The organism is Streptomyces sp. NPDC059917, from assembly GCF_042730635.1.
In the GTDB taxonomy this organism is placed as follows: Bacteria; Actinomycetota; Actinomycetes; order Streptomycetales; family Streptomycetaceae; genus Streptomyces.
Window position 1 is genome coordinate 30,624 of sequence record NZ_JBHWLC010000029.1, and the last position, 53,599, is coordinate 84,222.

Below are 53,599 nucleotides of genomic sequence, written 5' to 3' on the forward strand. Positions count from 1 at the left end.
TCCCCGGGGCTGCGCCCGCCGGGGGGGTTGTCGGTGGGCTCCCGGGCCCCGCCCCCGCCGGGGGGGGCCGCACGGGAACGTTCCCGTGCGGCCCCCGCGTCGTTGTGCCCGGGAGAACGACGACACAGCAGGGGGTGCGCAGCCATGAAGCGAGTGGTGCTGGAGCGTTTTCCGGCCGGAAGTCCGTGGGGAAGCTGGCCGGCCGAGGAGTACGCCGCCCAGCGCAAGCACGAGGGGATCGCGGCCGAGGTCGTCATGGACCTCGCCAGCGACGCGTTCCTCGTCGTGGTCAGGCAGCGGGAGGCGCGTTCCGGACACTGAGCGGCCCGCCCGCGGATCCGGGGGCGCCGCGCCCCTTGGACTCGCGGGCCCGCTGTCCCACACTGACCCGATGACGCAGCGTGTGGAACTCGCGACCGTGATGGACCGGCTGGCGATCGACGACGTGGTGACCGGGTACGCGGTGGCCGTGGACGACGGCGACTGGGCGGCGTACCGGGCCCTGTTCACCGCGGCGGGGCGGGTGGACTACAGCTCGGCGGGCGGGATCGAGGGGCCGGTCCAGGAGGTCGCGGCGTGGCTGGAGGAGACGATGCGGCTCTTCCCCGTGCGCCAGCACCTGATCGTCAACCGGCGGATCGACCTGGAGACCCTGGACGGCTCGGCCGGTGACCGCGCCGAAGTGAAGGCGGACTTCCTGAATCCGATGCGGTTGGCCGGGGAAGGATCCGATCCCGGCAGCACCGCGCCGAACTTCGTGGCCGCCGGGCGCTACACCTTCGTGCTCGCCCGCACCCGCGACGGGTGGCGCCTGACCGGCGTCACGGTGCACGAGAAGTGGCGCCACCTGTCCGCCTGATACGGCTGCCCGCCTGTCCACCCGGGACCGGCGGCCGCACACTGGAAGCGGAGGCGCGCCATGCTGACCGACCGGCCCCGGTGGTGGCACGCGCCGGCCGCCGTACCGGCCGGGGCACTGCCCGCACTGTCCTTCCCCGCGCCCGCGCTCTGGTGGTTCGCGTACGTGGCCCTGGTGCCCTGGATGCTGTTGCTGCGCGCGGCGCCGACCGGGCGGCGGGCCGCCCTGGTGGGGTGGCTCGGGGGCGCCGGCTTCATCCTGGCCGTCCACCACTGGCTGCTGCCCAGCCTGCACGTGTTCCTCTTCCCGCTGGCCGCGCTGCTCGGCGTGCTGTGGATCCCCTGGGGGCTGCTGGTCCGGCGGCTGCTCGGCGGAGCCGTGGCCGCGGGGCGGGCGAGCGCCGCGCTGGTCCTCGTACCGGCGGGCTGGTTGCTGTCGGAGCTGCTGCGGTCGTGGCAGGGGCTCGGCGGGCCGTGGGGGCTGCTCGGGGCGAGCCAGTGGCAGGTGGCGCCGGCGCTGCGGCTGGCCTCCGTGGGCGGGGTGTGGCTGCTCAGCCTGCTGATCGTCGCGGTGAACTGCGCGCTGGTGCTGCTGGTCGCGGCGCCCGCCGCGCGGATCCCGGCGGCGGCCGGGGTGAGCGGGTGCGCGCTGCTCACCGGCGCGGTGTGGCTGTGGCTGCCCGGGCCGACGCCCGCCGGTCAGCTGCGGGTGGCCGTCGTGCAGATCGGCCCGCAGGGGGCCGCCGCGGGCGTCGAGCAGCGGTTCGCCACCGGCGAGCGGCTGACCCGCCAACTGGTCGGGCGGCGCCTCGACCTGGTGGTGTGGGGCGAGAGCAGCGTCGGCGCCGACCTGACCGCGCGGCCCGACCTGGCCCGGCGGCTCGCGGACCTGTCGGCGCGGGTCGGGGCGCCCCTGCTGGTCAATGTGGACGCGCGGCGCACCGCCGACGGGAGCGGCAGCCCGCCCGGCATCTACAAGAGCGCGGTGCTGGTGGGTCCGCGGGGGCCGACCGGCGAGCGCTACGACAAGATGCGGCTGGTCCCCTTCGGCGAGTACGTACCGGCGCGGTCGCTGCTCGGCTGGGCGACCTCGGCGGGCAAGGCCGCCACGGAGAACCGGCGTCCGGGCAGCGCCCCGGTGGTGATGGAGCTGCCCGGCCCGACCGCGGGGGCGGCGGGGGTCCGGATCGGGCCGCTGGTCTGCTTCGAGTCGGCGTTCCCCGACATGAGCCGCCACCTCACCCGCGAGGGCGCCGCCCTGCTGGTCGACCAGTCCTCGACCGCCACCTTCCAGGGCAGTTGGGCCCCGGCGCAGCACGCCTCGCTGGGGGCGCTGCGCGCCGCCGAGAACGGCCGGCCGACGGTGCACGCCACCTTGACCGGCATCAGCGAGGTGCACGGCCCGTCGGGCGAGCCCGTCGGCCCGCCGCTGCCGGGCTCCGCCTCCGCGGCGCAGGTGTACGAGGTGCCGCTGGCCCGGGGCACCACCCTCTACGTGCGCTTCGGCGACTGGCCGGTGGCCGCGGCCCTCGGCGCGCTGGCGGTGTACTGCGCGGGCGAGGGCGTGCGCGCGGTGCGCGGCGGCGCGCTCAGGAGGCCTGTTCCAGAGCCGAGCTGACCACGCGCTCGCACAGCTCGTGGGTGAGCAGGGCGTCGCGGGCGCTGAGCGTCCGGCCCGCCGCGACGGCTTCCAGGAAGGCGTCCACGACCTGTTCGATGCCGCGCTGGCGGGCGACCGGCACCCAGTCCCCGCGCCGCCGCGTGGTGGGCTGGCCCTTGTGGTCGATGATCTCCGCCAGATTGACCACCTGCCGCTTGGTGTCCTGTCCGGAGACCTCCAGGACCTCCTCGGTGGAGCCGGAGAGGCGGTTCATGATGCCGAGCGCGGTGAAACCGGCGCCGGAGAGCTGGAGCACCACCTGGTGCATGAGGCCCTCGCGGACCACGGCCCGTACGTCGACGTGGTCGGCCTCGCCCGGCAGCAGGAAGCGCAGGGTGTCCACGACGTGGATGAAGTCGTCCAGGACCAGGGTGCGGGGGTCCTCGGGCAGGCCGACCCGGTTCTTCTGCATCAGGATCAGCTCGCGCGGGTGGTCGGCGCACTGCACGTAGCCGGGCGCGTGCCGGCGGTTGAAGCCGACCGCCAGGGAGACGCCGCGCTCCTCGGCGAGCTCGACCAGGTGCCGGGAGGCGGCCAACTCGTAGGCGAGCGGCTTGTCCACGTACGTCGCGACCCCGGCCTCCAGGAGCCGCGCCACGATCTCGGGGTGGACGGCGGTCGGGGCGTGCACGAAGGCGGCGTCGAGGCCCTGCGCGAGCAGGTCGTCGAGGTCGGTGTGGCGGCGCTCCGCCGGGACGTGGTGCAGGGCGCCGATCCGGTCCAAGGTGGCCGGCGTGCGGGTCTGCAGGTGGAGTTCGACCTCCGGGCGCGCGGTGAGGACGGGCAGGTACGCCTTCTGGGCGATGTCACCGAGTCCGATGCATCCGACCTTCACGGGGTTCCTCCTCGTTCGTTCCGTCCAGTACCGCCCGCAGCTTAATACCTGGTGGGAGGGGCCCCCGTCGGCCAGTATCGGATCATGAGCACTCCTACGACCGACCGCACCGAACCGTCCACCACCGCCAACGAGCGGGACATGCTGGACGGGTGGCTCGACTTCCACCGGGCCACCCTGGCCTGGAAGTGCGCGGGCCTGACCGACGAGCAGTTGCGGCGGACCCCGCTGGAGCCGTCCGGACTGAGCCTGCTGGGGCTCGTACGCCACATGTCGGAGGTGGAGCGGTACTGGTTCCGCGAGATCACCCTGGGCGAGGACCTGGAGGACCTCTACTGCACCGAGGAGGACCCGGACGCCGAGTTCCACCTCACCGAGGAGGACACCTGGGACGAGGCCGAGCAGATCTGGCGCGAGGAGATCGAGCGCGCGCGGCAGGCGGTGGCGGGCCGTTCGCTGGACGAGGTGTCGATCGGGCGCAGCAGCCGCAGCGGCGAACACTTCAACCTGCGCTGGGTCTACACCCACATGATCGAGGAGTACGCGCGCCACAACGGGCACGCCGACCTGTTGCGGGAGCACATCGACGGGGCGACGGGCGAGTGACAAGGCGGCGCGGCCGAGTGGCAACCGGCCAGTAGCTGTCACCCGTGCGGGGTGAATATGGCCCGCGGGTTTTCGCAACCGGGTGTTCACACAGCAGAGTTGCGCGGGTGCATCCAACCCGAACCACGACAAAACTGCTCCTCGGAGTCGCCTGTGCGGTCTCGGCCGTTTCCGGCTGCGTGAGCGTGAGCCCCCACGCGCCGCAGCCCGCCGGGGCCGCGTCCGCCGAGCCGCCGCCCCCGCACCGGCAGCACGATCCGCACGGCGGCCCGGGGGCCGCGCCGGTGGTCGTCATGGCCCCCGCCCTGGAGGCGCTCAAGGCCGTCCCGGCCGGGCGCGGGCAGCCGCAGACCACCTCGGGCGGCGGCGCGGCGCAGCGGAGCGCCCCGGGCGGTGCGGCCCGGCCGGAGCCGGGGCCCGCGGACGCGGCGCCCCCGGTGCCGGACATTCCGGAGCCGGTCCGGCCGCCGTCGGGGCCCGCCGTGCGCCACCACGGGCGCGGGCACGGGCACGGCGGCGCGGAGCAGGGGCCGCAGGCGGAGTTGGAGCGGCAGCTGATGCCCGCCCTGCCGGTGCGGCCCGCCGACGTGTGCGCGCTGGGCCGCAGGCACGGCGGCTGGCAGCCGGACAGTCCGGAGGCCAGGATCTGTGGGGGCGTCCACGGCGGTTGATCCGCCGCGGGAGCTACTGCTGGCCGGGGAAGGGGGTGGCGCGGGGATCCGCGTCCGGTCCCGTCCCCAGGCGCAGTTCGAGCCGCGAGATGGCCGCCCGTACGCCGTCCCCGTACCCGTCGTCGGCGAGCGCGCCGGTGGCCGCCCTGGCCCGGGCCAGGTGGATCCGGGCCGCCTCGGGGCGGCTCAGCTTGACGTAGTCGGCCGCCAGGTTCAGGTGCAGGGACGGGTAGAAGACCCGCACGGCCGCGTGCGGCTGCGGCAGGGGCAGGGTGATGGGCTCCTGCCGCAGTCCGTCGGCGGCGTTCAGCGCCCGCAGGTCCCAGGCGAGTTCGTCGGCCGGGTCGTCCTGGGCGTCGGCCATGTAGTGCGCGAGGGTGCAGCGGTGGAGGGCGGGGCCCTCCTCGCCGATCTCGTTCCAGATGTCACCGAGACGATTGCGCGCCTCTTCCCGGTCTCCGGCGTGCAGCAGGATGATGGCCTGGCCGATCCTGGTCATGACGGCGTCCTCCGACGCCTCCTGCTGCTGCTCGGTCAATGCGGCCTCCGGCTTCCTCGTCGGACCCGCGGCGGTCCGATCATCCAGAAGCTAGCCGGATCGGGCCGCAATGGCGCCGAGGCGCGGTCGGACGTCAGCCCAGGTTCGGGATCCGCCAGTCGATCGGCTCATGGCCCTGGGCGGCGACGGCCTCGTCGATCTGCGTGAAGGGGCGGGAGCCGAAGAACTTCTTCGCCGACAGCGGCGAGGGGTGGGCGCCCTTGACGACCACGTGGCGCTCCTCGTCGATCAGCGGGAGCTTCTTCTGCGCGTAGGCCCCCCACAGGACGAAGACGGCCGGGTCGGGCCGGGCGGCGACCGCGCGGATCACCGCGTCGGTGAACTTCTCCCAGCCCTTGCCCTTGTGCGAGTTGGGCTCCGCCTCGCGGACGGTCAGCACCGCGTTGAGCAGCAGGACGCCCTGCTCGGCCCACGGCATCAGGTAGCCGTTGTCCGGGACGGGCAGGCCCAGCTCCTCCTTCATCTCCTTGTAGATGTTGCGCAGGGAGGGCGGGGTCCGCACGCCGGGCTGTACCGAGAAGCACAGCCCGTGGCCCTGGCCGGCGCCGTGGTAGGGGTCCTGGCCGAGGACCAGCACCTTCACCTGGTCGAAGGGCGTGGCCTCCAGTGCCGCGAAGACCTGCTCGCGCGGCGGGTAGACCGGTCCGTCGGCCCGCTCCTTCTCCACGAACTCCAGGAGTTCGCTGAAGTAGGGCTTGTCCAGTTCCTCACCGAGGACGGGCAGCCAGGACTCGGGCAGCAGCTGGGTCACGTCGACAACCTCCGGTACGCGTTCGTGCAACTGCTCCAGAACCTACCGGCACCCACTGACAACGGACCCGGCCGCCCCGTTCCCCCGCTACCAGCTGGTCTTGCGGGACAGTTCCCACATCTGCATGGCGGTCTGCGGGTCCAGCGCCCGCTCCCCGCCGGCGATGTCGTCGCGCGCGGCGACGTACAGCTTGCCCTGCCACAGCGGCAGCAGCCGGACGTCCTCGGAGAAGATCTGCTGCGCCCGCTCGAACTCGCGCGTGACCGCCGAGCGGTCGCTCTCGCGCCGGGACTTGGGGAGCAGGTCGGTGAGGATCTCGGGGTTCTCGTAGGGGGTGCCGACCGCGTTCTCCTTGCCGACGAACGGCGCGATGAAGTTGTCGGGGTCCGGGAAGTCGGGGAACCAGCCGCGGCCGAAGACCGGGTACTCGCCGCCCTTGTAGCCCTCCTGGAACTCCTTCCAGGGCTTGCCGCGCAGGGTGATGTTGAAGAGTCCGCTCGCGTCCAGCTGGCGCTTGAGCTCGGCGAACTCCGGCGCGGTGGAGGAGCCGTAGCGGTCGGTGGTGTACCAGAAGGTGAGCGGCACCGGCGTCGCGATGTCCGCCTTCTGGAGGAGCTTCTTGGCCTTGTCGACGTCCGGCTGGCCGAAGCGGTCGTAGAAGGGCGTCTTGTGGCCCACGACGCCCTTGGGGACCATCGAGTACAGCGGCTCCGCGGTGCCCTGGTAGACCTTGGCGACGAGCGCTCCGCGGTCGACGACCTGGGCGATGGCCTCGCGGACGGGGAGCTTGGCGACCGCCGGGTCCTTCGGGTTGAAGACCAGGTAGCGGATCTCGGCGCCGACGTTGTCGACGACCTGGATGCCCGCGGCGTGCGAGGCGGGGCTCTGCAGGTCCTTGATCTCGTCCGCGGAGAGGCCGCGGTAGGTCGCGTCGATCTCCTTGTCCTTGAGCGCCGCGACCATCTTCTTGGAGTCCGGGAAGTAGCGGATGGTCACGCCGTTGTTCTTGCTCTGCGCGAAGCCCTGGTAGTTGCCGTAGCTCGTCAGGACCGCCTCGGAGCCCTCCTTGTAGGAGTCGAGGACGTAGGGCCCGGAGCCGGTGACCTTGCCGTCCTTGCGGACCTTGTCGGCCGGGTACTCGTTGGGGGCCACGAGCGAGGCGGCGGGCGAGCCGAGCACGAAGGGGAAGGTCGCGTCGGGGGTCTTCAGCTGGAAGACGACCGTCAGCGGGTCCGGGGTCTCGATGCGGTCGAGGCTGCCGAAGAGGTCCTTGGGGCCGACCTTGGAACCGATCTTGCGGATCCGGTCGAGGGAGTGCTTGACGGCCTTGGAGTCGAGCGCCTCGCCATCGGAGAACTTCAGGCCCTTGCGCAGGGTGCAGCGGTAGGCCTCGTTGGCGGAGTCGGTGAACTCGCAGCTCTGCGCGGCGTCGGGCTGCGGTTTGGTACTTCCCGTGGGAAATGCCAGGAGTGTCTGATAAACGTTCCGGTAAAGCTCCCATGAGCCGTCCCAGGCCGCCGCTGGATCAAGGGTGCTCGGCGCGCTCGTCGTACCCACGACGATTCTTTTTGTCTGATCTGCGCTCGAATCCGAAATCAGCCCGCAGCCGGCGAGCAGGGATATGGACGCAAGGGCCGCAGTGATCTGCAAGCATCTGGTCCGGTTGAACACGTGCACGCTCCTCGATCGGCCAGGGGTGCGGCAGACCCTACCGCAGCGCCCCACGGATCCAATAAGGAGGTTCCGTGGGGCACTTGACCGGTTCCGTGCATATTCGATATGCATTTACCACCCGGCTGGGAGCACAACCGTCCGGTTATCGGTCAGCCGACTCCGGCATTCAGAAAAATTCCTCCGTCGACGACCAGAGTCTGCCCGGTAATCCATTCCGCTTGAGCCGAGGTGAGGAATGCGGCGGCGCCGCCGATGTCCGAGGGCACGCCGAGCCGACCGAGCGGATAGGCCGCCGCCGCCTCCTGCTCGCGCCCCTCGTAGAGGGCCTGCGCGAACTTCGTCTTGACCACCGCCGGAGCGATGGCGTTCACCCGGACCCCGGGGGCCATCTCGTGGGCGAGCTGGAGGGTCAGGTTGATCATCGCGGCCTTGCTCATCCCGTACGCCCCGATGAAGGGCGAGGCGGAGACGCCCGCGATGGAGGCGATGTTCACGATCGCGCCGCCGTTGTCCTTCTGCCAGGCGTGCCAGGTCCGCTGGGCGAAGCCGAGCGCCGAGATCACGTTCGTCTCGAAGACCTTGCGGGCGACCCCGAGGTCCAGGTCCGCGATCGGTCCGAAGACCGGATTGGTGCCCGCGTTGTTCACGAGGAAGTCGACCCGGCCGAACGCCTCCATCGCGCGCTCGACGGCGACCGCCTGGTGCTCCTCGTCGTGCGCCTTGCCCGCGACCCCGATCACCCGGTCGGCGCCGAGCCGCTCGACGGCCTCCTTGAGGGTGTCCTCGTTGCGGCCGGTGATGCAGACCCGGTCGCCGCGGGCGACCAGGGCCTCCGCGACGCCGTAGCCGATGCCCCGGCTGGCTCCGGTGATCAGCGCGACCTTGCCGCTGTCGATGCCGTTGTACGTCATGACGTGCGCCCTGCCTCTCGTCAGTTGAGGGGGCCGCCGGCCACGTACATGACCTGGCCCGAGACGAAGCCCGCGGCCTCGCCGGTGAAGAAGGCGATCGCGTTGGCGATGTCCTCGGGACGACCGACGCGCTGCACGGGGATCTGGGTGGCGGCGGCGGCCTGGAACTCCTCGAAGCCCATGCCGATGCGGGCGGCCGTCTGCGCGGTCATCTCGGTGACGATGAACCCGGGGGCCACGGCGTTGGCCGTGACGCCGAACTTGCCGAGCTCGAAGGCCAGCGTCTTGGTGAAGCCCTGCAGGCCCGCCTTGGCCGCCGCGTAGTTGGCCTGGCCGCGGTTGCCCAGGGCCGAGCTGCTGGAGAGGTTGACGATGCGGCCGAACTTGGCCTCCACCATGTACTTCTGACAGGCGCGGGACATCAGGAACGCACCGCGCAGGTGCACGTTCATGACGGTGTCCCAGTCGGTGTCGCTCATCTTGAAGAGCAGGTTGTCGCGGAGCACGCCCGCGTTGTTGACCAGGACGGTCGGCGCGCCGAGCGTGCTCGCGACCCGCTCCACCGCCGCCTCCACCTGGGCGCTGTCCGACACGTCGCAGCCGATCGCGACGGCCTTGCCGCCGGCGGCGGTGATCGCCTCGACGGTGTCCTTGCAGGAGTCCTCGTCGAGGTCGAGGACGGCGACGGCGCGGCCCTCCGCGGCCAGGCGCACGGCGGTGGCCGCGCCGATGCCCCGGGCCGCCCCGGTGACGATGGCGACGCGCTGCTCGGTGGTGGACATGCTGGTTCTCCTCGCGCTGGGGATGCCCTGTCGGCGGCGCCCCCCTGGGTGAGCAACCGCTTAGTAGCTTCGGCTGAAGAGACGCTAGGAGCCCCGGCACCCGGTGTCAACGCCACCGGGCGCCGGGGCTCCCGGCGCCGTGACCGGAAACCCACCGGCCGCGGTCAGCGCACCAGCAGCTCCAGCAGCCGGGCCAGCTCGGCCTCCGGGTCGGCCGTCAGCCCGGTGTGCACCGGCCCGGGCTGCACGACGGTGCTGCGCGGGGCGATGAGCCAGCGGAAGCGCCGCCCGGCGTCGTCGCCCGCGGCCTGCCCGGCGGCGTCCCCGCCCGCGCACACGCCCGCGACCCCGCGCAGGGCGGCCCGCACCCCGGCCACGTCGGCCTCCGGGTCCAGGGCGAGGAGCTTCGCCTCGTCCAGGTGGACGCGCGCGGCGACGTACGAGTGCGCCCGGCAGTAGAGGACGACCCCGGCGTTGAAGCACTCCCCGCGCTCCATCCGGGGCACCACGCGCACCAGCGCGTATTCGAACACGTACCGCTCGGTCACCGGCTGTCGCTCTTCTTGTCGTGGGGCTGGGGGGCGAGGCGTTCGGCGAGCCAGCCGGGCGGCCCGCTGCGCACCTTCACCTCGGCCTCCATGGTGATCCGCTCGTGGATCGTCGCGGCGCGCGGCAGCAGGGCGTCCACGTAGGCGCGGCGCACGGCGTCGGTGGACTCGAAGCCCGGCTCGTCGACCAGCCACTCGTCCGGGACGTCGGCCGCGACCTCGGTGAGCAGCTCCCGCGTGACGAGGGGGGCCAGCTCGGCGGCGGCGGCCGCGATGTCCGGGCCGACCGGGGCCAGGACGTGGTCGGAGGCGTTGTACGGCTTGGCCGCCGCGGCGGCCGCGGTCGGCCAGTTGTGGTGCCAGATCATCGTGGCGCCGTGGTCGATGAGCCACAGGTCCCCGTGCCAGACCAGCATGTTCGGGTTGCGCCAGGACCGGTCGACGTTGTTGATCAGGGCGTCGAACCAGACGACGCGGCCCGCCTCGGCCGGATCCACCTGGTAGGCCAGCGGGTCGAAGCCGATCGACCCGGGCAGGTAGTCCATCCCGAGGTTGAGTCCACCGCTGGCCTTGAGCAGCTCCTGGACCTCCTGGTCGGGCTCGCCGAGCCCGATGACGGGGTCGAGCTGCATCTGCACCAGCGGCGGGACGCGCAGCCCCAGCCGCTGGGCCAGGCGCCCGCAGACGACCTCGGCGACCAGGGTCTTGCGGCCCTGGCCGGCTCCGGTGAACTTCATGACGTATGTGCCGAGATCGTCGGCCTCGACGATCCCCGGCAGCGAGCCGCCCTCACGCAGGGGCGTGACGTAGCGGGTCGCGATCACTTCTGTGAGCATTTCCCCAGGCTAGCGGGCCGGCGCGGGCCAGGATCCGAGGATTTCCCCGCAGGTCGTCCCAGCCCGGAGGCCGCACTTGGTGCCGTGACATGTACGGGGTAGGTTTCGCTGCGACATAACGACGGCAGGACGGAAGCCCGGTGAGAATCCGGCACGGTCGCGCCACTGTGTAGCCGCTCACCTCCGCCTCTTCGCGGTCGGTGTCGGCGAGTCAGACCCGAGGGCCGTCGTCCTTAGCTCCACCACATCGGGACGCGTGTTCCCCAGGAGGTCCTGCCGCCATGGCTCAGTCCACCCTTTCCGCCCCCGTCACCACCACTGGTGGCGACGCTCCCCTGCCGGTCCGCGCCGTACTCCCCTGGGCCGTCTTCGTAGGCCTCCTCATGGTCGTGGCGCTGTACTTCGTCGGCGCCGAACAGGGTGCCACCGCCGTCTTCGCCGGTGAGGGCGTGCACGAGTGGGTACACGACGGCCGTCACCTCCTCGGCTTCCCCTGCCACTGAATCAGGAGGACGTCGATCCCATGCACGCAGCAACTGTCAGACGCCTCCTCGTCCGCGGCATGATCGCGGGCCTCGTCGCGGGCGTCCTCGCCTTCGCCTTCGCCTACGTGATCGGGGAGCCGTCCGTACGGTCGTCGATCGCCCTGGAGCAGGCCGAACCCGCCGCACCGGCCGCACCGGCCGCCGGGCACCAGCACGGTGGCGGCCCCGCCGCCGCTCCCGCGGCCCCGGCCGAGGAGGAGGAAGAACTGGTCAGCCGACCGGTGCAGTCCACCTTCGGCCTGGCCACGGGCGTACTCGTCTACGGCGTGGCCCTCGGCGGCATAGCCTCGCTGGCCTTCAGCCTGGCGCTCGGCCGACTCGGGAAGTTCAGCGCGCGGGCGACCGCCGCCCTCACCGCGGCCGGGGTGTTCACCACCGTCTACCTGGTGCCGTTCCTCAAGTACCCCGCGACGCCGCCGGCCGTCGGCAACCCCGACACCATCGGCGAGCGCACCACGCTGTTCTTCCTGATGATCCTGCTGAGCGTCCTCCTCGGGCTCGGAGCGGTGATCGCCGGACGTCGGCTCGCGCCGCGCCTGGGCAACTGGAACGCCTCCGTGGTCGCGGGACTCGGCTTCGCCGCGGCCGTGGCACTCGCCTTCGTCTTCCTGCCGTCGAACGGCGACGCGGTCCGGGAGACCTTCCCCGCGGCGCTGCTCTGGGAATTCCGGCTGGCGTCGCTCACGGTCCAGGTCGTGCTGTGGACCACGTTCGCGCTCGTCTTCGGAGCCCTCGCCACCCGGGTCCTGCAGGCCCGGGACGGTTCCTCCGAAGCCGCCGCTGCCTCCGAGCGGCTGTCCGCGTCGGCGGTCTGATCCCACCCTTCGGAAGGGGCCCTCGGCACGGACCGAGGGCCCCTTCCGGCATGTCGGGGGCCGGTGCGCCCGCGGGATCCGTGCCCGGGGGCCTGGTGCGGGCGCTCCGCGGCCGCCGGGATACGCTGCCAAGCGCCCCGGACCCCCGCACCACCCGCGGGCCGCCCCGACGGATCCTCCTGGAGAGTGCGACCCGCATGTCCGCCACCCCCTCGTCACGGCCGCCGTCGCCGACGCACGGGGTGCTGCGGGGCCTGCGCGCCGGTGCGCTCGCCGCACTGTGCGTCCTGCTGCCGCTCGCGGGCCACCTGCTGGCGCGGGGACACGCGCCCCGCTGGGTCGTACTGCTGGGGATGGCGGCGGTGACGGTGCCCGCCGCGGTGTTCCTGACCCGGCGCCGGCTCTCCGACACCCAGCTCGTCGCGGCGCTCGCCTGCGCCCAACTGGCCTACCACGCGGCCTACTCGGTACCCGGCGCCTGCGCCGCGGCGGCCGAGGCGGGCCGCGGACCGACGGCCCTGCTCGAACACGCGTCGGCGTCCGGCATCCCGCCCGAGGTCTTCCTCGCGGGACACGGGGTCATGCTGGTCGTCGCCGCGCAGTTGTTCGGCCTGAGCGAGCTGCTGCTGTGGCGCGGCAGGCCGGTCCTGGAGGCACTGGCCCGGCTGCTGTCGTTCGTCTGGCCCCGGCCCCACACCGGCACCGGGCCGAAGACGGACCCGCGTGCGCGGCAGAGCGACGAGATGCCGCCCTCCGCCCTGGTGGCACGGGCCCACGCGGGCCGGGCGCCGCCCCGGTCCCGGCGTGCCGCGCTGTGGCACGCCCTTCTCCCGCTGACCGGGCCGACGCCCGGCGGAGGACTCCGCCTGCCCTGACGATCGGGTGGGGGACGGGGCCGTTCGCGGACGTCGGCGTCCTCGCCCCGGCTGGTCCGGGGAACACAGAGAGACCCCGTCCTCATGAAGCTCAAGAAGAACCTGTTCGCCGTCGCCGTCATCCTGGCGACCCTCGCCGCGGCCCTCGCCACCTTCCTCCTGCTGAGGCCGGAGGATTCCGCATCCGCGGCGGCGTCCCCACCGGCGCCGGGCGACGCGCGCGCCGTGCGCGCCGACAGCCACCGCCTCACCGGTCCGCGGCAGAGCGAGCTGACCGTGACGGAGTTCCTCGACTTCGAGTGCGAGGCCTGCGGCGCGGTGCAACCGACGGTCGAGAGGCTGCGCCAGGAGTACGGCGACCGCGTCACCTTCGTCGTCCGCTACTTCCCCATGCCCGGCCACCGCAACAGCCGCACGGCCGCGGTGGCCGTGGAGGCCGCGGCGCGGCAGGACAGGTTCGAGGACATGTACCGCACGATGTTCGCCACCCAGAAGGAGTGGGGCGAGTCGAAGGACTCCCGGGCCCACGTCTTCCGTTCCTACGCCGAGCGGCTCGGCCTCGACATGTTGCGGTACGACGCGGCGGTCGCGGACCCGGCCACCGAGGACCGGGTCCGTGCGGACCAGCGCGACGGCATGGGGCTGGCCGTCCAGGGCACGCCCACGTTCTTCCTGGACGCCGAGCGCGTCCGGACCCCGCCCACGTACGAGGCGTTCAAGGCGCTCATCGACGAACGGCTCGCCCGATGACAGCACCGGACGGGCGCCCGCCGCGACGCGCGGCCGCGACCACGACCACGACCCGCGCTCCGGTTCCGCCCTCTCCCACCGACGGCGCCTCGGCGCCTTCCCGCCCCTGTGACCCGCCCCGCCGACTCCCCGAGGAACGCCCCATGACCTCCCCCGCACCGCTCGCCTACGACGAGCGGCTGACCGCACCCCGCGCCTGGTGGCTCATCGCCGTCGGCGTGGGCCTCGCCATGGCCCTCATCGTCCTGCCGTTGGGCGGGCTCGCCGCACTCGGCGGGTTCGCCGCGGGGACGCTGATCGCCTGCATGTGGGTCAGCGCCCAGGGATCGTCCCGCATCCGGGTCACCCACGACTCCCTCGTCGCCGACCAGGCCCGGATCCCGCTCGCCGCACTCGGCCGCGCCGAAGTCCTCGAAGGCGAGGAGGCGCGCGCCTGGCGCACCTACAAGGCCGATCTGCGCGCCCACGAGCTGATGCGGAGCTTCATCACCACCGCGGTCCGGATCGAGAACACCGACCCGGACGACCCGACCCCCTACCTCTTCCTCTCCACTCGGACCCCGCAGACCCTCGCCGACGCCCTCAACAGCGCCCCGACGCCGTGAGTCCGGATCTCGTCCTGCCCACCCGCGATCCGGAGGAGGAGATTCACTCCAACCGGTGAAACCGCCGCCGCGTCGCGAGCCTCGGATCGCGGCCGCCGCACCCCCCGGCCCGCCCCTGGTGGCACGGTGACGACGGGACGGCGACCGGCCGGAAGCGGGCTCCGCCGCCGGGCGCGACACACACGCACCGGATCGACACGCAGGGTAGCGTGCCGGTCACTGTGTGGAATCCGCTGTCGTCCCGTGCCCGTCGCCGCAACGGCGGCTGGGTGGCCGTCCTCGTGACGGCCGCCCTGGTCGCGCTGTTCTTCAGCGTGTGCGACAGCGGCGGCCACCACCGGTCCCCTGTCCCCACCGCGGCGACCACCGCGGCGAGCGCCGCGGCCGCCCCCGCGGCGCTCGATCCCGCCGGCGGCTGCCCGGACGGGGACCGCCCGTGCGTGCGCGGCGACGAGCACTCGGCGGTCCAACTGCCGCAGCGCCGCACCGCCGACCCGGCGTCCGAGCTCCCGCCCTCCCCCGTGGACTCCGTCGCCTTCCGTCCGCCCTTCGACGCCACCGGCAGGTCGACGGCCCCTTCCGCGGGGTCCGGGCGCGATCTGCTGTGCAGGGCGTGCGTCAGCAGGACCTGAGTCGGCCCGGACACCCCGGGCGGCCTTCCGTGCGCCGCGACCCGGGACGTCCCTCCGCGCCCGCTCGCCCCCGCACCGGCTGACGCCCGGCCGCCTCCACCCGGCGGAGCCCGGCCACGCCGTGCCGCACGAAGGACACACCGTCATGACCGAACTGTTCTCGTCCTCGTCCGCATCCCCCTCCTCGGCTCCCGCGCCCCGCAGCGTGCTCCAGGCCGTCGGGAACACCCCCGTGCTCTTCATCGACGAGCCGTTCGCGCCGTCGCCGCGCGGCTTCTGGGCCAAGCTCGAAGGATTCAACCCCGGTGGCATCAAGGACCGTTCCGCGCTCTACATGGTCGACAGGGCCCACGAGCGGGGCACCCTGCGCCCCGGCGCCCCGATCGTCGAGTCCACCTCCGGCACCCTCGGCCTCGGCCTGGCCCTGGCGGGGGTGCTCCACGGGCACCCCGTACACCTGGTCACCGACCCGGGCATGGAGCCGATCATGGAGCGGATGCTCACCGCGCACGGCGCCCGCCTCCACGTCGTCGACGAGCCGCACCCCCACGGCGGCTGGCAGGAGGCCCGTCGGTCGAAGGTGGCCGAGCTGCTCGCCCGCTACCCCGGCGCCTGGTGCCCCGACCAGTACGACAACCCCGACAACGCCGCCGCCTACCTGCCCCTCGCGCACGAGTTGACCGGTCAGCTGGGGAAGGTCGACGTCCTGGTGTGCGCGGTCGGTACGGGCGGGCACTCCGCCGGCATCGCCCGCGGACTGCGCGCGTCCCATCCCGCGCTGCGGCTCGTCGGTGTCGACACGATCGGCTCGACCATCTTCGGCCAGCCCGCCCGCCCCCGCCTGATGCGCGGCCTCGGTTCCTCCGTCTACCCCCGCAACGTGGACTACCCGGCCTTCTCGGAGGTGCACTGGGTCGCCCCGGGCGAGGCGGTGTGGGCCGCTCGACAGCTCGCGGAGCGGCAGTTCGCGACGGGCGGTTGGAGCGTCGGAGCCGTGGCACTGGCCGCCGGCTGGCTCGCCCGCACCCAGCCCGAGGGCACCCGGATCGCGGCGGTGTTCCCGGACGGACCCCACCGGTACTTCGACACCGTCTTCAACGACGCGTACTGCCGCGCCCACCAGATCCTGGACGTCACGCCGCCCGACGGCCCCGACACCGTCGACTCGCCCCACGCCGGTGAGATCACCCGGTGGACGCGGTGCGCCCGTGTCGTCGACCCCGCGCCCGCCATCGGCGCCCCTCCGGCGGGAGCGGTCCGGTGAAGGAGACCTGGACGCAGTACCGCTCCTTCGACAGCACCGTGCGACTGCTGCTCGTCAACCAGCTGTCCATCAATCTGGGCTTCTACATGCTGATGCCCTACCTGGCCGCCCACCTCTCCGGCGGCCTGGCGCTGGCCGCGTGGGCGGTCGGCCTGATCCTGGGCGTGCGCAACCTCTCCCAGCAGGGCATGTTCCTGATCGGCGGCATGCTGGCGGACCGGCTCGGCTTCAAGCCCCTCATCGTCGCCGGTTGCACCCTGCGCACGGTCGGCTTCGCGGCGCTCGCCTTCGCCGACACCCTGCCCGCCCTGCTCGCCGCGTCCGCCGCCACGGGGCTGGCCGGCGCCCTGTTCAACCCGGCGGTCCGCGCCTACCTCGCCTCGGAAGCGGGCGAGCGGAGGGTGGACGCCTTCGCCCTGTTCAACGTCTTCTACCAGGGCGGCATCCTGCTCGGCCCGCTCGTCGGGCTCGCGCTGACCTCGGTCTCCTTCCCCCTGACCTGCGCGGTCGCCTCGGCCGTCTTCGCCGCGCTCACCCTGCTGCAACTGGGCCACCTGCCCCGGAACACCGCCGTGCCGCGCGCGGACCGGCCCGCCCTGCGCACGCAGGCCGGCGCCGTCCTGCGCAACAGGTCGTTCTGGCTGTTCGCCACCGCGATGAGCGGCTCGTACGTCCTGTCCTTCCAGATCTACCTGGCCCTGCCGCTGGAGGTCGCACGCCTGACGGGCAAGGGCGCCTCCGGCACGGCCGCGACCAGCACCCTCTTCGTCGTCTCCGGCCTGGTCGCCCTCCTGGGGCAGTTGCGCGTCACCGCCTGGTGCAAACGGACCTGGCCGCCCGCCCGATGCCTCGCCGCGGGGATGGCCCTGATGGGACTGGCCTTCCTCCCGCCCCTCCTGACCCCAGGAGAGCGACCGGCGGGACCGGCCTGGGCCACGGCCGCGGCGCTCCTTCCCCTGGTGGCGTGCGCCGCGCTGCTGGCGCTCGCCACGGCGGTGCTCTACCCGTTCGAGATGGACACCATCGTCGCGCTCGCGGGCAACCGCTGGGTCGCCACCCACTACGGCCTCTACAACACCGTGTGCGGAGTCGGGATCACCCTGGGCAACCTGGCGACGGGCGCGCTCCTCGGAGCGAGCCGTTCCGCCGGGCACCCGGCGCTCATCTGGCTCACGCTGGCCCTGGTCGGAGCCGTGTGCGCCACGGCCCTCGCGCTGCTCGCGCGCACCGGCAGGCTGTCCGCACCGACGCCCGCTCCGGTCCTGGGGTAGCGCGGCGCGGACGCGCCGCCGGGCTCCCCGCCGGTCGGCGGGGAGCCCGTGCGCGGTCCGGGGTCGGATCAGCCCTTGCGGTGCTTGCCCTGGAGGGCGTCCTTCGCATCGGACATGGTCTTCTTCGTCTCGCCGACGGCCTGGTCGATCTTGCCTTCGGCGGTCAGCCGCTCGTTGCCGGTGACCTTGCCGGCGGCCTCCTTGGCCTTGCCCTTCGCCTTGTCGGCAGTTCCCTTGTCGGCCATGGTGGCCTCCTTCACGGTTGGTGTGGATCGTGCGCCGCCCGGTCCTCCTGGCCGCCGCATCCGTACCTCTCACCGCGCCCCTGCCCCGTGCTTCCCGTCCCATTCGTCCGGGCGGGCGTCCGTCACCGTTCGTCGGAGGGGTTCCCGTCCTGCGGCTTCGAGCCGAAGTTCCCGTAGCCCTTCATCTCGTGCGCGGTGCGCCGACCGCCGTCGGCCGGGAAGTCGGCGCCGTCGGGCTCGCGCGTCCCCTCGGCGTGCCCGCCGCTCCCGGGCCGACGCGGCTGCTCCGCGGGGAGGGGCGGCGCCGGTTCGCGCCGACGGCGTCGGATGCCCAGCATCACGCCGCCGACGAGCAGCGCCGCGACGAGCACGCCGATGACGAGCACGACCGTGGACGACGCGCCCACGGCGAGCTCGACGGATGCGAGCGGGGTGAGGGAGGGTTTCGACATGTCGGGTCCTTGTCCGTTGCGGCGGGGCGGCCCCGGAGCGGGGACCGCAGCTCGCGGCTACCCGGCCATCCGGACCTCTAACGCGGCAGGTCCCGGCCGCGTCGGGTCACCCGTCGCCCTTGCCCTTCCTGCGCAGGAGCAGGAAGGGCAGCAGCAGCCAGCAGATGACGAACCAGCCCGTGACGAAGCCCGTGAGCGGCCAGGCGATCCAGTGCGCGGTGGCGACCCGGAGCAGCAGGAGCACGGCCGAGGTGACGGTCAGCGCGAGCAGTACGATGCCCACGGAGACCAAATGGCCTGCCGCGTCGACGAGTTGCGGCTTGAGGTGCCGACCCGCCAGCATCCGGTGGTAGGCGACGGGAGCGATCAGGGTCCCGGTCGCCAGGGCGCCCAGCGTGACGGTGACGACGTACAGCGTCCGGTCGAAGGCGGCGAGCCCGTGGAAGCCCGGCATGAAGGCGACGCTCAGCAGGAAGCCGAAGAGGATCTGCGCACCGGTCTGCGCGACCCGGACCTCTTGGAGGGTCTCGTTCCAGCGGCGGTCGGCCCGTTCCGCCTCCGTCTCCGTACGATCGGCCGCCATGACGGCGTCCTCCTTCGCGCCCGGGACCACGGCCCGGCGTCGGTCCTCCCCGCGCGTCTGCCCGCCGCGGCTCCCGCTATGCCGGACCGGTCGGATCGGGACGCGGGGGAACGTAGATCTCCAGCACGCAGATGTCGTCGCGGTGCCCTTGCCGCAGGCCCGCGAGAGCGGTGGCCAGGGCGCCGCTGCGCCCTTCCCGCACGAGCCGCAGGGCCGTCGCGGCGAGCTGGGCGAGGCCCACCCCGATGTCCTCGCCCGGCTCCTCCACCAGGCCGTCCGTGTAGAAGAGCAGGTGGTCGCCGGGCAGTAGGTCCGTCACCTCCTGCCCGTACGAGGAGCCGAACGCGGCGCCGAGGAGGGTGCCCCGCGGCTGCGGCAGGAAGGTGGCCTCGCCGTCGCGGATCAGCAGCGGCGGGAGGTGGCCCGCCCGCACCCAGGTCAACCGGTGGTCCCAGGGCTGGTAGCGCCCCATGACCATGGTGGCGGTGGCGCTGTGGGTGTCCGTGGCGGTGTGGAGCAGCAGGGCGTTGAGTCGGGCGAGCACGTCGGGCAGGGGCGATCCGGTGATGGTCATGCCCTTGGCGGTGAAGCGCAGTTGGGCCATCGTGCCCACGGCCGCCAGTCCGTGTCCCGCGACGTCTCCGACGACGAACAGCGCGCTCTTGTCGGGGAGTTCGATCGCGGAGTACCAGTCACCGCCGACGTTCAGACCGCTGTCGGCGGGCAGGTAGGCCACGTCGACGCGCAGACCGGCCAGCTCCAGCGACTGCTCGGGCATCGGCAGCAGGGTGTCCTGGAGCCGGGCCCCCAGCACGCGTTCGGCCTTGAGGGTGCCGCGCTGGACGAGGTTGGCGCGTTCGCTCTCGCGCAGGGCCATTTCGGCGGCCCGCAGCGCGGTCAGGTCCTGGAAGAAGCCGTGCACCTCCAACGGGCTTCCGTCCGCGTCCCGTTGGGCCTCCGCGACGATCCGCAGGTACCGCAGGCCGTCCGGCGCCGCGATCCGGAAGTACTGGTCGATGGCCGTGCCGTCGCCCAGCAGCCGCCGTACGGCCGCGCCCAGCGCGGGCAGGTCCTCCGCGAGCAGGTGCTCGGGCAGCTCCTCCAACCGCATGGGCCCCAGGGCGGGATCGCGGCCGAAGACGGCGTAGACCTGGTCGGACCAGGTGATGGTGTCGGTCAGCAGGTTCCAGCTCGCCCAGCCGAGGTTGCCCAAGCGCTGGAGGTCGTCCAGCCGACGCGTCTCGCGGTCGGTGGTGTCGTGCCGGATCCAGGTCACCACCAGGCGCTCGCCCAGCCTGTTGGCGCGCACCGAGTAGGTGGACCGCTCGGGGACCCCGGCGCTCACGTCCTCGTACAGGAAGGGCTCGCCCTCGTAGACCGTGCCCAGGGTCAGCGCGTCCAGGTACCCCTCCCACAGCGCGGTGCCCGCGACGGTCGGGTAGGTCTCCAGTACCCGACGGCCGACCAGCTCCTTGCCGTGGCGCCCCGCGACGTCCACCGACTGCGGCGAGGCGGCGTCGATCCGGTAGTCCTCCACCTCCCCCGTCCGCCCGCGCAGCGGGCTGAGCAGGACGACCGGTCCCGACATGGCGTCGAAGATCGTCTGGATCGCTTCGACGTCCGCGTGGAGCGGCAGGCTCCCCTGGGGCGCCTCGCCCTCGTGCAGGAGTCCGCCGCACAGCCGGACGGCCCGCCTGAGCAGGGTCCGGGTACCGGCCGTGAAGGGGCCCCGCCGGGTGCGGAAGAACCCGACGACCGCCGTCGCCGCCCCGCCCCCGGGTACGGGCAGCCAGGCGCGCGAGGGCCACCGCTCGGGCGGTTCCCCGATCAGCACGTACCGGGCCGCGTCCAGATCCGGGTCCTCCAGCCACACGGCTTCGCGGGCCCCGATGGCCTCCATCGCGGCGATGCCGCTGAGCGGCGGGACGTGGCTCCACTGCTCGGCCATCGCGTCCTCGACCCCCGCGTGCCCGATCAGTTTGAGGCTGCCGGCGGTGGTCACGCTGTAGATCATCACCGCGCCGACGTCCTCGGCGTCCGCCAGCGCCTCGTAAAGCCGCCGGGCGGTCTCGATCGGGGTGCGGGCGTCGGCCAGGGACCGGGCCAGGGCCGCGAGGACGGTGCGGTGCCCGGTCGGACGGCCGCCGTCGGCGACGACGTAGCGGCCGGTGTCGAAGGGGGAGGGGGCCGGCTCCGGCGGGACGCCGGGCCCGGCTCCGGCGCCCGGGCCCGGCTGCACCGGCGGCGCCGTCGGGCCCGCGCCGCTCGCGCGGCCCAGGGTGAGCCAGCACTCCTCCAGGAGGCTGCGGCGGTGTTCCGCGGCGCGCTCCAGCAGCAGCCGGTTCGCGGTGTCGGCCGTGACGCCTTCCCGGGCCATGAGCACGCCCTTGGCCCGCTCCACGACGGCCGTCATGGAGGCCAGCCCCTCCAGGTCCACCACCTCGGCGCGCAGCCTGGAGACGACTTTGGCCAGCGCCAACACCTCTGGTGCCGCGCTCGCGCCGCCGTCGGGAACCCCGGATTCACCCGCCATGTGTCGAGCATGGCACGCCCCGGGGCCGCTGGACGCGGTTCTCGCCGGTCACCCCCGCGGCAGGGCCCGGCGCGGCCCCGTTCAGAAGGGGTTGCGGGCGGCCCGCGCCGCGGCCGCCACCGCCGCGATGATCCCCAGCACTCCCGCGAGGGTCCCCGTGTAGGCGTGCACCTGCTCCTGGGCCCGCTCCTGCGCACCCTCGGGGACCGCGAAGAATCCGGAGGTCGTGCCCTCGGGTTGCGGACGGCCGCGCGCCGCCTCGTACCGCGCCCAATCGGCCCGGTGCACGGTGCGCGCGCGCAGCAGGTCCTCCTCCGGGACCTGCTCGCCGCCGAGCCGGGCCCGGAGCCGCTCGGCGGCCACCCTGAGCACGATCGAATCGGTCACCGTCAGCGGCGCGTCCGGGCGGCCGATGCCGCGCTCCAGCAGGGGCACGCCCGCGGTCGGCCACGGCGAGCAGACGGCGGTGAGCGCGGAGTGCAGCCGCGCCCAGTCGGGCCTGCCGCTCTTCTCCCCTTCCTCGACCAGCAGTTGGACGGTACGGCGCTGCTGGTGGGTGGCCGAGGGATGGGCGAACTGTGCCACGACGCGGCGGGCGACCTCCCGCCGCCGGGTGGCGTTCGCCCTGCCGGCGGTCCGGGCGTAGGTGCGCAGCGCCCGGCGCGCCTGCGCCACCGACACGACGGTGTCGGCGTTCAACCAGACGAAGAGGACCACCGGGATCAGGGCGTGGTGCGGGATCCGGGCGAGGGGCGAGCGCCTGCGCACGTCGAGCAGCTCGGAGAAGAGCCGGCGCTGGACGGCGGGGAAGAGCCCGAGGTCGCTGCCGTGCCGGGTGGACTTCTGGAAGTCGGGGGCGGCCAGCAGCCCGACCTCCACCCAGTCCGTGACCATGCGCGCCGAGACCCGCTCGATTCCGAGGGCTTGCGCGTCTGCCACGAGGTCCTCGGCCGTGCCCGGCACCCACCGGCCGACCTGGAGTTCTTCCATGCCGTGGAAGTTACACCGAGATCGGCGGCTGCCTCGGTGCTCACAGGTTCCGCCCCCGGCAGGGTGATCCGCGTGATATCGGAAGCCTTCGCGCCGACCGGACGGACGGACCGGCGGAGCGCGGGGCACCTACCTCCGGAGGAAGCCGTGAGCCGCCGCAAGCACCGCCACCACCCCAGCCCCCGCCCCCGATCCCGCTCCCGCACGCGTCCGCGTCCGACGTGCGCCGCCCGGCGCCCCGGGCCGCGCGGCCCCGGCCTGCTCCGGCGGGTGCTCGGCGCGTTCGCCAGCGGCCTCGCCGCCGTGCTCGTCAAGGAGGTCATGGGCCTGCTGCACCGCGACTGATCCGGCGGGGCCGCGCGGCTCAGGGGCCGTCGGCCCGCCCGGCCCCCGTCCAGTGGAGGCGCCCGGCGTGGATCAGTCGGAGCTGGCGCCGGGCCGTGTCGGTGACGTCGGCCCACGCGTTGCCCTCCAGGGACGCCGCCAGGTAGGCGGACGCCGTCATCACCATGTGGTCGACGTAGAGGCGGGCGAGCATCAGCAGGTCCTCGGGGCTCCACCCGGCGCCGAGCGGGTCGGACGCGAGGTTTTCGGCCATGTCCCGGGCGAAGCCGTCCAGTCGTCCGGCGACGGCTTCGCGGACCCTGCGCACCCCTCCGTGGCGTTCGCGGACGATGAAACGGAGATGGGCCGGGTACGCGCGGACGAGTCCGGCCATCAGATCCACTGCCCGGTCGATGCGTCGGGCCGCGATCCCGGCGCCGTCGAAGATCTCGGCGATCCCCTCCTCCAGGTTCTCCAACGCCTCGTCCACCAGGGCGACCCCCAGTTCTTCGATGCCGGTGAAGTGCCGGTAGAAGGCCGTCGGCGCCACTCCCGCCGCGCGGGTCACCTCGCGCAGACCGAGGCTGCCCAGGCTCTGCTCCTCCAGGAGCGAGAGCGCGGAGTCCAGCAAGGCCCGGCGCGTACGGAGGCGTTGGGCTTGGCGGGCCCCGACGGTCTGGTTCATGACGGAAAGTAAACCCCGATCCCGCGGCGACCGCATGCCATCATTTAGACTGACCAGTCAGTGAACAACTGTTACTGATTCTAGAGATCCGAAGGAGGATGCACGATGCTCTTCCTCGTAGCGGCCCTGTTGCTCCTGGGCATCCTGCTGGGAACCGTGGCCCACGTCCCGGCGGCGGTCTCGCTCGCCGCGACGGCCGCGATCGCCATCTGGCTCACGGTCTTCGCCGTACGGGAGCGGACCGGACGCCACCACCACGTCGACCGTCAGGGGAGTTCCTCATGACCTCGCACCGAACCGCCGTCCGGGAGCGCCGCTCCACCACCCCCGCCCCGGAGCTCCGCACCGGGACCCCGACGCCCCGCACCGGCCCCGACGGCCCGGCTCCCGGGGCCCGTTCGGTCGGCGAGGCCGACACCATGGCCGTCCTCTCCTTCGTGTCCGGCCTGGTCGGGCTCCTGGTCATGAACCTGGTCCTCGGACCCGTCGCGATCGCCCTCGGCGCCCTCGCCCTGATCCGCGGAACGACCCGCCCCGCCCGCGCCCGCCTCGGGCTGGCCCTCGGGGTCGCGGACCTCGTCGTCCTGGCCTGCCTCATCGGCGCGGACCACACCTGGTCCTGGAGCCTCGGCTGACACGCGAGGGAACGGGCACAGGGTGTGAGCTATGTTGGGTGACGAGTGACATGAGAGGGAGGCCCGTCGGTGTCATCCGGGCAGCAGGCACGCGCCCAAGCAGCCGCCATCACGCCGGGCGGTCGCTCGCCTGAACCCGAACGCGCCCCCGGCGAGCGGGTCCGCGCCCTCTTCGACGGCCACCGGCTCTCCCCGGGACAGCGGCGGATCGCCCAGTACCTGATCGACCACCTCACCGAGGCCGCCTTCCTCTCGATCACCGAGCTGGCGGACCGGGTCGGGGTCAGCCAGCCGTCCGTGACCCGCTTCGCCGTGTCCCTCGGGTTCAGCGGCTATCCCGCCCTGCGGGACGCCCTGCAACCGATCGCCCTGAGTGCGGTCGCGGGCACCCCCGGGGCCGGCGGGCAGTTCCGCCGCAACGAGTTGCAGGCGGCCGTGGACGCCGAGATCGAGAACCTGCAGAACCTGCGCCATCTGCTCGCCGACACCGACCAGGTGCTGAACATCGGGCGCGAGCTGGCCGGTTCCGTGCCGCTGACGGTGCTCGGCCTGCGGATCTCGGTGTCGCTGGCGGAGTACTTCGCCTACGCCGCCCGGCGCATCCACCCCGACGTCCGCCTGGTGACCCGCGGCGGCAGCGTGGCCTACGACGCCCTGCTCCAGTCGCGGGCGGCGGGCGGGACCTGGGTCCTGGCCTACGCCATGCCCCGGCACGCCAAGGAGACGCTGGGCGCGCTGCGGGCCGCGCGGAGCGCGGGGCTGCGCACCGCGCTGATCACCGATCCGACCCTGGGCCCCCTGGCGGACGCCGCGGACGTGACGCTGACCGCGGGCACCGGGGCCAGGCTCGTCTTCGACTCCTACGCGGCACCCGGCATGCTGTCCGCGGCCCTGCTCCAGGCGATGGCCGACGCGGACCCCGAGCGGACCCAAGCACGCCTCGAAAGCTACGAGCAGGTCGCCGACCAGCACGGCTTCTTCCTCTAGACGGAACCGGCACCGCGACCCGCACCAGGGCCGCACCCGCTCCGCGCCCGCTCCACACCCGACTTCGCGCCCCGCTCCGCCACCGATTCCCGGGGCCGGGTTTCACCTCGCCGTCGTATGTAATTTTTCATTCCCTTGCTTACCCGACGGTATATATGTTTACTTGCCGAGCGCCCCGGATCCACCAGACGCCACGGAGAGCTCACCCCAAGCCCTCCCGGAGACGGGCACGCGGTGTGACGCCACTCCTCCTCACGTCCCACCCGTGCCCGATCCCGGCTTTCGGATCCACCGGAGCGCTCACGGCGGTCCCGGCCAACCCCTGGGCCGGGGCCGCCGCAGCAACGTCTCGATCAGAGTTCGACACCACTCGGAAGCGACGAGCATGCGCCAGACTGCCTCCATCACGCTCAGCCCCGACTGGCCCTGCCAGGTCAAGGCCCCCGGCACCCAGGACTGGGAACGCACCGCCGTGCACTGGCTACGGGACCTGCTCCCGGCCCGCTACGGCAGCTACCCGACGCTGACCCGCCACCCCGCGCTGCTCGCCCGCCACGCCCAGCTCCAACTGCGGCACGAGGTACGGACGATGCGCATCGCCCTGGAGACCAGCCGGGCCGAACTCCCCTCGATGGGCGTGGCCGCCGCCGTGATCGAGAACTCCATCAGGATGTACGCCGTCGAGCTCCAGCAGCTGGGCCGACTGTCCCGCGGGGTCCGCCTGGTCGGCGACGCCCTCCTCGCGCAGGGCACCGGCCGCCGCGGCTGACGTTCAGTCGCGCGCCCAGGTGTCGATGACATCCTCGGCCGTGGTGACGGTGGCCACCAGGGCCAGGGAATTGCGGATCAGCTGCGGGGTGTAGTCGGCCGGCACCCCGGCGATCGCATCGGCCGGGACCACGACGGTGTAGCCGAGGTTGACCGCGTCGAAGACCGTGTTCGGGATCGCGACGTTGGCCGAGACCCCGGTGACGACCAGGGTGCGGCAGCCGAGGTTGCGCAGCAGGGCGTCCAGGTCGGTCCCGGCCATCGGGGACAGCCCGTGCAGTCGGCGTACGACGATGTCCTCCTCGGCGACCGCGATCGGCTCGGCGACCCCGACCGCCCGCGTGCCCGACAGCTGCTGGACCGGGAGCTTCCCGGCCGCACGGAAGAGGCGCGCGTTGGAGTTGGCCGCCCGCCCGTCCGGCCGCCGCTCGGCCACCGCGTGCAGGACCTGTACGCCCGCCAGGTGCGCGGCGTCGACGAGCGCGGCCACCCGCCCCAACATGCCCGACGCCTGGGCCTCCTTGGCCAGCTCGGGCAGCGCGCTGTCCGCGCCGACGACCCCGTTCTGACACTCGACGGTGAGCAGCGCGGTCGTGGCGGGGTCGAGTTGCGCCCTGAGCCGGTCGCGGCGGGCGGCGTCCTGGGACATGCATCCCCCTGGCGTGATGACGGAAGAGCCTTCATGATTCCTGACACATAGTCAGATGTGAAGGGGCGTGGGGCAGATGGACGACGCACAGCGGCGCGGCCGGCGGATCATGATGACCGGCGCGGAGGTGGACGCGTTCCTGCGCGCCGAGCGCACCTGCCGGGTCGCCACCGTCTCCGGCGACGGCCGCCCGCACGTCGGCGCCCTCTGGTTCGCCTGGGACGGCACCTCGCTGTGGCTGTACTCGATCACCCGCAGCCGCCGCTGGGCGGACCTGCGGAAGGACCCGCGGATCTCGGTGGTCGTGGACGCGGGCGTGGAGTACGACGAGCTGCGCGGCGTCGAGCTCTCCGGCAGCGCGGTCTTCGTCGGCGAGGCGCCCCGGACCGGCGAACCCTGCCCGGAGCTGGAGGAGGCCGAGCGGCTCTTCCCGGCGAAGAACTTCGGCATCACCGAGATGCCGCACGACGGGCGGCACGCCTGGATCCGCCTCACCCCGGACTCGGTGGTGTCCTGGGACTTCCGCAAGCGGTAGGGCGCCGGGCCGCCGAACCGGGCACCCGCAGCCGGGCACCCGTAGCGGGCGTATGCAGCCGGGCGTACGCAGCCGCGCGCAGGCCCTCTCAGAGCAGGGCCGCGGCGTCCCGAAGCGCCGCCACCGCCGCGCGGATCGAAGGCCGCCGATCGGCGTCCGCGCGCCAGACGACGTACACGTGGCGGCGCAGCGTGTCGCACACCGGGAGCAGCCGCACCGCGGGCGGCACCGGCCCGCGCCCGAGCCGGGGCGCCACGCACACCCCGAGCCCGGCCTCGACGAACGCCAGCTGGGTGTGGTACTCCTCGGCGATGTGCGCGATGCGCGGTTCCACGCCCAGGCCGCGCAGCGTGAAGACCAGCCACTCGTGGCAGAACTGGCCCTCGTTCCAGGAGATCCAGTCGTCGTCCGCGAAGTCGGCGAGCGAGATGCCGCTCCGCTCGGCCATCGGGTGCCCCGCGGGCATCGCGATGTCGACGGTGTCGTCGAGCAGGTGGGCGCGGGAGAGTTCGGCGGGCACCGGCATCCGCCGGTTGTGCCAGTCGATGGCCACCGCGAGGTCGAGGTCCCCGCGCACCACCGCGCGCATGCTCTGCTCCGGCTCCTGCTCGGTCACCCGGGCCCGCAGCTCGGGGTGCGCGGCGCGCAGCGCGGTGAGGGTGCGCGGCAGCAGTCCGCGCATCGCGGTGGGGAAGGCGCCGATCCTCAGCTCGCCGACGACGCAGCCGCGCTGGGCCTCCACGTCGGACTGGGCCAGCTCCACCTGGGAGATGATCCGTGCGGCGTGGTCGGCGAGCAGTCGCCCCGCATCGGTCAGGCGGACCCCGCGCCCGTACTTGGAGAGCAACGGCTGGCCCACTTCGCGCTCCAGTTTGGCCATCTGCTGGGAGACGGCCGAGGTCGTGACGTGCAGACCGTCGGCGGCCCCGCTGACCGAGCCGTGCCGGGCGAGGGCGTCGAGCGTGCGCAGGCGCTCCAGGTTCAACATGTAAGCGATGCTACGGCGTGGGGCGAAAGAAGTCTCGCTTGTTCTACGAGGTCGTACGGAGCAGAGTGATCTCCATGAGCGCATCCGCACCCGCCCGGCCGACCCTCCCCACCTCCGCCGCAGCCGTCCCCACCGCCGCCCCCGCCCCCGGTCCCGGTCCCGGTCCCGGTCCCGCGGCCACCGCGCCGACCGCCGTCACGACCACCACCGCGGCCGCTTCCCGCCCGGGCCTCGACTGGCGGATCCGCTTCGCGATCCTCTCCGTGGTCTGGGGGTTCAGCTTCCTGTTCATCAAGGTGGGCACCGAGGCGTACGCCCCCTTCCACGTCTCCATGGGTCGGGTCTTCTTCGGCGCGCTCGCCCTCGTCACCGTCCTGCTCGTCCGGCGCGAGCCGCTCCCCCGGGGGCTGCGGACCTGGGGCCACCTGTCGGTGGCGGCGCTGCTGCTCAACAGCGTCCCCTTCTCGCTCTTCGCCTACGCCGAGCTGAGCATCCCCTCCAGCCTCGCGGGCATCTGCAACGCCAGCTCCCCGCTGTGGGGCATGGCCCTGTCCCTGGTCGCCCTCTCCGAGGACCGGCCGACCCGGCGCCGCTTCGCCGGTCTCGGCCTCGGCTTCCTCGGGGTGCTGACGGTCCTCGGCGCCTGGCAGGGCTTCGCGGGGGTCGACGCGAAGGGCACGGCCTTCGCCCTGCTCGCGTCCCTCTGCTACCCGATCGGCTGGATCTACGTCCGCCGCACGCTCGCCGGCACCCCCGGTTCGCCGGTGGCGCTGACCGGCGCCCAGCTGATCGTCGCCACCCTCCAACTGGCGGCGGTGAGCGCCGCGTTCACCAGCGCGCCGACCTCCTTCCCGCTGTGGCCCACGCTGTCGGTGGTCGCGCTGGGCGCGCTGGGGACGGGCATGGCCCTGCAGATGCAGTACGGCCTGGTGAGCGAGATCGGCCCGACCACGGCCCAGATGGTCACGTACTTCATCCCGGTGATCGCCACCGCGGCGGGCGTCCTCGTCCTGGGCGAGCAACTGCACTGGAACACCCCGGTGGGCGCCGCGATCGTCCTCGCCGGCGCCGCCCTGACCCAGACCCGGTCCGGCCCGCGCAAGAAGGGCTGACCCCGCCACCGGCCCCTCCCCCTCGGGCCTGTCGTCACGCTCCCGCCCGCCCTCCGGGCGACCACAGGAGCGTGACGACAGGCCCGAGGGTGTGTCTGCTAGTCGTAGCGGACCCCCCGCGCCGGGCGGACCGCCCGCGCCACCTCGTCCGCCAGCGCCGGGATCTCGGCCGGGGCCACCGGGGACACGGTGATCCGTACGCCCGGACCGCTGTCCACGCGGAAGCGCGCCCCCGGCGCCACCGCCCAGCCCGCCGCGAGGAGCCGGGTCACCGCCCCCGTCTCGTCCGACACGGGCACCCACACGTTCATGCCGCTGCGCCCGTGCGCGGCCACGCCCCGCTCCCGCAGCGCCGCCACCAGGGCGTCCCGCCGCTCTCCGTACGCCCGCGCCGCCGCGGCCCCGTCCACGGCCCCCGTGGTCCACAGTTCGACGACGGCGTACTGGAGCAGCCGGCTCACCCAGCCGGGGCCCAGCCGCTGGCGGCCCAGCACCCGGTTCACCGTGACCGCGTCCCCCGTCAGCACCGCGAGCCTCAGGTCCGGCCCGTACGCCTTGGCGGTCGAGCGCACCAGCGCCCAGTGCCGGGTGACCCCGCCCAGGGATTCCAGCGGCAGGTCGACGATGCCGTGCCCGTGGTCGTCGTCGACGACGAGCACGTGCGGGTGGCGGGCCAGCAGCTCCCGCAGCGCGGCGGCGCGCGCCGCGCTCACCGCCGCGCCCGTGGGGTTCTGCGCCCGCGCGGTGACCACCAGCGCCCGCGCGCCCTCCGCGAGGGCCCGCTCGACGGCCTCGGGCACCGGCCCCTCGTCGTCGACGGCGACGGGCGCGATCCGCAGGCCGAGCGCGGGCACGAGGTCCAGCACGCTGCCCCACCCCGGATCCTCGACCGCCACGGCGTCCCCCGGGCGCAGGTGCGCCGACAGCACCCGTTCGATCGCGTCCAGCGCGCCCGAGGTCAGCCCGACGGGCCCGGCGGGCACCCCGTCGGCGTCGAGCCCGGCCCGGGCGAGCCGGGCCAGTTCGGGGACGACGGGGTCGTCCCCGTACCGGGTGGGCGCCTGCGCGTAGCGCCGGGCCGCGGCCGCCAGCGCCCCGGACAGGTCGGGCAGTACGGCCGGATCGGGGTTGCCGCTGGCCACGTCCCGGCCGCCCGGCGGCACCGCCACCCGCAGGCCGTCCCGCGGGGCGCTGGCGGGTCGGGCGCGCACCCGGCTGCCGCGCCGCCCGTCGGTTTCGATGACCCCGCGTTCGCGCAGCGTGCGGTAGGCGGCGGCGACGGTGTTCGGGTTGACCCCGAGCGCCGCCGCCAGTTCCCGCATCGGTGGCAGCAGGGCGCCGGGGGCCAGCTCCCCGGAGCCCACGCCCGCTTCGACACTGGCCGCGATCTCGGATGCACGGCTCCCGACGATTGTGTATTCTCCTAGCACAAAGAACAGTATGCACTAGTGCAATGGAGTTCGCATCATGACCGCCGCGCCTGCCGCCGCCCACGACCCCGCGACCGACGCCTACGAGCCGACGGACCTCACCATCCCCTCCCGCTCCCGCGACCGCGCGCGCTACGACCGCGAGACGGTGCACGCGATACTCGACGAGGGATACCTCTGCCACCTCGGCTTCGTCCGCGACGGCGCTCCGGTGGTCCTGCCGACCCTCTACGGTCGGGTCGGCGAGGCGCTCTACATCCACGGCTCCACCGGTTCGCGCCCGCTGCTCGCCGCGGGCAAGGCCGACCCGGGCCTGCCCGTGTGCGTCACGGTCACGCACCTCGACGGGCTGGTGCTGGCCAAGTCGGCCTTCCACCACTCGATGAACTACCGGTCGGTCGTGGTGCACGGCACGGCGTACGAGGTCACCGACGAGGCGGAGCGCCGGACGGCCCTGGACGCCCTCGTCGACCAGGTGGTGGCGGGCCGCTCGGCGGACTCCCGCCCGGCCGACGCCAAGGAACTGGCCGCCACCGCCGTCATCCGGCTCGACCTCGAACAGGTCTCGGCGAAGCTGCGCACCGGCGGCCCCAACGACGAGGCCCGGGACCTGGACCTGCCGTTCTGGTCGGGCGTGGTCCCGGTCGCGCGGACCTACGGCGCCCCGGTCCCGGCGGCCGACCTGGCCCCCGGGATCGAGGTACCGGACTACATCGCCGCGCTCTGAGCGGGTACGGGCCCCACCTCGGGCCCGTCCGCCGCGCCGCCGGGGCCGTCCGCCCCGGCGGCGCCCTCCTGCTGCGGACGGCGGCCCTCCGCGACGATCAGCGCGAGGACCGCCGCCAGCAGGAGCAGGATGCCGAGCACCACCGACCCGGTCAGCCGCTCCCCCAGGACCAGTACGGCGATCAGCGCGGCGCTCACCGGCTCGATCAGCATGATCACGGACACCGTGGCGGCGCGCACCGCGGCCGCACCGGTGAAGTAGAGGACGTACGCGAGCGCGGTGGGCACCGTCGCCACGTACACCAGCAGCCACAGCACCCGACCCGGCTGCGCGGTGTGCGGAACCAGCCCCTCCAGCACGGCCGCCGGCAGCAGGCACACCGTGCCGACCGCCAGAGACCACGCGGTCGTGACCAAGGGGTCCCCGCCCGCCCCGCGCCGCCCGAGGGCGCGCGTGCGCAGGGTCATCGCCGCGTAGCCGGAGGCCGACAGCAGCGCCCAGCCGACCCCGGCGGGCCGCACCTCGGCGCCCTCGCCGCCCAGCGTCAGCGCCACCAGCCCGGCCAGCGCGCCGCAGACGGCGGCCGCCCCGCCCCGGCCGAGCCGTTCGCCCATCCAGTACCGCGCCCCGAGCGCGATCATCACCGGCCCGGCGCCCAGGGTGACCACCGTCCCCACCGCGAGCCCGGTCTCGCGCACGGCCCCGAAGTAGGCGGCCTGGAACAGGGTGAAGAGCAGCCCGGTGACGACCAGCGAGGCCACCGACGGCCGCGGCCCCGACGCTCGCCGGCCGCCCCGCGGGCGGCGCAGGGCCAGCGCCCCGAGGAGGAGGACCAGGGCGCCCGCGCAGCGCCAGAAGGACAGGGCCAGCGGACCGAGGTCACTGGCCAGGAAGAGGAGTGAGGCGGCCGCCCCGGCGGTGCCCCAGGCGGCTCCGGCGACGACGAGGTACAGATGCTTCGACTGCATCGACTGCTTCGACACGTGTGCTCCGCGTGACGTGAAGGATGAGGGGAACGGTCATCTCTTCGCGGGCAGCACGGACCGGCCCGGTGACTCCGGGCGGGGTACGTCGGCGCAGTGGCGAGGCCGCCCGCGTCAGGCGGCGGGAGGCGGAAGCACGTTCGTCAGCATGGTCGTGACCCTAGGCCGTCGCGGCCGTCCGGTCCAGCGCCCCGGGTTCGGGGGCTCCCCCGTCGACGGCTTCCCGGTCGGCCCCCAGGACCGCCCGGTCCATGGCTCCCGGCCCCAGGGCGGCCGGGTCCGGGGCGGCCGGGTCCGGGGCGCTCCGCCCGTCCCCGGTGCCCGGGCCCGGGCCCGGCTTCGGCGCCGCGGGCCGCGAGGTCTGCGCGATGAAGGCACCGCCCAGCACCAGCGCACCACCGATGATCTGCGGGGTCGAGAGGTGTTCCTTGAGGAGCACCCAGGCCAGCACGGTGGCGACGACCGCTTCGAGGCAGGCGACGACGCCCGCCACCTGCGGCGAGAGCATGCGCACCGAGACCACCCCGGTCAGGTAGGCCGCGACCGTCGCGATCAGCACCACCCAGCCGACGAGCACCAGCGCGGGCACGGACAGTCCGCCGACGTCGGCGTCCCGCCCCAGGACCGCCCACCGCATGCCCCAGGGCCGCGCGATCACGGTCATCACCAGCGCGCCGATGACCATGCCGTACGCGATCACCCCGAAGGGATCGGGCACGTCCTCCCCGTCCGCGCCCTGGTCGGCCAGCACGAAGTAGAAGGCCTGGCAGCAGGCGGCGGCCACGCCGAGCAGCACGCCGAGCGGGTCCAGCCGCAGCCCGGCCCAGATCTCGACGACGCAGGCCAGACCGACGACGGCCACCGCGGCCCCGGCGGCGGCCGCCCGGGTCACCGGCTTGCGCTGGACGAAGCGGATGTAGCCGAGCAGCAGCGCGGGACCGAGGTACTCCAGCAGCAGGGCCACGCCGACCGGAATCCGGGACAGGGAGGCGAAGTAGAAGGCCTGCACCCCGGCCACGGCGACCAGGCCGAAGCCGGCGAGCAGCGCGGGTTTGCGGAACAACAGTCCACGGTGGCGCCAGGCCAACGGGGACATCACCAGAGCCGCCCCCGCCACCCGCAGCCAGACCACGTGCAACGGGTCCAGACCCGCCTCGATCAGCGGCTTCGCCGCCACCCCGGAACCACCGAACGCACACGCCGAAACGAGGGCGAGGCCCAGTCCGGCATTTCTCCCTGACGCTTGCATCGGCACATCATGACAGCCCTCGTCAGGAGCGTCATCGGGGTGACGCCTGTTGAGATTTCCTGACAGGTCGTCAGTCTTGAATGTTCCGCCGACCGGGACTACGTTCCGCCGGACACAGCCGACGAGAAGGGGCGGTCCCATGGCCGAAGTCACCGCGGAATCACGCATCGAGGCCTCCGCCTCCGCGCTCTGGTCGCAGCTCACGGACTGGGACGCGTACGGCCAGTGGAGCATGACCCACACCGGGTTCCCCAAGGGCGGCCCGGAGACCCTGGCCGTCGGCTCCACCTTCGCCGAGAACATGAAGATGATGGGCTTCCCGGCCGAGGTCGTGTGGACGATCGAGGAGCTGGAGACCGAGCGCGTCTTCGCCATCCGCGGCAAGGGCCCGATGGGCGTGGTCGTGGGCACCCGCTACACCCTGATCCCGGACGGGGACGCGACGACCGTGCGCATCGACGGCGACTTCCAGGGCGCGGCCGTCTCCCTCATGGCGGGCAAGCTGAAGGACTCGGCCGGCGCCGCGCTGAACGAGTCCCTGCGCAAGCTGGCGGGCCTGGTCGCCTGACCGGTCGCCCACCGCACCGCGCACCCATGCGGGAGCGCCCCGCGCGTCATGACGCGCGGGGCGCTCGGCCGTACCTCCCGCCGGACGGTCAGTGCTCGTCGGCGAGGATCAGGTAGAGCTTCTTACGGGCCTCGTTGATGACCGCGACGGCCTTCTCCCGCTGTTCGGACGAGCCGGTCTTCCAGACCTGGCCGAAGGCCTCCATCAGACCGAAGCCGGCCGTGCGGATCTCGTTCATCGCCTCGCGGTCGAACCCGCGCCCGGCCTCGTCCCAGGGGGCCGCGGAGCCCGCCTCGGCCTCGGTGCGCCCGGCGTCGGTCAGCGTGAACAGCTTCTTGCCGCCCTCGCTCGCGCTGCTGATGAGCCCCTCGTCCTCCAGCATCTGGAGGGTCGGGTAGACCGACCCCGGGCTGGGCTTCCAGGCTCCGCCGCTGCGCTCGCCGATCTCCTGGATCATCTCGTAGCCGTGCATCGGCCGGTCCACGAGGAGCGCCAGGATCGATGCCCTGACGTCACCCCGCCGCGCCCGCCGGTGCGGTCCGCCACGCCCGCCGCGCCCGCCGAAGGGCCCCCCGAAGGGCGGCCCGAACGGACCGAAGGCGGCGCGCCGACCCTCGAAGTCACCCTGACGGTCCGGCCCGCAGTGCCCGTGCCCACGACCGTGCTCGTGTCCGTGCTCATGTCCGTGTGAACGCATGACTGCGCTCCTTTCGTCATTGTTCCTGCTGATCAATCCGTGTCGTTGTCCGACATCACAACCATCGCTGATCGCTCGCGATGTGTCAACGATATATCGGGACCGCTCGCTCCGATACGCCCGGAACGGCTCCGAGGCCGGCCTGGGACAGTGAAGGACCGTTTGCCGGCGAAGTTGGCCCGACGCTGACTCACTCGTTGCGGCCGAGGCGGGCCGGCCGCTGCCGCGGCGAAATATTCGATGGTTCAGGAAGGGCTGAATCTGCGACGGTCACTGACGTGAACGTGCTTCTGGGAGACAAGTCCCGGTTCGCCGCAGAGGTCGGCGAGCCAGGCCCGCTGTGCCGGGTCGACCTCTGGGCAGCTGGAAAGTGGCTGACCTGCGACGACAACGTGGCTTACGTCCCCCAGTTCCGCCGCGATGTCCTGGCCGCCGCCGCTTGGCTGCGGTCCGGCGAGGGTTCTCCCCTCCCGTTCCCCGACGCGTCCGCCGAGGCCACACACCGGCGGCTCGTGGAGCACTCGGCGGCCGACGACGAGCCAGGGGCCGACTGCCGGTTGGGCCCGTATCGGGTCCTGCTCTGGGGGCCCACCACCGACAACGTGACGGCCTTCCTGTTCCACGAAGGGGACCGTCTGGTGATCACGCTGGAGTTCTGGCGTGAGGAACACCTGCTCAACCACCCCGAAGACGCCGGAGAGGTCTTCGTGGTCGAGGTCCCGGCCGAGGAGTTCGTCCAGATCCTTGACGGCATTGCGGCCGCGCTCGGCGCCGGGTAGAGCCAGCCGTTCAGAGGGTCTCCCGCTCCCCGCGCTCGCTCAGCCCCCATGACCGGTACCCGCGACGCGCACCTCACGTAACTGCCCCGCGGCGCTTCCTCGTCCTGCACGACTACGGCACGGGCGGCGCGTGGTGGTGGGTCCGTGCACGGTCCACGTCGACGCTTCCCCGATGCCTCCCGGGCTGGCCGGCCTGGAGATCGGCCGGTGCGAGTTCGAGGAGCGGTGGCTACGCGCCCACCCAGTGGAACCGGACGTGTAGGCGCGGCCCCGCCCCGGTAGGTCGCACCGCCGCGCGGGCGGAGCCGGGGTCAGCGGCAGAGCGCCGCGTCGACCGCGTCGTTCACGAGCTGTCCGGTGGCCGCACCCGGGACGGTGGTGACCGTCACGGTGGCGGCGCGACCGTCCTGCGTGACGCCGCCCCGGGTCCGGTAGCCGGGGGAGGTCCCACCGTGCCCCCAGACCAGCCCGCCGCAGGTGAGCGGCCTGCTCTGGATGCCGAGGCCGTAGCGCACCCCGGGACCCAGGAACTCGGCGGGGACGGTGGTGCGCATCTGGGCCAGCTGGGCGGCGGGCAGCAGACGGCCCGCCAGGAGCGCCCCGTAGAAGGCGTTGAGGTCCGAGTTGGTGGAGACGACGGCGCCGGCGGACCAGGCCATCGAGGTGTCCATCGCGGTGTAGTCGATCAGCGGCGCACCCGGCACGGTGCTGAGGTAGCCGTGCGGGTGGGCCTCGTGGACGGCCGTGTCCCCGGTCGCGGGGAAGTACGTGTGGCGCAGCCCGATCCGGTCGATGACCCGCTTGGTCACCTCCTCGCCGAAGGGGCGCCCGGTGACCTTCTGGACGAGCAGACCGCCCACCAGATAGTTGGTGTTGCTGTACTCCCAGCCGGTCCCGGCCGCGAAGCGGGCCTTCTGGGCGAGCGCCCCGTCGAGGAGTTCGCGCGGCTCGAAGTAGCGGAACTGGATGGTGGTGAAGTCGGCCAGGGCGGGGGCGCCCATGTAGTCGGGCAGGCCGCTGGTGTGCTGGAGCAGCTGCCGGACGGTGATCTTCCGGCCGTCGATGCCCTCCCCGCGCACCAGGCCCGGGAGGTAGGTGTCGATGGCGGCGTCCAGCTCCACCTTGCCCTCCGCCACCAGCTGGAGGACGACGACGGCGGTGAACGCCTTGGTGTTGCTACCGGCCCGGATCTGCCCGTCGACGGGCACCCGGCCCCCGGTCGCCAGGTCGCCGACACCCGCGGTGTAGGTGCGGCTGCGCCCGTCACGGCCCTTGACCGTGGCGAGGGCGGCGGGCATCCCGCCGTCCTTGACGAGGGCGTCGAGGCGCTGCTGCACGACGTCCGGGCGCGGTGCGGCCGAGACCGGCGCCGGTGCCTGGGCGACCAGGGCGACCGCGGCGGCGGCCGTCGCCACCACCGCGTACCGCCCGCGTCGGATCCGGTGCGCCGCGCTCTGGGGGGCGTGCTCGTTCATCAGGACTCCACTGCTGGGAAGAAGGGGTCGGGCTCGGCGGGGCCGAGCCCGACCGGGCTGTGACGGGGGTGCGGCCGGGGCCGCGGGAGTTCGGGGATCAGCGGCAGAGCGCCGCGTCCACCGCCTCGTCGACGTGCTTCGCGGTGGCGGCGTCCGGGATCGTCGTCACGGTGAAGTTCACGGCGCGACCGTCGTCGGTGGCCCCGCCCGCCGTGTCGTACCCCGGGATCGTCCCGCCGTGGCCCCAGGCGAGGCCGCCGCAGGAGAGGGGCCGGCTCACCAGGCCGAGCCCGTAGCGGACGCCGGGGCCGATCTCGTCGGCGGCGACGGTGGTCCGCATCTGGGCGAGCTGGGCCGCGGGCAGCAACCGCCCGCCGAGCAGCGCACCGTAGAACCGGGTGACGTCGGTGTTGGTCGAGACCAGCGCCCCGGCCGCCCAGCCCCAGGACGGGTCCAGCTCGGAGTAGTCGCGCAGCGAGCCGTCCGCCGCGCGCTGGTAGCCCTTGGGGTGGGCCTCGCGGATCGTCATGTCACCGGGCTTGGGGAAGTAGGTGTGGCGCAGCCCGATCCGGTCGATGACCCGCTTGGTCACCTCCTCGCCGAGCGGACGCCCGGTGACCTTCTGGATGATCAGGCCCGCCAGCAGGTAGTTGGTGTTGTTGTACTCCCAGCGGGCGCCCGGTGCGAAGTGGGCCTTCTGGGACAGGGCGGCGTCGAGGAGTTCGCGCGGCTCGTAGTAGCGCCGGGGGGAGTTGAGGACCGCGTCCCGGTCCACGTACTCGGGCAGGCCGCTGGTGTGCTGGAGCAGCTGCCGGACCGTGATCTTCCGGCCGTCGATGCCGTCCCCGCGCACCAGACCGGGCAGGTAGGTGTCGACGTTCGCGTCCAGGCCCACCTTGCCCTCCGCCACCAGCTGGAGGATCACGACGGCGGTGAACGCCTTGGTGTTGCTGCCGATCCGCACCTGGCCGTCCACCGGCACCTTGGCCTTGGTCGCCGCGTTCCCGACACCGGAGGTGTAGGTGCGGACGCGGCCGTCACGGCCCTTGACCGTGCCGAGGGCGGCGGGCACCCCGTCGCCCTTGACCAGGGTGTCGAGGCGCTGCTGCACGGTGTCCGGTCGCGGGCCGGCGGAGGCGGTGGTGGGCGTCAGCGCACCGGCCACCACGGCTGCGGCGACGGCGGTCACGGCCGCGGCCACCCCGCGCCGGGCCCGGCGGTGACGGTTCGGGGAGTGGCGCTGCGGTGCGTGCTCGATCATGGGAGGACCTCTCGGATCAGGGCGCCGGATCCGTTCCCGGCGCCCTTCAAGGGGACCAGCCGAGTGACCGTCAATTGCTCGGCGTGGAGAACGAGATCGCACCCGGGAGCAAGCTCCGGACAGGGCCCGGGCACAGGACCCCGCTCCCGGGCCGTGCGGAGGATCCGCCCATCGCGCACGGGTCAGGGATCATGGTGCGGACCGACCGCAGAAGCCCCCGGCCATCGGATCCGTCGCGGGAAGCCGCACGAAGCCGCGGTAGGCCGCGGTAGGCCGCAGGAAGCCGCACGAGTCCCACGAGTTGCACGAGGCCGCACCAGGCCGCAGGAGATCAGCAGAAACGGGGAGGAACCATGGCCGCGTCCCGCGCGCCCCACGCGTCCGCACTGGACGGAGTCGCGCGGAATCCGGCGCTGCCGACACCGCTGCTGCTGCGCCTGCTCGCCTTCGACGGGGGTGGCGACGGTCCGCCCCGGCACGCCCTCCAGCGGGCCGACCTGCCCGAGCGGGCCGTCGCCGTGATCCTGGCCCACCCGAACCCGCGGACCCGGATCGAGTTCGCGATGAGCGCCGGGGCCGGGCCCGCACAGCGGTCCCGGCTCGTCGACGACCCCTCCCCCCGGGTGCGGGCCGCCCTCGCGTACGGACCCGAGTGGCACACCCCGCGCACGACCGTGGCACCGCTGCCGGACGACGTGTGCGCCCGCCTGCTCGACGACCCCGACCCCGCCGTACGGGCGGCCCTGCTGGACTCGCCCTACCTGGCACCGCCGTTCACGGCCTCGCTGGCCGCGCACCCCGACCCGGTGGCGCGCCGGAGCGCGGCGCGCGCCTGGGAGGAGCTGGCCCCGGCCGAGCGGTCGGCACTGCTCGCCGACCCCGACCCCGACGTGCGGCGGGCCGCCGCGCTGGGGGCCTGCCGACGGGACGCCGACGTCACCGCCGCGCTCCTGCGGGATCCGGGGTCCGCGGCCGAGGCGCTGCGCCACGGGCTCCTGCACCGCGCCGACGCCGAGCGGTGCGTGGCCGAGGGGCGGCACCTGAGCGCCCTCGCCGAGAACCCGTCGCTGCCCGCCGACCTCGTGGAGCGGCTCGCCGTAGACCCCGACGGGGACGTGCGGCTCGCGGTCTCCCTCAGGCCGGAGTGGGACGAGGCGCGGCGCATGTCGATCGACTTCACGGCGCGGGAGTTCGACCGCGGGGACGTGGCGTGGGTACGGGACGGGCTCACCGATCCCGAGGTACTGCGACGGGCCGCGACCTCCACCCACCCCTTGCTGCGGCGCGCCGCCGCCCGGAGCCCCCACCTGCCGCCCGACCTGCTGCACCTGCTCGCGCGCAGCGGTGACCCGCTGGTGGAGGCCCTCCTGTGCGTGCACCACCCCGACGCCCCGGAGCAGGTCCTCATGCGCGTGTACGCGCGGCTCGGCGGCACCTTCTCCGCCTGGATGGCGCAGACGCACCCCCGCTTCCCGCGCGCGGGCCTCGCCGCACGCTTCGCGGACCACGAGGACGGCGCGTACCGCCGGTTGGCCGTCCGGGATCCGGCCGCGACGCCCGCGCTGATCGAGCGGCTGAGCCACGACCCCGAGGTCTGGACGCGCCAGGCGGCGGCCGCCGACCCGCGCCTCCCGCTCCACCGGCTCCGCGAGGCGCTCCACGTCCCCGAGCTGGCGTCCGGCGCGGGCGCCAACCCGGCGCTGCCCGAGGCCGAGATGGCCGCCGTCCTCGCCCGGGCGGGCGTGCCCGGCTGACCCTCCGGGCGGCCCGACTCCCGCCCCGCGCGGGCCGTTACGGTGGGCCGATGTCATCGATCAAGAAGTTCCAAGTCACCTTCGACTGCGCCGAACCGGAGCGCCTCGCCCTCTTCTGGTGCGAGGTGTTGGGGTACGTCCCGGCGCCGCCGCCGTCGGGCTTCGCCACCTGGGACGAGTTCAGGCGTACGCAGCCCGCCGAGGAGCGCGACGCCTGGTTCGCCTGCGGCGACCCCTCGGGCGTCGGCCCGCGGCTGTACTTCCAGCGCGTCCCCGAGGGGAAGGCCGCCAAGAACCGGCTGCACCTCGACATCCGGGTCGGCACCGGCCTCGTGGGCGAGGAGCGGCTCGCCGCGCTGGAAGCCGAGTGCGCACGCCTGGTCCCGCTCGGCGCGGTGCACGTGCGGACGCTGTACGACGGCAACGACGCGTGCATCCCGATGCTGGACATCGAGGGCAACGAGTTCTGCGTCGACTGAGGACCGCGCCCCTTGCACACGGCGACCGGACGCCCCGTACATCACGAACCCACTGACCACGAACCCACTGACCCACGAACCCACGGACCCACGAACCCACGGACCCACGGACCCACTGACCCACTGACCCACGGACACGAGGACCGAATTCCAGTGATCACCACAGACCGCCTCCGACTGCGCCCGCTCACCGAAGCCGACACCGACTGGTGGGTGCGCCTCCACGCGGACGACGAGGTCAACCGGTTCGTCGGCGGCTACCACCGGGAGCAGGCCGCCGCGCGCCTGGGCGCGATACAGGACCAGTGGACCCGGCGCGGCCACGGCCTGTGCGCCGTCGAACTGCGCGGCACCGGCGAGGCGATCGGACGCTCCGGCCTGAACTGGTGGGAGGAGTTCGACGAGACCGAGATCGGCTGGACCTTCGCCCGCGACCACTGGGGCAACGGCTACGCCACCGAGGCCGCCCGCGCCGTGCTCGCGTGGGGCTTCGGACCGCTGGGCCTCCAGCGGATCACCGCCATGATCCACCACGGCAACACGGCCTCCACCGCCGTCGCCCGGCGCCTCGGATTCACCCCGCTGCGCGAGGACACGGTCCTCGGCCGCCCCTGCACCGTTCACGCCCTCGACCGGGAGGAGCACGCGAGGGCGCCAAGGGTGTAGTGTCCACTTCAATTGAACACGTTCAATTGAAGCCCGAGGGGGGCCTCGCCGTGTACCAGCAGGTCGACGCCATGCAGCCGCCGCGCCACTCACGAGCCTGGAGCGGCATCGCTCCGGGCGCCGAGGTCGTGGGGGGCGGCACGCTCCTGTGCGCCGCTCTGTACGCACAGCTCGCCTCGCTCGCGGCCGAGCCCTACGGCCGCGGCTACGGCGGCGGCATCGCCGTGCTCTTCGGACTGTTCGTGATGGTCGTCTTCGGCCCCCCGCTCGCCTTCGCGGCGGGCTGCCTGCACAGCCTGCTCTTCACCACCCCGGTGATGCTGGCCTCCAACGCCCTCGGCGTGCGCACCCGGATCGCCGCTCCGCGGTGGGCCGCGCCCACCGCGCTCGTGTTCGCGGCCGGGTACGCCCTGCCGCTCTCGGTGCTCACCGGCGCCGGGTACGCCACCACCCTCGGCTGGACGGCCGCCGTCGGGTTCCCGCCCGTGGCCGTCGCGGTGCTCGCCCGGATGCGGCGGATACGGCGGGGCAGGATCCGGCTCTGGGCGCTCGGCCCGATCGCGGTGGCCACGCTCGTCACCCTCGTCCTCGGCGCCATGGCCCCCGCCTACGAGCCGCCCGTCCTCGGGCACGTCGATCTCGTCGGCCGGTGGACGGGCGAGGGCGTCGACCTGACGCTCGGCAACGGGGGCGACGCGGCGGCGGAGCAGCTGCCGGTGCACGACGGCTTCGACGTCGTCGGCCACTGCACCGGACACGGCACCTGGCGCTCCGAGCCCGCGCGCAGGACGGGGCTCGGCCGACGGGCGGCCGTGGTCCTGACCTTCCCCACATGCGAGAGCGCGGAGCTGCGGTGGGAGGTGGCGGGGACCCGGGAGCGGCCCGAGTTGTTCGTGCTCATGGGCGATCCGGACGCGGGCGACGTGGTGGTCCTCCACCACCGGGCCGACTGACACCGGACCCCGAACCGCACCGCCGGACTCCGAACAGCACGGCCGGACCCCGAACCGCACGGCCAAACCCCGAACCGCACCGCCAAACCCCGAACCGCACCGCCGGGGCCGGTCGCAAGGCCACCCACCCGGAATTGGCCTTTGTCCGCCGGTCACGGGCCGTCCTACGGTCGAAGGCATGCGCATCCGAATCGTCGACGCCTTCACCGACCGGCCCTTCCAGGGCAACCCCGCCGGAGTCCTGCTCCTGGACGGCGCCGCGGGCTTCCCGCCCGACGCGTGGCTCCAGCGGGTCGCCGCCGAGGTCAACCTCTCCGAGACCGCCTTCGCGCACCCGCTGCCGCCCGGCGGTGAGGCCGACTGGGCGCTGCGCTGGTTCACCCCGACCGCCGAGGTCGACATGTGCGGCCACGCCACCCTCGCCACCGCGCACGTCCTGGCGAGCACCGGCCTGGCGGACGGACCGGTCCGGTTCGCCGCGCGCTGCGGCGTCCTCACCACCGAGGCCGCCGAGGACGGCACGGTGACCATGGACTTCCCGACCTCCACGCTCAGCCCGTACGAGCTCCCGGAGGCCCTCGCCCTGGCGCTGGGCGGGGTGGAGGTGCGCTCCGTCCACGACACCGCCGCCCACATCGGCGACCTGCTGGTGGAGCTGGCCGACGAGCGCGCCGTGCGCGAGCTGCGCCCCGACCTCGCGGTGGTCGCCGCCTACGCGAAGCGCGGGCTGATCGTCACCGCCGCCGCCGAGGACCCCGCCCGGGGGTACGACTTCGTCTCCCGCGGCTTCTTCCCCGCCGTCGGCGTCGACGAGGACCCGGTCACCGGCAGCGCGCACACCGCGCTCGCGCCCTTCTGGGCCGCGCGTCTGGGCCGTACCGAGCTGACCGGCTTCCAGGGTTCGGCCCGCACCGGCCTGGTCAGGGTCCGGCTCGCGGGGGACCGTACGTTCCTGACCGGGCACGCCGTCACCGTCGTCGACGGGGAGCTGCTGACCGCTCCCTGAACCGGTCCGCCGCGGCCCGCGTCCCGGCCCCTCAGGGCGTGGGCAGCCAGCCGACCTTCCCGGCGAGCAGCGCGTACCCGCCGAAGGCGACGATGTCGAGCAGCGCGTGCGCGACCACCAGCGGCCCCACCCGGCCCCAGCGCCGGTAGAGCAGGACGAAGACGACGCCCATGACGACGTTGCCCAGGAAGCCGCCGATCCCCTGGTAGAGGTGGTACGAGCCGCGCAGAACCGAACTGGCCAGCAGCGCGGCCATCGGCGACCACCCCAGCCCGTCCAGCCTGCGCAGCAGGTAGGCCAGCACGATGACCTCCTCCACCACGGAGTTCTGCACCGCGGAGAGGATCAGTACGGGGAACTTCCACCACACGTCGGGCAGCGCTTCCGGCACCACCGTCAGGTTGAAGCCCGAGGCGCGCGCCGCCAGGTAGAAGGCGAGCCCGGCGCTGCCGATCCCGGCCGCGACGAGCACCCCGCGCCCCAGGTCCGCGCGGGGCCGGGTGCGGTCGAAACCCAGCACCCGCAGACCGGGCGCGCCCTCGCGGGTGAGCAGGTGGGCCACGAGGAGTACGGGGACCAGCGCGGTCGCGATCCCGAAGAGCTGCCAGGACAGGTCGAGCCAGGGGCGGCCCGGCGCGTAGGAGCCGTTGAGCGTGGCGGCCTGGTCCTTCAGCCCGCCCGGTTTGGTGAGCGAGCCGATGAAGCTGATGAGCGCCGAGACCGCGCTCGCCCCCAGCGACAGGGCGAGCACCAGCAGCGTCTCGGTCCGCAGGACCCGCCGCCCGTCCTCGCGCAAGGTCCCGACCACCGGCTCCGGATCCGCCCGCACGCCTGACTCCGTCCCGCTCCGACCCACCGTCCCGCTCCGACCACCCCATACTGCCCGCTCGACGGCGCGCCGGGATCACCGGGCAGGACGCGGCGCCGCGCGGGAGCGGCCGCCGGACGCGGCTCGGCCGCCGGACGGAGCGGCTCCGCCCGACGGCCCCCGACGTCCTACCGCCCCGCGGTCAGGGCCGCGCTCACCTCCTCCTCCGGCAACCCGGCGGGCCAGGTGTGCACGGGGTCCCCCTTGTACATGAGCTCGGTGTAGCGGCGGGTGGTCGCCGCGAGCGCCGCGTCCCGCTCCAGCCCGGCGGCCAGCGCCCGGTGGTAGGTCTCGACCTGCCAGGTCGCACCGTTGGCGCGGCGGCGACAGCGCTCCTCGATGATCCCGAGGTAGTGGTCCCGGTCCGCGGGCTCGATGCCCCAGGCGTCGAGCCCGGCCGCCGCCATCGGCAGCAGCTCCTCCAGCACGAGCCGGACCGCGGACACGCTCGCCAGTCCCCCGCCCCGGCCCCGGCGCGGCCAGCGCAGCCGCGCGTCGATCCCGTACCGGCAGGCCGCGTCGAAGTTGGCCTCCGCCTCCGCGAAGGGCAGCCTGCTCCACACCGGGCGCTGTTCGTCGGCGAGGGTGCGCACGAGCCCGTAGTAGAAGGCGGCGTTGGCGACCACGTCGGTGACGGTGGGCCCGGCCGGCAGCACCCGGTTCTCCACCCGCAGGTGCGGCACCCCGTCGGCGACCCCGTACACGGGCCGGTTCCAGCGGTAGACGGTGCCGTTGTGCAGGACGAGTTCCTGGAGGCTGGGCACCCCGCCCTCGCCGAGCACCCGCAGCGGCTCCTCCTCGTCGCAGATCGGCAGCAGCGCCGGGAAGTAGCGGACGTTCTCCGCGAAGAGTTCGTACGCCGAGTCGACCCAGCGCTCGCCGAACCAGGTCCGCGGCCGCACCCCTTGCGCCTGGAGCTCGGGCGGCCGGGTGTCGGTGGCCTGCTGGAAGAGCGGGGGCCGCGACTCCCGCCACAGCTCGCGCCCGAAGAGGAAGGGGGAGTTGGCGCCCACGGCGATCTGTACCGCCGCCACCGCCTGCGCTGCGTTCCACACGTCCGCGAACCGGGCGGGGGTGACCTGGAGGTGCAGCTGGACCGAGGTGCAGGCCGCCTCCGGGACGATCGACCCCGAGGTCCAGGTCAGCCGCTCCACCCCGTCGATGTCGAGGACGAAGTCCTCGCCCCGCATCATCAGGATCTGCTCGTTCAGCAGCGAGTAGCGGTCCACCGCCGAGAGGTTCGCGGAGACGAGGTCGCCGCGGGAGATCGTGGGCAGGATGCCGATCATCACCACCCCGGCGTCTATCTCCGCGGCCTGTCGATTGGCATATGCGAGACTCGCGCTCAGCTCTTCCGCGAGCTGGTCGAATACCCGGCCGTCGAGCCGGTGCGGAAGTATGTTGACCTCCAGGTTGAACATTCCGAGTTCGGTCTGGAAATCGGGGCTCGCAATGCGCTCCAGTACCTGCGCATTCACCATTCTCGGCAATCCGTCGGAACCCGCGAGATTCAACTCGATCTCCAGCCCCATCATGTTCTTGGGGCGATCGAACCTCTTCTCCGCCAGAAGCCGCTCCAGTCCCTCCAGGCACTCGTGAAGCTTCCTCCGATACCGTTGCCGATCGGACAGGTCGAATCCGCCTGCCACGACCTTCTCCCCCATCGAAGCGTCCCTCCACGAGTGGGCCCGGCCCGGTCCGTCCGGGCGCACGTTACGGTCGATGATGCCCCGGCCGAGTGATCGATAACGCGGCGGGGGCACGACTGGCGGACAGCGCGCGCCGGTTTGGCCGACAGGCGCTACGGCACATTCATCTGGCAAGGGGCATCCTGCAATGCCCCCGTCGACTTTTCCGTGTACGCAATACCGATGCTTTCCAGCCGAGCACCCTTCGGGTAACCTCCGAGGTCAGCGTGAGATGCCCGCGCTCGTGCAGCTACGAATCCTCCGCAGCAGGACCGGTATGCGCCTTGTCGGCAATGGGCGGGACAGCTAGCCGAAACACTGCGTGAACACATGTCGTATAAACTCCGCAAACGAGGCAGAGAGTTGGCGCGCGGCCATTGCCCCTCAGCCCCCCTCTGGCCCCAGAATGCGACAGCGCCGTCCGCACCTGCCCCCGTTCTCCCAGGTCTCCCAAGTGAGAGGCGACCCACCATGCCGCTGCATGTCCCTCCGGCCCCCGCGCCCGCCCTGCGCAGCGTCCTCGCGGCACTCGGTTCCCCCACCGCGGTCCACGAGGCGCTCACGCCGGCGCTGCGCTCCCTCCCAGGACCGCTGACCGCCGAACTCCCCCTGCCCGTCCACGTACTGGACCGGCTCCAGTTCCTGCCGTCGACGGCGGGCCGGCCGCCCCGCACCCGGCTCACCGGTTGGAGGTTCCTGATCCGCGGCGGCGACCGCTTCGTCGCCGCGGCGGACACCCGGCTGACGGCGGACGGCTGGGTCTTCTCCCACTTCTTCGAGGGTCCCTACGTCGCCGCCACCGAACGCGCCCTGCGCCAGGCGGAATCCCTCGGCAAGAACTACCAGCCCCGGCTGCTGTCCGTACCGGAGCTGTACATGCTCACCCTGTGGCTGCACGAGGGGGTCGGCGCCGCCGCTTCGGCCGGCCTGCCCGCCGCCGCCGACCTGCTGGTGCCGTTGGCGCCCGCCCCGCCGGGCATCGCCGCCTACCGCCCGCACCCCGTGTCGGAGTTGCTGCCCGTGCTGACCCACCGCCTCACCCCCCAGAGCCAGGCGAGCCCCCAGGGTCCGCCGGTGCCGCCCTCGCTGGCGGCTCCGGCCGCCTGATCCGGGCCGCCGCGGCCCGGTCCGACCCGCCTGCGGCGCCCCGGTGGCCCAGTGTGCCCATTCGGCCTAGCCCGCTCGGGCCAGTCCCGAACCATCCGAAATGACAGGGGAGTTGAGCTGAACCGCCCGCACGGGTGATGCGTCATCAATCTATGAGGACAGCTGCCGGAAATCCCTGCGGACGCCAGTCCGTGGGGCAACACTGGACCCTGACCACACCGATTGATACGGGGGGCGGCCATGAACGACGCATCGAGCCGCAGCACGCAGACCACACCGCAGCGAAAGAACGTATCCATGTGCCAGCACCAGCCTGCCTGCCCTAGCGCCGACTCCGCCGACCGGGAGGCCGCGCATCCCGTGGCCAATCACCCGGAACAGGGCTGGAGCCTGCTGTGCAACGGCGTCCTGCTCTTCGAGGACACCGGTGAGCTGCTGCCGGACGGCCGGATCATCGCTCCGCACCGTCCGCTCGCGGCGGCGCAGGTGATGAAGGCGGCGTAGCGAGCCGCCCGAGGAACGCGCACGGAGCACGCGGAAGGGGCCGGCCCGGGAGGCATACTCCCGGACCGGCCCCTTTCGTTTCTCAGCGAAGGGCGAGCACGAGCATCAGTTGTCGTACTCGTCCAGCGGCGGGCACGAGCACACCAGGTTCCGGTCGCCGAAGGCGCCGTCGATCCGGCGGACCGGCGGCCAGTACTTCTCGGCGGCGGTCAGCCCGCCCGGGAAGACCGCCTCGTCACGGGTGTACGGGTGGTTCCACTCGCCGCCCAGCGCCGCGGCCGTGTGCGGGGCGTTGGCCAGCGGGTTGTCCTCCAGCGGCCATTCGCCCGCCGCGACCTTCTCGATCTCCGCGCGAATGGCGATCATCGCGTCGCAGAACCGGTCGATCTCGGCGAGGTCCTCGGACTCCGTCGGCTCGATCATCAGGGTGCCGGCCACCGGGAAGGACATCGTCGGCGCGTGGAAGCCGTAGTCGATCAGTCGCTTGGCGATGTCGTCGATGCTGACACCCGTGGCCTTGGACAGCGGGCGCATGTCGATGATGCACTCGTGCGCGACCAGGTTGCCCGGGCCGGTGTAGAGCACCGGGAAGTGCGGCTCCAGGCGCTTGGCGATGTAGTTGGCGCCGAGCACCGCCACCTGGGTGGCGCGCTTGAGGCCCTCGCCGCCCATCAGGCGCACGTACGACCACGAGATCGGCAGGATGCCCGCCGAACCCCACGGCGCGGCCGAGATCGGACCGACGCCCGTCGCGGGACCGGCGGTCGGCTGCAGCGGGTGGTTGGGGAGGTACGGGGCCAGGTGCGCCCGGACACCGACCGGGCCGACGCCCGGGCCGCCGCCGCCGTGCGGGATGCAGAAGGTCTTGTGCAGGTTCAGGTGCGAGACGTCGCCGCCGAAGTGACCCGGCTTGGCCAGGCCCACCAGGGCGTTGAGGTTGGCGCCGTCCACGTAGACCTGGCCGCCCGCGTCGTGCACCTGCGCGCAGATGTCGGCGACGTGCTCCTCGAAGACGCCGTGCGTGGACGGGTAGGTGATCATCAGCACGGCGAGCTCGTCGCGGTACTGCTCGATCTTGGCGCGCAGGTCGGCGGCGTCGACCTCGCCGTCGTCCGCCGTCTTGACGACGACGACCTTCATGCCGGCCATCACGGCGCTGGCGGCGTTGGTGCCGTGCGCGGAGGACGGGATCAGGCAGATGGTGCGCTGCTCGTCGCCGTTCGCCCGGTGGTACGCCCGTACCGCGAGCAGACCGGCCAGCTCGCCCTGCGATCCGGCGTTGGGCTGGATGGACACCTTGTCGTAACCGGTGACCTCGCAGAGACGTTCCTCCAGCTCGGTGATGAGCGTGAGGTAACCCGCGGCCTGCTCGACCGGGGCGAAGGGGTGCAGCTGGCCGAACTCGGGCCAGGTCACCGACTCCATCTCGGTGGTCGCGTTGAGCTTCATCGTGCAGGAGCCCAGCGGGATCATGCCGCGGTCCAGCGCGTAGTCCTTGTCCGACAGCTTGCGCAGGTAGCGCAGCATCGCGGTCTCGGAGCGGTGCTGGTGGAAGACCGGGTGGCTCAGGTAGGCGTCCGAGCGCAGCAGCCCCTCGGGCAGCGTGTCGGCGGTGACCTCGTCCAGCGCCTCGATGTCCGCGGTGACGCCGAAGGCGGCCCACACGGCGTCGATGTCGGCGCGCAGGGTGGTCTCGTCACAGGAGACGGAGACGTGGTCGGCGTCGACCCGGTAGAGGTTGACCCCGGCCTCGCGGGCGGCGGCCACGACCCCGTCGGCCTTGCCGGGCACCCGGGCGGTGACCGTGTCGAAGTACGAGCCGTGCACCAGCTCCACGCCGCCGGCGGTGAGGCCCGCGGCGAGCAGGGTGGCGTAGCGGTGGGTGCGGCGGGCGATCGTCCGCAGGCCGTCGGGGCCGTGGTAGACGGCGTACATGGCGGCCATGACCGCGAGCAGCACCTGCGCGGTACAGATGTTGCTGGTGGCCTTCTCGCGGCGGATGTGCTGCTCGCGGGTCTGCAGGGCCAGGCGGTAGGCCTTGTTCCCGTCGGCGTCGACGGAGACGCCGACCAGGCGGCCGGGCAGGGAGCGGGCGTGCTTCTCCTGGACGGCCATGTAACCGGCGTGCGGACCGCCGAAGCCCATCGGGACGCCGAAGCGCTGGGTGGTGCCGATGGCGATGTCCGCACCGAGCGCGCCCGGGGAGGTGAGCAGGGTCAGGGCGAGCAGGTCGGCGGCGACGGTGACGATCGCGCCGAGGTCGTGCGCCCGGTCGATGACCGGCTTGATCTCGCGGACCGCACCGGAGGCGCCCGGGTACTGGAGGAGCACGCCGAAGACGCCCCGCTCGGCGATCTCGGCCGGGATGCCCTCGGACAGGTCCGCGACCACGACCTCGACCCCGGTGGGCTCGGCGCGCGTCTGGATGACCGCGATGGTCTGCGGCAGCGTGTCCGCGTCGATGAGGAAGACCCCGCCCTTGACCTTGCCCACGCGGCGGGCGAGCTGCATGGCCTCGGCGGCGGCGGTGCCCTCGTCGAGCAGGGAGGCGCCGGAGGTCGGCAGCCCGGTCAGGTCGGCGACGACCGTCTGGAAGTTCAGCAGCGCTTCGAGGCGCCCCTGCGAGATCTCGGGCTGGTACGGCGTGTAGGCCGTGTACCAGGCCGGGTTCTCCATGACGTTGCGCAGGATCACCGGCGGCGTGAAGGTGCCGTAGTAACCGAGGCCGATCATCGGGGTCAGGACCTGGTTGCGGTCGGCCAGCGAACGCAGCTCGGCGAGCACCTCGGCCTCGGTGCGGGCACCCGGCAGGTTCAGCGCCTCGGCGCTCTTGATGACGTCCGGCACCGCGGCGGCGGTCAGATCGTCCAGGGAGCCGTAGCCCACCTGGGCCAGCATCTTCGCCTGCGCCTCGGCATCCGGGCCGATGTGGCGCTGCTCGAAGGGGATGCCTCGCTCCAGCTGGGAGAGCGGAATGCGGTTGGCGGTCATGTACGGAGGCCTCCTGGTCGTACGACCTGCGAGGGGTACCACGGCGCGGGCACCCGGACGGCCTCCCCCTCTGTCATCTCAACCTGAGAGCTTCACCGGGCCTCCTGGGGATCGCCCGTGGAGGTCCGGTTTTCACCGTCGGTGAGGAAGGGCACCGGAACTGCGATCCGTCGCCCGTCCTGCTTTCCAGAGTGGCCTCGTCCGTGCGGTACGTCTGCCTGAGAGATTCCGGGGAGGAGTTGCTCCTTCGGCGCCTCCGACGAACTCGATCGGAGGACTCTCCCGCACAGGGTCAGCAGCCGTTCCCCAGCCTACCAGCGAGGATCTGGGCACTCCCTCGAGTGGCCCCCTCCCCGGAAATGCACTTTTGTAGTCATTACGGAGGAGTTGCGACCAAATGGAGGCGACCGTGCAGACCGACATCGATCCGCGCAGCCTGATCGGCCGCAAGGCGTTCGACCGCAATGGAACCAAGATCGGAACCGTCGACGAGGTCTACCTCGACGATGCCACGGGCGTCCCGGAATGGGCCGCCGTACGGACCGGGCTCTTCAGTCGGGACGCCTTCGTCCCGCTGGAACCGAGCGAGGTGGTGGGCGACACCCTGCGGGTTCCCTTCGAACGCGCCCTGATCAAGGACGCCCCCGATTTCGGGGTGGGTCGCCACCTCTCCCCCGAACAGGAGCTCCAGCTCTACCACCACTACGGCCTCGACGTGACCCTGCCGAGTGACTTCCACCACGGCGACCGCGACTTCGGCCGGCTCGCCGGCGGCGAGGCCTGACCCCTCACCCGCCTCCACCGCTCCGTCCCCCGCCCGCCCCTTCTTCGGCATGTTCCCCGTCACCTTTGGCATGTTCCCCGTCCGCCTCCCCGACCAGGGGCAGCGGATCGGACGGTTCCAGCTCGGGGTCGTCCATCCGGAAGGTGCGCACCCGACCCGGCGGCGATCCCGGCCGCTCGAAACGGACGGTCACCCTCCCCACCCCGCTGCCCTGCACCCAGCCGGGCCCGTACTCCCCGTGGCGCACATCGGTCCCCGCCGGCCACCTCCGTTCCTGCGGGGACTCCCCCACGGGCGCGTCCGCGGCCCCGGTCCCGGCCGCCGCCTCCGCGCGTACGGGCGCCCCCGCGCCCCCGTCCGCCCCGTTCGGCCCCTGCGCCCCCGCGGCCACATCCGCCCCACCTGAATCCGTCTCCCCGACCGGCGCCCGCGCTCCGGCCGGGGCCTGCGCCTGCGCCTGCGCCCGGGCCTCCGCCTCCGCCTCGGCCTGGGCCTCCGCCTGGGCGAACAGGTCCTCCTGCGTGTAGTCGGCCAGCCCCGACACCCCCACGCCCAGCAGCCGCACCCCGCCCGTCGTATCGATCCCCTCCAGCAGCCGGGCCGCCGCCTCCCGGACCACCGCCGGATCGTCCGTCGGCCCCCGCAGGGTCTCCGACCGGGTCAGCGTGGAGAAGTCGTAGCGGCGCACCTTGAGCACGATCGTCCGCCCCGAGTGCCCGGACGCGCGCAGCCGCCCCACGCACCGCTCCGCGAGCCGCTGCACCTCGCCCCGGATCCGGACCCGGTCGTGCAGGTCCACGTCGAAGGTGTCCTCGACCGAGACGGACTTCGCGTCCCGTTCCGCGACCACGGGCCGGTCGTCCAACCCCAGCGCCATCCGGTACAGCGCCACCCCGTGCGCCCGCCCGGTCATCCGGACCAGCTCGTCCTCGCCGGCATCGGCCAGCTCCCCCACCGTGGTGATCCCGGCCCGCCGCAGGTGCTCCCCGGTGGCCGGCCCCACCCCGGGCAGGGTCCGCACCGACATGGGCGCCAGCAGCTCCCGTTCGGTCCCCGGCTCGATCAGCAGCAACCCGTCCGGCTTGGCGCCCTCCGAGGCCACCTTGGCCAGCATCTTGGACCCGGCCAGCCCCACCGAGGCGCTGAGCCCCGTCGCCGCCCGGATGTCCGCCCGCAGCCGCTCGGCCGTGTCCCGGGCCCCGGCCGAGTCGAAGGCCGCGCCGCCCGCCTCCAGGTCCACGAAGGCCTCGTCCAGGCTGAGCGGCTCCACCAGCGGCGACAGCGCGCGCAGCCGCGCCATCACCAGGTCGCTGACCGCCCGGTACAGGGTGAAGCGCGGAATCAGATAGGCCCCGTTCGGGCAGAGCCGCCGGGCCTGGGCGGTGGGCATCGCCGAATGCACCCCGAAGCGGCGCGCCTCGTACGAGGCCGTCGCGACCACCCCGCGCGGGCCGAGCCCGCCGACGATCACGGCCTTCCCGCGCAGGCTCGGCTTCGCCGCCTGCTCCACGGAGGCGTAGAAGGCGTCCATGTCCAGATGCAGGATGGTCGGCGCGGCTCTCACGCCACCGATGCTGCCCTACGCCACTGACAACGCCCCCGACACGCGTCCGGCGCGCCCCGCGAGGAGCGTCCGGCGCGCCACGGGGGCGTTCTGGACGGCGCGGCGACCCGGTGGCCTCAGCCCGCCCGGTTGCGCCGCGCGGCCAGCTCGTCGGCCGGGTTGTGCCCGACCAGCGTCTCGCCCGTCTCCACGCGCTCCCCGTGCAGCTGCGACAGCGCCTTCTCCACGTCCCGCCACACCACGCCGACGGCGATCCCGAAGATCCCCTGCCCGCCCTGGAGCAGGCCCACGACCTCGTCCGGAGAGGTGCACTCGTAGACGGTCGCGCCGTCGCTCATGAGCGTCATCCGCTCCAGGTCGCGAAAGCCCCGGTCGCGCAGGTGCTGGACGGTGGTGCGGATGTTCTGCAGCGCCACCCCGGTGTCGAGGAAGCGTTTGACGATCTTGAGGACGACCACGTCCCGGAAGCTGTAGAGCCGCTGGGTACCGGATCCGCCGGCCGCGCGCACGCTGGGCTCGACGAGCCCGGTCCGCGCCCAGTAGTCGAGCTGCCGGTAGGTGATGCCCGCGGCGGCGCAGGCCGTGGGCCCGCGGTAGCCGATCTCGCCGGCGGCGTGCTCGCCGTCCTCCGGGCCGGGCGCCACGGATTCCGGCTGACGGCGCGCGGCACCCACCGGCCCGCCGTGCAGCGCGTACGGTCCGCCCTCACTCCGTGCGGGGGTGCCCCCGGTCGTACCGTCGCCCGTGATCCTCACGCCGACCCTCCGTCCTTGACCTGCCACCTTGAAGGTAGGCAGTCACCCGGGGTGCGTCAACGATCGCCACACTCGGCACGCCGAGTGATAATCACCCTGAGAGTGGTTTCCCGTATCCCTTAGCGGGGAAAGGCTACTCGAATGGGCTGACATTCCCTTGAGGACGACTCGGCCGACACCTCACTGATTGCTGCTGCCGAAGTCCTCCGGCGAGATCTGGTCGAGGAACTCGCGGAACTTCTCCACCTCGTCCTCCTGCTCATCCGGAATCGCGATTCCGGCATCGTCCAGCACCCCGTCGCTCCCGTAGATCGGCGTCCCCGTGCGCAGGGCCAGCGCTATGGCGTCGGACGGCCTCGCGCTCACCTCGACCCCGC

The 53,599-nt window shown here is 73.2% G+C and carries 59 protein-coding genes and 2 riboswitches (1 of these 61 running past the window's edge); of the genes, 31 read left to right on the forward strand and 28 right to left on the reverse strand.

Annotation, left to right across the window (positions count from 1 at the left end; all coding sequences use genetic code 11):
• The first annotated feature begins 144 nt into the window (after positions 1-144).
• The 3 genes from ACFWAR_RS18530 to lnt all read left to right on the forward strand — a co-directional run bounded on the left by ACFWAR_RS18530 (position 145) and on the right by lnt (position 2,476).
• Positions 145-321: a hypothetical protein gene (locus ACFWAR_RS18530; protein ID WP_354381988.1), complete on the forward strand. Its 177-nt coding sequence runs from the start codon at positions 145-147 to the stop codon at positions 319-321.
• Positions 322-391: 70 nt separating this feature from the next.
• Complete coding sequence (locus tag ACFWAR_RS18535) at positions 392-859, forward strand: nuclear transport factor 2 family protein (RefSeq protein ID WP_385778357.1); 468 nt, start codon at positions 392-394, stop codon at positions 857-859.
• Between the two features lie 60 nt (positions 860-919).
• On the forward strand, positions 920-2,476 hold the full coding sequence (gene lnt / locus ACFWAR_RS18540) for an apolipoprotein N-acyltransferase (protein ID WP_385778359.1): 1,557 nt from the start codon (positions 920-922) through the stop codon (positions 2,474-2,476).
• Here the strand turns inward: lnt and ACFWAR_RS18545 are convergent.
• Positions 2,448-3,353 (reverse strand): Gfo/Idh/MocA family protein, encoded by a 906-nt coding sequence (locus ACFWAR_RS18545; RefSeq protein WP_385778361.1) that lies wholly within the window; start codon positions 3,351-3,353, stop codon positions 2,448-2,450. The two genes, lnt and ACFWAR_RS18545, sit on opposite strands and share 29 nt — an antisense overlap.
• Positions 3,354-3,437: 84 nt before the next feature.
• Between ACFWAR_RS18545 and ACFWAR_RS18550 the strand changes: the two genes are divergently transcribed.
• Both ACFWAR_RS18550 and ACFWAR_RS18555 read left to right on the forward strand, forming a co-directional pair.
• Complete coding sequence (locus ACFWAR_RS18550; protein ID WP_385778363.1) at positions 3,438-3,959, forward strand: DinB family protein; 522 nt, start codon at positions 3,438-3,440, stop codon at positions 3,957-3,959.
• Positions 3,960-4,138: 179 nt separating this feature from the next.
• A complete protein-coding gene (locus tag ACFWAR_RS18555) occupies positions 4,139-4,630 on the forward strand; it encodes a hypothetical protein (RefSeq protein WP_385778365.1) in 492 nt (163 codons plus the stop codon).
• 13 nt (positions 4,631-4,643) lie between these two features.
• Here ACFWAR_RS18555 and ACFWAR_RS18560 read toward each other — a convergent pair whose 3' ends face one another.
• From ACFWAR_RS18560 to ACFWAR_RS18590, 7 genes are all read right to left on the reverse strand, one after another.
• Entirely contained in the window at positions 4,644-5,129 is a 486-nt protein-coding gene (locus tag ACFWAR_RS18560; protein ID WP_385778479.1) for a hypothetical protein, read from the reverse strand.
• Between the two features lie 133 nt (positions 5,130-5,262).
• Entirely contained in the window at positions 5,263-5,940 is a 678-nt protein-coding gene (locus tag ACFWAR_RS18565; RefSeq protein ID WP_385778367.1) for a uracil-DNA glycosylase, read from the reverse strand.
• Between the two features lie 87 nt (positions 5,941-6,027).
• Positions 6,028-7,611: an ABC transporter substrate-binding protein gene (locus tag ACFWAR_RS18570; protein WP_354381996.1), complete on the reverse strand. Its 1,584-nt coding sequence runs from the start codon at positions 7,609-7,611 to the stop codon at positions 6,028-6,030.
• A 152-nt stretch (positions 7,612-7,763) separates the two neighbouring features.
• Positions 7,764-8,525, reverse strand: a complete 762-nt coding sequence (locus ACFWAR_RS18575; RefSeq protein ID WP_385778369.1) for an SDR family oxidoreductase — start codon at positions 8,523-8,525, stop codon at positions 7,764-7,766.
• A 20-nt stretch (positions 8,526-8,545) separates the two neighbouring features.
• A complete protein-coding gene (gene fabG, locus ACFWAR_RS18580) occupies positions 8,546-9,307 on the reverse strand; it encodes a 3-oxoacyl-ACP reductase FabG (RefSeq protein ID WP_385778371.1) in 762 nt (253 codons plus the stop codon).
• A 164-nt stretch (positions 9,308-9,471) separates the two neighbouring features.
• Entirely contained in the window at positions 9,472-9,855 is a 384-nt protein-coding gene (locus ACFWAR_RS18585) for a DUF3037 domain-containing protein (RefSeq protein WP_385778373.1), read from the reverse strand.
• Positions 9,852-10,691, reverse strand: a complete 840-nt coding sequence (locus tag ACFWAR_RS18590; protein ID WP_385778375.1) for a HipA family kinase — start codon at positions 10,689-10,691, stop codon at positions 9,852-9,854. Before ACFWAR_RS18590 ends, ACFWAR_RS18585 begins: the two co-directional genes overlap by 4 nt.
• A gap of 131 nt (positions 10,692-10,822) precedes the next feature.
• A riboswitch (cobalamin riboswitch) is annotated at positions 10,823-10,908 on the forward strand.
• Between the two features lie 64 nt (positions 10,909-10,972).
• Here ACFWAR_RS18590 and ACFWAR_RS18595 point away from each other — a divergent pair.
• The 8 genes from ACFWAR_RS18595 (at position 10,973) to ACFWAR_RS18630 (ending at position 17,448) form a co-directional block, all read left to right on the forward strand.
• The gene (locus ACFWAR_RS18595; protein ID WP_385778377.1) at positions 10,973-11,194 is read left to right on the forward strand and encodes a CbtB-domain containing protein; all 222 of its coding nucleotides are present in this window, start codon (positions 10,973-10,975) and stop codon (positions 11,192-11,194) included.
• Between the two features lie 20 nt (positions 11,195-11,214).
• Entirely contained in the window at positions 11,215-12,051 is an 837-nt protein-coding gene (locus ACFWAR_RS18600; protein ID WP_385778379.1) for a CbtA family protein, read from the forward strand.
• Positions 12,052-12,248: 197 nt separating this feature from the next.
• Positions 12,249-12,926 (forward strand): hypothetical protein, encoded by a 678-nt coding sequence (locus tag ACFWAR_RS18605; protein ID WP_385778381.1) that lies wholly within the window; start codon positions 12,249-12,251, stop codon positions 12,924-12,926.
• Between the two features lie 84 nt (positions 12,927-13,010).
• Entirely contained in the window at positions 13,011-13,676 is a 666-nt protein-coding gene (locus ACFWAR_RS18610; protein WP_385778383.1) for a DsbA family protein, read from the forward strand.
• 143 nt (positions 13,677-13,819) lie between these two features.
• Positions 13,820-14,281 (forward strand): DUF3093 domain-containing protein, encoded by a 462-nt coding sequence (locus ACFWAR_RS18615; protein WP_385778385.1) that lies wholly within the window; start codon positions 13,820-13,822, stop codon positions 14,279-14,281.
• Positions 14,282-14,490: 209 nt separating this feature from the next.
• Positions 14,491-14,913 carry a hypothetical protein gene (locus tag ACFWAR_RS18620; protein WP_385778387.1) on the forward strand — a complete coding sequence of 141 codons (423 nt, stop codon included), beginning with the start codon at positions 14,491-14,493 and terminating at the stop codon, positions 14,911-14,913.
• 145 nt (positions 14,914-15,058) lie between these two features.
• On the forward strand, positions 15,059-16,177 hold the full coding sequence (locus ACFWAR_RS18625) for a PLP-dependent cysteine synthase family protein (RefSeq protein WP_385778389.1): 1,119 nt from the start codon (positions 15,059-15,061) through the stop codon (positions 16,175-16,177).
• On the forward strand, positions 16,174-17,448 hold the full coding sequence (locus ACFWAR_RS18630) for an MFS transporter (RefSeq protein ID WP_385778391.1): 1,275 nt from the start codon (positions 16,174-16,176) through the stop codon (positions 17,446-17,448). Before ACFWAR_RS18625 ends, ACFWAR_RS18630 begins: the two co-directional genes overlap by 4 nt.
• 68 nt (positions 17,449-17,516) lie before the next feature.
• Here ACFWAR_RS18630 and ACFWAR_RS18635 read toward each other — a convergent pair whose 3' ends face one another.
• From ACFWAR_RS18635 to ACFWAR_RS18655, 5 genes are all read right to left on the reverse strand, one after another.
• Entirely contained in the window at positions 17,517-17,693 is a 177-nt protein-coding gene (locus ACFWAR_RS18635) for a CsbD family protein (RefSeq protein ID WP_385778393.1), read from the reverse strand.
• 122 nt (positions 17,694-17,815) lie between these two features.
• Positions 17,816-18,145, reverse strand: a complete 330-nt coding sequence (locus ACFWAR_RS18640) for a DUF6479 family protein (RefSeq protein ID WP_385778395.1) — start codon at positions 18,143-18,145, stop codon at positions 17,816-17,818.
• 106 nt (positions 18,146-18,251) lie between these two features.
• On the reverse strand, positions 18,252-18,728 hold the full coding sequence (locus ACFWAR_RS18645) for a DUF6328 family protein (protein ID WP_385778397.1): 477 nt from the start codon (positions 18,726-18,728) through the stop codon (positions 18,252-18,254).
• Positions 18,729-18,804: 76 nt separating this feature from the next.
• Positions 18,805-21,261: a SpoIIE family protein phosphatase gene (locus ACFWAR_RS18650; protein WP_385778399.1), complete on the reverse strand. Its 2,457-nt coding sequence runs from the start codon at positions 21,259-21,261 to the stop codon at positions 18,805-18,807.
• Between the two features lie 81 nt (positions 21,262-21,342).
• Complete coding sequence (locus ACFWAR_RS18655; protein WP_385778401.1) at positions 21,343-22,251, reverse strand: hypothetical protein; 909 nt, start codon at positions 22,249-22,251, stop codon at positions 21,343-21,345.
• Between the two features lie 147 nt (positions 22,252-22,398).
• Between ACFWAR_RS18655 and ACFWAR_RS18660 the strand changes: the two genes are divergently transcribed.
• Positions 22,399-22,596 carry a hypothetical protein gene (locus ACFWAR_RS18660; RefSeq protein ID WP_385778403.1) on the forward strand — a complete coding sequence of 66 codons (198 nt, stop codon included), beginning with the start codon at positions 22,399-22,401 and terminating at the stop codon, positions 22,594-22,596.
• Between the two features lie 19 nt (positions 22,597-22,615).
• On the opposite strand, the gene ACFWAR_RS18665 is transcribed toward ACFWAR_RS18660, so the two are convergent.
• The gene (locus tag ACFWAR_RS18665) at positions 22,616-23,260 is read right to left on the reverse strand and encodes a TetR family transcriptional regulator (protein WP_385778405.1); all 645 of its coding nucleotides are present in this window, start codon (positions 23,258-23,260) and stop codon (positions 22,616-22,618) included.
• A 105-nt stretch (positions 23,261-23,365) separates the two neighbouring features.
• On the opposite strand from ACFWAR_RS18665, the gene ACFWAR_RS18670 reads away from it, so the two are divergent.
• The 4 genes from ACFWAR_RS18670 to ACFWAR_RS18685 all read left to right on the forward strand — a co-directional run bounded on the left by ACFWAR_RS18670 (position 23,366) and on the right by ACFWAR_RS18685 (position 25,651).
• Positions 23,366-23,545 carry a hypothetical protein gene (locus tag ACFWAR_RS18670; RefSeq protein ID WP_385778407.1) on the forward strand — a complete coding sequence of 60 codons (180 nt, stop codon included), beginning with the start codon at positions 23,366-23,368 and terminating at the stop codon, positions 23,543-23,545.
• The gene (locus tag ACFWAR_RS18675; protein ID WP_385778409.1) at positions 23,542-23,895 is read left to right on the forward strand and encodes a DUF4190 domain-containing protein; all 354 of its coding nucleotides are present in this window, start codon (positions 23,542-23,544) and stop codon (positions 23,893-23,895) included. Before ACFWAR_RS18670 ends, ACFWAR_RS18675 begins: the two co-directional genes overlap by 4 nt.
• A 69-nt stretch (positions 23,896-23,964) precedes the next feature.
• Positions 23,965-24,882, forward strand: a complete 918-nt coding sequence (locus ACFWAR_RS18680) for a MurR/RpiR family transcriptional regulator (RefSeq protein WP_385778411.1) — start codon at positions 23,965-23,967, stop codon at positions 24,880-24,882.
• A 385-nt stretch (positions 24,883-25,267) separates the two neighbouring features.
• Positions 25,268-25,651 (forward strand): hypothetical protein, encoded by a 384-nt coding sequence (locus tag ACFWAR_RS18685; protein ID WP_385778413.1) that lies wholly within the window; start codon positions 25,268-25,270, stop codon positions 25,649-25,651.
• A 3-nt stretch (positions 25,652-25,654) separates the two neighbouring features.
• Here the strand turns inward: ACFWAR_RS18685 and ACFWAR_RS18690 are convergent, their stop codons facing one another.
• Positions 25,655-26,299 (reverse strand): cysteine hydrolase, encoded by a 645-nt coding sequence (locus tag ACFWAR_RS18690; protein ID WP_385778415.1) that lies wholly within the window; start codon positions 26,297-26,299, stop codon positions 25,655-25,657.
• Between the two features lie 76 nt (positions 26,300-26,375).
• On the opposite strand from ACFWAR_RS18690, the gene ACFWAR_RS18695 reads away from it, so the two are divergent.
• Positions 26,376-26,834, forward strand: a complete 459-nt coding sequence (locus ACFWAR_RS18695; protein ID WP_385778417.1) for a pyridoxamine 5'-phosphate oxidase family protein — start codon at positions 26,376-26,378, stop codon at positions 26,832-26,834.
• 88 nt (positions 26,835-26,922) lie between these two features.
• On the opposite strand, the gene ACFWAR_RS18700 is transcribed toward ACFWAR_RS18695, so the two are convergent.
• Complete coding sequence (locus tag ACFWAR_RS18700) at positions 26,923-27,822, reverse strand: LysR family transcriptional regulator (protein ID WP_385778419.1); 900 nt, start codon at positions 27,820-27,822, stop codon at positions 26,923-26,925.
• 74 nt (positions 27,823-27,896) lie between these two features.
• Between ACFWAR_RS18700 and ACFWAR_RS18705 the strand changes: the two genes are divergently transcribed.
• Complete coding sequence (locus ACFWAR_RS18705) at positions 27,897-28,934, forward strand: DMT family transporter (RefSeq protein ID WP_385778421.1); 1,038 nt, start codon at positions 27,897-27,899, stop codon at positions 28,932-28,934.
• Positions 28,935-29,032: 98 nt separating this feature from the next.
• On the opposite strand, the gene ACFWAR_RS18710 is transcribed toward ACFWAR_RS18705, so the two are convergent.
• Positions 29,033-30,364, reverse strand: coding sequence for an aminotransferase class I/II-fold pyridoxal phosphate-dependent enzyme (locus ACFWAR_RS18710; RefSeq protein ID WP_385778423.1), 1,332 nt, complete (start codon positions 30,362-30,364; stop codon positions 29,033-29,035).
• Positions 30,365-30,401: 37 nt separating this feature from the next.
• Here ACFWAR_RS18710 and ACFWAR_RS18715 point away from each other — a divergent pair, with 37 nt between their 5' ends.
• Entirely contained in the window at positions 30,402-31,091 is a 690-nt protein-coding gene (locus ACFWAR_RS18715) for a pyridoxamine 5'-phosphate oxidase family protein (RefSeq protein WP_385778425.1), read from the forward strand.
• Here the strand turns inward: ACFWAR_RS18715 and ACFWAR_RS18720 are convergent.
• On the reverse strand, positions 31,073-32,059 hold the full coding sequence (locus ACFWAR_RS18720; RefSeq protein WP_385778481.1) for a DMT family transporter: 987 nt from the start codon (positions 32,057-32,059) through the stop codon (positions 31,073-31,075). The two genes, ACFWAR_RS18715 and ACFWAR_RS18720, sit on opposite strands and share 19 nt — an antisense overlap.
• A 175-nt stretch (positions 32,060-32,234) precedes the next feature.
• Positions 32,235-33,323: a DMT family transporter gene (locus ACFWAR_RS18725; RefSeq protein ID WP_385778427.1), complete on the reverse strand. Its 1,089-nt coding sequence runs from the start codon at positions 33,321-33,323 to the stop codon at positions 32,235-32,237.
• Between the two features lie 139 nt (positions 33,324-33,462).
• On the opposite strand from ACFWAR_RS18725, the gene ACFWAR_RS18730 reads away from it, so the two are divergent.
• Entirely contained in the window at positions 33,463-33,891 is a 429-nt protein-coding gene (locus ACFWAR_RS18730) for an SRPBCC family protein (RefSeq protein ID WP_385778429.1), read from the forward strand.
• Positions 33,892-33,979: 88 nt separating this feature from the next.
• Here the strand turns inward: ACFWAR_RS18730 and ACFWAR_RS18735 are convergent, their stop codons facing one another.
• Complete coding sequence (locus ACFWAR_RS18735; RefSeq protein ID WP_385778431.1) at positions 33,980-34,588, reverse strand: PadR family transcriptional regulator; 609 nt, start codon at positions 34,586-34,588, stop codon at positions 33,980-33,982.
• A 278-nt stretch (positions 34,589-34,866) separates the two neighbouring features.
• On the opposite strand from ACFWAR_RS18735, the gene ACFWAR_RS18740 reads away from it, so the two are divergent.
• A complete protein-coding gene (locus tag ACFWAR_RS18740) occupies positions 34,867-35,367 on the forward strand; it encodes a hypothetical protein (protein ID WP_385778433.1) in 501 nt (166 codons plus the stop codon).
• 311 nt (positions 35,368-35,678) lie between these two features.
• On the opposite strand, the gene ACFWAR_RS18745 is transcribed toward ACFWAR_RS18740, so the two are convergent.
• Together ACFWAR_RS18745 and ACFWAR_RS18750 are read right to left on the reverse strand one after the other, a co-directional pair.
• Positions 35,679-36,842, reverse strand: a complete 1,164-nt coding sequence (locus ACFWAR_RS18745; protein ID WP_385778435.1) for a serine hydrolase domain-containing protein — start codon at positions 36,840-36,842, stop codon at positions 35,679-35,681.
• A gap of 97 nt (positions 36,843-36,939) precedes the next feature.
• Complete coding sequence (locus ACFWAR_RS18750; RefSeq protein WP_385778437.1) at positions 36,940-38,103, reverse strand: serine hydrolase domain-containing protein; 1,164 nt, start codon at positions 38,101-38,103, stop codon at positions 36,940-36,942.
• Between the two features lie 353 nt (positions 38,104-38,456).
• Here ACFWAR_RS18750 and ACFWAR_RS18755 point away from each other — a divergent pair, with 353 nt between their 5' ends.
• The 5 genes from ACFWAR_RS18755 (at position 38,457) to ACFWAR_RS18775 (ending at position 42,961) form a co-directional block, all read left to right on the forward strand.
• Positions 38,457-39,857, forward strand: a complete 1,401-nt coding sequence (locus tag ACFWAR_RS18755; protein ID WP_385778439.1) for a Mucin-2 — start codon at positions 38,457-38,459, stop codon at positions 39,855-39,857.
• Positions 39,858-39,907: 50 nt separating this feature from the next.
• Entirely contained in the window at positions 39,908-40,336 is a 429-nt protein-coding gene (locus tag ACFWAR_RS18760; protein WP_385778441.1) for a VOC family protein, read from the forward strand.
• Between the two features lie 153 nt (positions 40,337-40,489).
• Entirely contained in the window at positions 40,490-41,002 is a 513-nt protein-coding gene (locus ACFWAR_RS18765; RefSeq protein WP_385778443.1) for a GNAT family N-acetyltransferase, read from the forward strand.
• Between the two features lie 26 nt (positions 41,003-41,028).
• A complete protein-coding gene (locus tag ACFWAR_RS18770; protein WP_385778445.1) occupies positions 41,029-41,955 on the forward strand; it encodes a hypothetical protein in 927 nt (308 codons plus the stop codon).
• A 178-nt stretch (positions 41,956-42,133) separates the two neighbouring features.
• Positions 42,134-42,961: a PhzF family phenazine biosynthesis protein gene (locus ACFWAR_RS18775; RefSeq protein WP_385778447.1), complete on the forward strand. Its 828-nt coding sequence runs from the start codon at positions 42,134-42,136 to the stop codon at positions 42,959-42,961.
• Positions 42,962-42,992: 31 nt separating this feature from the next.
• Here ACFWAR_RS18775 and ACFWAR_RS18780 read toward each other — a convergent pair whose 3' ends face one another.
• Both ACFWAR_RS18780 and ACFWAR_RS18785 read right to left on the reverse strand, forming a co-directional pair.
• A complete protein-coding gene (locus ACFWAR_RS18780) occupies positions 42,993-43,790 on the reverse strand; it encodes a CPBP family intramembrane glutamic endopeptidase (protein WP_385778449.1) in 798 nt (265 codons plus the stop codon).
• Between the two features lie 167 nt (positions 43,791-43,957).
• Positions 43,958-45,493, reverse strand: a complete 1,536-nt coding sequence (locus ACFWAR_RS18785; protein WP_385778451.1) for a glutamate-cysteine ligase family protein — start codon at positions 45,491-45,493, stop codon at positions 43,958-43,960.
• Between the two features lie 495 nt (positions 45,494-45,988).
• Here ACFWAR_RS18785 and ACFWAR_RS18790 point away from each other — a divergent pair, with 495 nt between their 5' ends.
• Together ACFWAR_RS18790 and ACFWAR_RS18795 are read left to right on the forward strand one after the other, a co-directional pair.
• Complete coding sequence (locus ACFWAR_RS18790; RefSeq protein ID WP_385778453.1) at positions 45,989-46,624, forward strand: hypothetical protein; 636 nt, start codon at positions 45,989-45,991, stop codon at positions 46,622-46,624.
• A 297-nt stretch (positions 46,625-46,921) separates the two neighbouring features.
• Positions 46,922-47,128 (forward strand): DUF5999 family protein, encoded by a 207-nt coding sequence (locus tag ACFWAR_RS18795; protein WP_385778455.1) that lies wholly within the window; start codon positions 46,922-46,924, stop codon positions 47,126-47,128.
• A 105-nt stretch (positions 47,129-47,233) separates the two neighbouring features.
• On the opposite strand, the gene gcvP is transcribed toward ACFWAR_RS18795, so the two are convergent.
• Positions 47,234-50,119: an aminomethyl-transferring glycine dehydrogenase gene (gene gcvP / locus ACFWAR_RS18800; protein ID WP_385778457.1), complete on the reverse strand. Its 2,886-nt coding sequence runs from the start codon at positions 50,117-50,119 to the stop codon at positions 47,234-47,236.
• A gap of 196 nt (positions 50,120-50,315) precedes the next feature.
• Positions 50,316-50,414: riboswitch (glycine riboswitch) on the reverse strand.
• 102 nt (positions 50,415-50,516) lie between these two features.
• Between gcvP and ACFWAR_RS18805 the strand changes: the two genes are divergently transcribed.
• The gene (locus ACFWAR_RS18805; protein ID WP_385778459.1) at positions 50,517-50,903 is read left to right on the forward strand and encodes a PRC-barrel domain-containing protein; all 387 of its coding nucleotides are present in this window, start codon (positions 50,517-50,519) and stop codon (positions 50,901-50,903) included.
• Between the two features lie 4 nt (positions 50,904-50,907).
• Here the strand turns inward: ACFWAR_RS18805 and ACFWAR_RS18810 are convergent, their stop codons facing one another.
• The 3 genes from ACFWAR_RS18810 to ACFWAR_RS18820 all read right to left on the reverse strand — a co-directional run.
• Entirely contained in the window at positions 50,908-52,467 is a 1,560-nt protein-coding gene (locus tag ACFWAR_RS18810; RefSeq protein WP_385778461.1) for a DNA polymerase IV, read from the reverse strand.
• A 116-nt stretch (positions 52,468-52,583) separates the two neighbouring features.
• On the reverse strand, positions 52,584-53,222 hold the full coding sequence (locus ACFWAR_RS18815; RefSeq protein WP_385778463.1) for a MerR family transcriptional regulator: 639 nt from the start codon (positions 53,220-53,222) through the stop codon (positions 52,584-52,586).
• A gap of 180 nt (positions 53,223-53,402) precedes the next feature.
• Positions 53,403-53,599 carry the final stretch of a bifunctional nuclease family protein gene (locus tag ACFWAR_RS18820; protein WP_283461037.1) on the reverse strand. The gene runs 277 nt beyond the window's last position, so only the last 197 of its 474 coding nucleotides appear in the window; its start codon lies beyond the right edge, outside the window; its stop codon occupies positions 53,403-53,405.

Excerpts from the sequence above, each read along its gene's own strand:
- ACFWAR_RS18665 (WP_385778405.1), bottom strand. The coding sequence starts at position 23,260 with ATGAACCAGACCGTCGGGGCCCGCCAAGCCCAACGCCTCCGTACGCGC.
- ACFWAR_RS18640 (WP_385778395.1), bottom strand. The coding sequence starts at position 18,145 with ATGTCGAAACCCTCCCTCACCCCGCTCGCATCCGTCGAGCTCGCCGTG.
- fabG (WP_385778371.1), bottom strand. The coding sequence starts at position 9,307 with ATGTCCACCACCGAGCAGCGCGTCGCCATCGTCACCGGGGCGGCCCGG.
- ACFWAR_RS18595 (WP_385778377.1), top strand. The coding sequence starts at position 10,973 with ATGGCTCAGTCCACCCTTTCCGCCCCCGTCACCACCACTGGTGGCGAC.
- gcvP (WP_385778457.1), bottom strand. The coding sequence starts at position 50,119 with ATGACCGCCAACCGCATTCCGCTCTCCCAGCTGGAGCGAGGCATCCCC.
- ACFWAR_RS18590 (WP_385778375.1), bottom strand. The coding sequence starts at position 10,691 with ATGCTCACAGAAGTGATCGCGACCCGCTACGTCACGCCCCTGCGTGAG.
- ACFWAR_RS18720 (WP_385778481.1), bottom strand. The coding sequence starts at position 32,059 with ATGCAGTCGAAGCATCTGTACCTCGTCGTCGCCGGAGCCGCCTGGGGC.
- ACFWAR_RS18560 (WP_385778479.1), bottom strand. The coding sequence starts at position 5,129 with ATGACCAGGATCGGCCAGGCCATCATCCTGCTGCACGCCGGAGACCGG.
- ACFWAR_RS18550 (WP_385778363.1), top strand. The coding sequence starts at position 3,438 with ATGAGCACTCCTACGACCGACCGCACCGAACCGTCCACCACCGCCAAC.
- ACFWAR_RS18730 (WP_385778429.1), top strand. The coding sequence starts at position 33,463 with ATGGCCGAAGTCACCGCGGAATCACGCATCGAGGCCTCCGCCTCCGCG.
- ACFWAR_RS18530 (WP_354381988.1), top strand. The coding sequence starts at position 145 with ATGAAGCGAGTGGTGCTGGAGCGTTTTCCGGCCGGAAGTCCGTGGGGA.
- ACFWAR_RS18615 (WP_385778385.1), top strand. The coding sequence starts at position 13,820 with ATGACCTCCCCCGCACCGCTCGCCTACGACGAGCGGCTGACCGCACCC.
- ACFWAR_RS18775 (WP_385778447.1), top strand. The coding sequence starts at position 42,134 with ATGCGCATCCGAATCGTCGACGCCTTCACCGACCGGCCCTTCCAGGGC.
- lnt (WP_385778359.1), top strand. The coding sequence starts at position 920 with ATGCTGACCGACCGGCCCCGGTGGTGGCACGCGCCGGCCGCCGTACCG.
- ACFWAR_RS18750 (WP_385778437.1), bottom strand. The coding sequence starts at position 38,103 with ATGATCGAGCACGCACCGCAGCGCCACTCCCCGAACCGTCACCGCCGG.
- ACFWAR_RS18575 (WP_385778369.1), bottom strand. The coding sequence starts at position 8,525 with ATGACGTACAACGGCATCGACAGCGGCAAGGTCGCGCTGATCACCGGA.
- ACFWAR_RS18755 (WP_385778439.1), top strand. The coding sequence starts at position 38,457 with ATGGCCGCGTCCCGCGCGCCCCACGCGTCCGCACTGGACGGAGTCGCG.
- ACFWAR_RS18610 (WP_385778383.1), top strand. The coding sequence starts at position 13,011 with ATGAAGCTCAAGAAGAACCTGTTCGCCGTCGCCGTCATCCTGGCGACC.
- ACFWAR_RS18715 (WP_385778425.1), top strand. The coding sequence starts at position 30,402 with ATGACCGCCGCGCCTGCCGCCGCCCACGACCCCGCGACCGACGCCTAC.
- ACFWAR_RS18690 (WP_385778415.1), bottom strand. The coding sequence starts at position 26,299 with ATGTCCCAGGACGCCGCCCGCCGCGACCGGCTCAGGGCGCAACTCGAC.
- ACFWAR_RS18790 (WP_385778453.1), top strand. The coding sequence starts at position 45,989 with ATGCCGCTGCATGTCCCTCCGGCCCCCGCGCCCGCCCTGCGCAGCGTC.
- ACFWAR_RS18535 (WP_385778357.1), top strand. The coding sequence starts at position 392 with ATGACGCAGCGTGTGGAACTCGCGACCGTGATGGACCGGCTGGCGATC.
- ACFWAR_RS18605 (WP_385778381.1), top strand. The coding sequence starts at position 12,249 with ATGTCCGCCACCCCCTCGTCACGGCCGCCGTCGCCGACGCACGGGGTG.
- ACFWAR_RS18805 (WP_385778459.1), top strand. The coding sequence starts at position 50,517 with ATGGAGGCGACCGTGCAGACCGACATCGATCCGCGCAGCCTGATCGGC.
- ACFWAR_RS18625 (WP_385778389.1), top strand. The coding sequence starts at position 15,059 with ATGACCGAACTGTTCTCGTCCTCGTCCGCATCCCCCTCCTCGGCTCCC.
- ACFWAR_RS18735 (WP_385778431.1), bottom strand. The coding sequence starts at position 34,588 with ATGCGTTCACACGGACATGAGCACGGACACGAGCACGGTCGTGGGCAC.
- ACFWAR_RS18655 (WP_385778401.1), bottom strand. The coding sequence starts at position 22,251 with ATGGAAGAACTCCAGGTCGGCCGGTGGGTGCCGGGCACGGCCGAGGAC.
- ACFWAR_RS18635 (WP_385778393.1), bottom strand. The coding sequence starts at position 17,693 with ATGGCCGACAAGGGAACTGCCGACAAGGCGAAGGGCAAGGCCAAGGAG.
- ACFWAR_RS18725 (WP_385778427.1), bottom strand. The coding sequence starts at position 33,323 with ATGCAAGCGTCAGGGAGAAATGCCGGACTGGGCCTCGCCCTCGTTTCG.
- ACFWAR_RS18650 (WP_385778399.1), bottom strand. The coding sequence starts at position 21,261 with ATGGCGGGTGAATCCGGGGTTCCCGACGGCGGCGCGAGCGCGGCACCA.
- ACFWAR_RS18745 (WP_385778435.1), bottom strand. The coding sequence starts at position 36,842 with ATGAACGAGCACGCCCCCCAGAGCGCGGCGCACCGGATCCGACGCGGG.
- ACFWAR_RS18695 (WP_385778417.1), top strand. The coding sequence starts at position 26,376 with ATGGACGACGCACAGCGGCGCGGCCGGCGGATCATGATGACCGGCGCG.
- ACFWAR_RS18700 (WP_385778419.1), bottom strand. The coding sequence starts at position 27,822 with ATGTTGAACCTGGAGCGCCTGCGCACGCTCGACGCCCTCGCCCGGCAC.
- ACFWAR_RS18670 (WP_385778407.1), top strand. The coding sequence starts at position 23,366 with ATGCTCTTCCTCGTAGCGGCCCTGTTGCTCCTGGGCATCCTGCTGGGA.
- ACFWAR_RS18645 (WP_385778397.1), bottom strand. The coding sequence starts at position 18,728 with ATGGCGGCCGATCGTACGGAGACGGAGGCGGAACGGGCCGACCGCCGC.
- ACFWAR_RS18600 (WP_385778379.1), top strand. The coding sequence starts at position 11,215 with ATGCACGCAGCAACTGTCAGACGCCTCCTCGTCCGCGGCATGATCGCG.
- ACFWAR_RS18785 (WP_385778451.1), bottom strand. The coding sequence starts at position 45,493 with ATGGGGGAGAAGGTCGTGGCAGGCGGATTCGACCTGTCCGATCGGCAA.
- ACFWAR_RS18685 (WP_385778413.1), top strand. The coding sequence starts at position 25,268 with ATGCGCCAGACTGCCTCCATCACGCTCAGCCCCGACTGGCCCTGCCAG.
- ACFWAR_RS18760 (WP_385778441.1), top strand. The coding sequence starts at position 39,908 with ATGTCATCGATCAAGAAGTTCCAAGTCACCTTCGACTGCGCCGAACCG.
- ACFWAR_RS18675 (WP_385778409.1), top strand. The coding sequence starts at position 23,542 with ATGACCTCGCACCGAACCGCCGTCCGGGAGCGCCGCTCCACCACCCCC.
- ACFWAR_RS18705 (WP_385778421.1), top strand. The coding sequence starts at position 27,897 with ATGAGCGCATCCGCACCCGCCCGGCCGACCCTCCCCACCTCCGCCGCA.
- ACFWAR_RS18795 (WP_385778455.1), top strand. The coding sequence starts at position 46,922 with ATGTGCCAGCACCAGCCTGCCTGCCCTAGCGCCGACTCCGCCGACCGG.